Source organism: Leptospira ognonensis (assembly GCF_004770745.1).
Classification (GTDB): Bacteria; Spirochaetota; Leptospiria; order Leptospirales; family Leptospiraceae; genus Leptospira_A; species Leptospira_A ognonensis.
In genome coordinates, this window is record NZ_RQGD01000022.1 from 288,357 (window position 1) to 346,027 (window position 57,671).

Consider the following 57,671-nt stretch of genomic DNA (forward strand, 5'->3'; position numbering starts at 1 on the left):
AACCCAAAATGATAAAACCATAATGCATAATGGAGTTACTGTGATTGGAAACTCGAATCTTCCTAGTACACAGCCGATGGATGCGAGCAAGATGTATGCAAAAAACATTTTGAATTTCCTAAAACTGTTTGTGAATAAAGAAAAACAGTTTCAAATCAATATGGAAGACGAGATTATCAACACCTGCCTAATTGCCGATGCTGGATCGATTCGCCATAAAGGAGTCTTGTCTCTTTTAGGATGAAACTCTTAACGCAGGGTTGATGCTTTTTCGCCCTGATTTAAGACCTACTTTGTCTTAATTTGTTTTTGGTTGGGTTCTCCAACGTCTGTGAACCCAAAAATACTGCTCAGGATATTTGCGTACTTCACTCTCCAAAGTACGCGTCCATAATTCAGTGTAGTGTCTTAGAACCTCTTCCTTCGTTGGATATAATTTTTTGTCTACAAATCCCAGGTCCTTTACTCGGACAATCACCTTGCCGTCTTCACCGCTCAATACAGAATAATACAACATCTTTGCGCCCGTTAAATATGCCATGAGAGCAGGTCCTACAAAAGTGGAGGCTTGACGGTTCATAAACGGCACGAAGATACCAGCCTGACCAGCATTTTGATCGGATCCAAAACCTACCCAATATCCAGCCTTTAGCATTTTAATGACTTGGGATGATTCTTCAACGGGAACAAGAACAATACCATTTTTTGCTCGCATATCATGAAGTAGCTTATCTACAAAAGGATTTCTAACTTTTTTATAGATCCCTCCTCCTTTCATACGTATACCCAGAAATTGTACTAGAATTTCCCACGTTCCAAGATGACCAGAGATTAGCACTACACCTACACCTTGTCTCTTGGTCTCATCTTCAATGGCCAAACTTTCAGCATCTAAAATTAGATACTTATCAAGCCACTCTTGGGTCATCCTCGGAGCCCAAAGTGTATGTGCCAAAAGATGACCAAGATGATCAAAATGTTTTTTAACCAAATCTCTAATTTCTTCTTCTGATTTTTCTGGAAATGCAAATTTTATATTCTCAGCAGCAATTTTTTGATGCTTTTTTGCCAACGGAAAAATCAATCTTGTTAGAAATACTCCGTAAGACAAACAAAGCTTATATGGTAATATTTTAAATGGCAGGTAAAAAAGATAAACCAAACAAAAAGTTAAAAATTGCCCGATGAGTTTCATTATTTTTCCTTAAATCAATGGAAGTAAATATAAAAGTATTTCAACGCGAATATTCCCATCATACCCATAAGAAATCCGATTATCCAACCGCCTACAATATCGCTAATGAAGTGATGAAGTGTGAGCAATCGTCCAACACCTGCAAACAAACTAAATAATAAAAAAAAAGGTGTTTCTCCAAATCCAAAAACAAGAAGCGTTCCTACTACCATAGAGTTTGCACTGTGCGCTGATGGAAATGAATGTTTCATATCAGGATTGTTATCTGTTTTTCCCATAACACTAATTAGAGGTCTCTTTCTTGCGAAATACTTTTTTAGAAATAAAACAAATCTATCAGTTATAAAAGTAGTAATCATGACTAATGGCAATGATATATATAAAGGAGCATATTTGTTGCTAAGGATCATAAGTGGCAGCAAAACTAAGGCAAAGGCTTCACCCCGGTTGATCCGCGAAAGCCACCAAGATAAGGTGGGGTGATGTAGGTATTTTTTTATCCAAAGAGAGGCATCCTGATCATATTCGGAAATAGTTTTCATTTCGTTAGCTCTATTGAAATCTTTTCTAAAGCATTCTCGAATGAAGACTCCTCTTGTGTTCGATTGAGCATGTCCTTTAGACTTACTGTTTTCTTAGCAATTTCTTCTTCGCCTTGTAATAGAATCCAACGGTATCCTTTCTTTTCTGCATAAGATAATTGTTTTCCCATTTTCTGGCTCGTAAGGGATAAATCGACTGCGATACCAGCGTTTCGAAGCTTGGTCGCCATAGATTGACATAATAAAAAATGAGCCGAATCTAAAAGCGGTATAAAAACAGTATTTTCATTCGATAGACTAGGTAACAAGTTATGCGTTTGCAAGAAGTTTAGTAAGGTGACGTCTCCTAATCCAAACCCAGTTCCAGAAAGTTCATCATTGGAAAATAACCCGATTAAATTATCATACCGACCACCACCGTATAAGGATCGTTTATTGGCTGGACTCGTATCAAATATTTCAAATATAAATCCTGTGTAATAATCAAATCCACGAACTACGGAAGGATCGAAGTCGACCATATCCCCTAGGCCTATACTTTCTAAATCTTTAAAAAGATCAGTCAAAGTTGAAATGGTTTCTTGTTTTAATCCTGGGATATTCGAAAGGTCCGAAATTTTCGAGATCAGAAATTGATTGATCTTCTCAACAGCTCCAGGATTTTCCGGAATCGTCTTATTTACTAGTGAGATATACTCTTCATTGGTGATTTTGTTTTTTTTATCTAATATCTTAGAAACTTCATGGGATTGGTCGGATCTAAGAGCTAATCCTTCTTTAAAGAATTCATCTAACAAGGCCCTATGAGAAACTTTTACTCGAAAGCTATCTCTGCTTGCTCCAAATGCAAATAATATATCACATGCCAAAGATAGAATTTCTAATTCCGCGTAATGATGAGTTACTCCAAAAAGATCGACATTAAGCTGCCAATGTTCCCTTAATCTTCCGTGACCAGGCTGTTCATATCTCCAAAGATTAGGAATAGAAAACCATCGAATGGGGCGAGGGAGATCACGTAGTTTGCTTGCCACCATACGCGCAACAGTTGGAGTCATCTCGGGACGTATGGCAACTTCTCGTCCGCCTTTATCAATAAAATTGTAAATTTGTTTCCCGACAATTTCCTCGCCTGTTTTAGCACGGTAAAGATCCAGAGATTCGATCATGGGTCCGTCATACTCTTCATATCCATAAGACCTTACGACTTTCTTCATGACAGAAAATAGATAATTTCGAATTTTCATGTCTGCAGGGAAAAAATCTCGAGTCCCTTTATAATTTTCTGTGGTTAGTTTTTTTTCTTTCAAATGAGGCCTCAAATGCCCAGGAATATTTAGCTAAAGAATGTAATGAGACTATAATAAATGTCTTTTGCTTTTTTGTCTCCACTCAGTCCAACAATCTGACAACCTATGACAAAATAATCTTTTACTTCTTCCATATGTTTTAGCTCCACTGCCATCCGAAGTGGAGCCTGCATTTTAAAATTTACATCGAGAGTCATAGTCGGTTTAACTTTGAGCGCTTTAAAAATCTCACGATCGCGAATCTCAATCGACAGACCGCCTCTGGATACATTAAAAATATTTTGTTTGATGTCTAAAACATGCGTGTTGGAATCCATGATTCGTTCTTGGAATGTCGCTTCAACTTCTTTATACTTCTCATATACTTCATAGGGGACAGGTGATTTTTCCTGTTCCATGGTTAGATAGGCAAAAAAATGCAAATCATTCATTCGAATAAAGATCGGATACATGATAAAAGAATCCATTTTCTTTCTTTTGTATTCCGCAATCTTATCTTCTAGAATGAAATCCTCTTCAAATGATGTTTTAAGATCGAAAAACTCATTTGAACTTACTGATTCCATTGCATCAGCATTAATTACATAAATTGGTTTTTTCTCTTCCTTCAGCAACTGCACTTCTTCGCCGAGTTCTGTATTTGCGAGAAATACAACTTTTGATTTTGGATAATCCTTTAATAAATTTCGATGAATGTCTGTCAGAATTACTTGTGAACTAACTCCTGTAAGTTTTGAAAAATCGATATTTGTTTTCGCAATTAGGAAATTTGATGCAAGTACATTGCCATAGACTTTACTATTTCTGTCTTCGGATCTCGTAATTGATGTTTGTTTCGGGGAGATCAGTTTGCCTAAAAGTAAGCTGTCTTTCTGGCTGATGAGCTCATATTCAAGCTCAACGTGATAGGAAGGTGTTGTATAGATTACGAAGGATTTACCGGGAACTTCGAATGCGACCTCCATTTCAAAAATATGCGAGCCGTCAGGACGATTTCCCTTAAATTTCAGTTTTACCTCAGAGTCAAAACCTTTTAGATACAATCCCTCGGCGCTCATCCTTGATTTGAAAAAATCTGGAAGATTTCCCGCAGCGGCAAGAGGGTCGTATTTTCGATCCGTTTGAAAATGTGTTTTAATGGGCTGAATCATTTCACTCTATTTTCTTAAAATTAACTCTTCGATTTTTTGCCCGACCATCTTCCGTCTCATTTTCCGTCATTGGTTGGGAATAATAATAAGCCTGAATTTTCATTTTCTCTTTGGCTACACCTTTTTCGCGAAGATATCGGTAAACCGCCAGGGCTCTATCTTCGCTGAGGGCGATGTTATACTCTTTATTGCCAACATTATCAGTATGTCCACCGATCTCGATGATTTCATTTTTGTTTCGAATCAGGAAGTCTGCAAGTAAATCGAGTTTCTTTTTATCCTCATCACTTATAATTCTCTCATTAAAAGGAAAATAAATGATCGTGTTATATAGGCTATCATAATCGTTTAAGTTTCTTAAGTATAGAACTGTTTCCTTTCCTTCTAACTCAGGAATTTTGGTGACTGGAAAAATGAATGTATCTTCTTTATATCCTTTTGCCTTCGCTAGTATTTCAAACCCGATCATAGGAACAGAATTCAATATAAAAGCATTATCCTTAGAGGGAATCATTTTTCCTTTTCGTGTTACATCGTCAAAATAAATCAACTCTGCATTGGGAATGAGTAGATCTGTCTTCTTATCTTTGACAACAAACTTGATTCCTTTGATCGTTTTATCTGGTCTCTCATCCTTGAGCGGTCGAATCGGAAGAAGGATAATGCGTGAGTATTGCTCTTTATTCTTACCGACATTGCCTCGCAAATCTAACAAAAGTTCAGTAGGTTGGAATCCTGGCGAACTGACCTCCACACGGTAAAGTTTTCCTGTTTTGATCGTGGTTTTGAAATTTTCCTCATTTTCGCCTGTTAGATCGCCACCGATACGTTTGGAAGTTATGATTTGAATCGGTTTCTTCTCATCATAAATTTTTAAAGTAGCGTCAATTCCGATCATCAATGCTTCTGATCCATCAAGTACAAGTCCACGGAAAATAAATTCATAACTCCTTCTTAGGTCTTCAGGAACTTGGGTTCGATAAATGTCAAATTGTCCCTCCCCACCAGGTCGATTTGAGGCAAAATAGAACCAAAGATCATCAAAAGTGATAGAAATTCCTTCGTTATCACTCTCCTCCCAAAGACTATAAGTCGAATAATCCGCGGGAGTATCAAATGGAAAGCCTGTCGAATTTCCACTTAGTTCTTGTTTTGTGTTAAATGGGGTTCCGAGTAATGTAGGTTTTAGAAATTGATTCGTAGCTTCATCAAATTCGGAAAAATGAAAACTAAACTTATTGTGTTTATCATCTCGATTCGAACTGAAATAAATTCTATTTCCGTCCCAATGGTAGTAAGGACTGATTTCATCTTTAGCAGAATTGATGATACTTCCCATTGGGATCGGTTTTTGCCAAACACCATCTGAACAGTTAAGAGCTGGTTTATCCCTTTCTATTTCTTTTTCTTCTAATTTTGTAATGGGATTCCTTTTTGAAATCCATAAATCATAACCGCCTCTACCCCCGGGTCGATTCGAGGAAAATACCATATTGCAACCATCAGGCGAGATTGCAGGCATTTTATCTTCAAAATTGGAATTGATTTCATTCAGATGGACAGGCAAAGACCAAAGTCCTGTCCTCGGATTTACTTTCGTATAATAAATATTTAAACCATCATAACCATCTCGATTTTTTTTTCGATCACGGGGATCTTCATACCGAGACGAGGTAAAATACAATTCATAAGGTTTTTCTTCTTCATTGAATAATACTGAAAACATCCCTTCAAAATTCGGAGTGTTCAATTCACGAAAATTTTTAGGGGCATCCCACTCTGGTGTTTTCATCCGGTCAGGATAACTTGTGTTTTCACTCACCCAAATATCCATCCCCCCTTCCCCGCCGGGACGATTGGATTGAAAGACTAAATAACGACCGGTGGGAGAAATGATAGGATTGTATTCTACATTTTGCGTATTGAGTGGGCCATAAAAGGGAACGTCTGCGACCTTGGGTAGTGGTTGAGAACGTAAGCCCATGCCAAATATCATGAATAAAAAGAGTGCTTTTTTCATCTGCCTTTACCTTCCTTCTATCGGCCTCTTGGAATTTTCTGCCAAGGTAAAAAAAGAAGGATTTGTCAGCTTATCCTTGAAAGTGGATCCTTCTTTCATGAGTGAATGTTTTGGAATTTTAAATGTGACGGAAGATTCCTTTTCCGACGGCGGAGCCTTTTTAAATCCCGAAAATGCAGAAAGACAGGCCATCGAACTTCTATCTAGTGGTTCCGACTGGATCGAAATATCTGGCCAATCCTCCAATGTACAAGCGCAACTAATTACCGAGGAGGAAGAATGGAACCGTATACGATCGATTCTTCCCTTCCTTTCCAAACAAAACATCCGGATCAGTTTGGATAGTTTTAGACCAGCAGTACAAAAAAAAGGTCTGGAATACGGTGTTCATTGTTTGAACGATATCTCTGGATTCACGCATCCAGATGCAAAATCACTTTTGCAAGATGAGCTCGCCAAACGGGAATCAGTTTTTTTAGTCGTCATGCATTCACACACACAGGGAATCGCCAAACAAAATTCCTCTTTGACACCTGCCAATGTGATGGATCAAATTCGTTCTTTTTTTCTCGATCGGCAAAAAGAAATAAAAAGTTGGGGAGTGCGGGAACAACGGATCTACCTCGATCCAGGGATGGGTTTTTTCCTCAGTGAGGATCCAGAGGTATCTTTTACAGTTTTAAAGAATCTTGATAAACTTCTTTGCGAATTTCCCCGCCTGATGGTTAGCGTCTCTCGCAAATCGTTTTTAAGTAATGCGTTAGGTGGGATTCCACCATTGGAGAGAGAATTTGCAACTCTAGCGGCTGAAATCTTCCTTTTGCAGAAAAAAATACCATGGATTCGCACTCATAATGTCTTAAAAGTCAAGCAAGCGGAAGCGATTTTACAAAAGTTAGATCTATTGTCTGCCTGACCGAATCGCCTTTCTTAACTCTTTACTTGAAGCATCCAAAGTGGGAAAAAAAATCGAGTCGGGAATGGTATACCCTTGGCTTTTGATTTTGCGATAGTAAGGCAAAAGCGGTTCCCAGTTCGGATTGTCTTTGGTAAGTAACAGACAATCCCGCCATATCTCTAAAAATGTAATTTGAGATTTCTCATTCGCATTTGCTAAGTTGATCCAACGAAGTGCCTCAGTATAGCGACCCAGCTCAAAGTTTGCCTTTATATAATAAAAGTGAAAATCTTTATTCTTCTTCGCAGCAACGGATAGTGATTTCGCATAATCCAAAACAGTATGCCATTTCCCCATTTCTGTCTGTATCTCAACCATTCCATACAGCGCTTCCTCATGAAACGGATTCACTTCTAATATTTGATTCCAATAGCTTGCAGCAAAACTCAGGTTTCCTTGGGACATATAGTATTTAGCCATTTCTTCAAAGCTATATAATTCCCAGCCCTTGATTCTAGAAAGTGCATCTAAGATGATGACTCTTTCTTCCCAACGTAAGGATTTGTTTAAATCTTCTAGGATCGTCGTATATAAAATAGATCCTGGCTTAGGCGCTTCCGTCACGATTTTGATTTTTAGTGTCTCATATTCTTCTAATAAAAAATACAGACGTGATCGGTTTAAATGAGAAATGACAAGCGACGGATTCTTTCGCAGACATTCATCGAATGAAGTTTCTGCTATTTCAATCTGTCCTAGCTTGGCCGCTTTGATACCTTGCGAATTGCAAGCGAAGACAGGGCTATCTTGAGCCGGAAAAATAAACCCTTTGTCCGTCTCGATGATCTCCTGGTTTTTCACTGGATAGGTGCAATGCGCGAAAAATAGGAGGATGGGTAAGAGAAAATTCTGTTTCAAGAAGAGCCTGTCGGGTCCGTGTTTTCCTTCATCTTCTGGGCATAGACTAAATATTGCATCGCTTTTTCTGGGTTTCCGTTGAAGAGATAGAGCAAACTCAAATCCAGTGCTTCCTGAGGTTCTGGAGGGGTAAATTCTTCTGGGCTTTCTCTCGAAAGTTCTAATTTCGTCTGAAATTCTTTAAGCTTTTTCTTGGCAGTCCCTTGAATTCTTTCTAAACTTTTTTTCGATATCTCGTCTTCTTCCTGCCATGCATTCGCAAGAGTTTGGTTGAAGTTCGTAAATCCTGCATCTGTTTTAGCCATCTCAACTAACATATTCGCGGAGGCTTTGTAATTTCCTTGTTTGGCTAGAACTTCTGATTGGATTATTTTTAGTTGAGAGTTTCCTGGATATAAGAGCAAGTACCTCTCTAACATTCTAAGACTTTCTGGGTAACGATTCCTTTCGTAATAATACATAGCCAGCCCTCCTAAAGCCGATTTGTGATTCGGATCAATCTTTATCACATTTGTCAGATAAATTTCTGTTTTTTCATCAATCTCTAAGATTTGATAGATTTGGGCGAGAAGCAAGTGACCCAATACAAATCTCTTATCCAAATGTAAGGATTGTTTTAAAAATTGTATGGCCTTCTCGTATTCTTTTAAGCGATAAAATGATACGCCTACGTTATAATAATTTTTATAATCTGGCGATAGTTTGATCGCACGTAAAAAAAATTCTATGGCTTCCGAATGATTTCCACCCTTGGCAGCAATGGCACCTAAATTTTGATAGGCGAGATGAAAGGAAGTATCTTCGGCAATGATTTTTTGGTACGTCTCTTTTGCTTCTTTGAGCTTTCCCGATTTCTCTAATCGAACAGCTTCGTTGTATAGCGCCTGAGTTTCTGGGATAGCCATCCCTTGAAGTATCGAAAGCAAAATTCATTTAGGAAAGAAAATTCTAAAGGAAAACTGAAAAACCGTCCGAAATAGAAAGTAAGATTCCAATAGAAAGGGGAGTATTATGCAAAAGTTCCTTATCTTTTCAACAATACTATGGTTGATTTCTTGTTCCTCAACAGACGCAACGAGGAGAGATTATAGTGCATCCGGCGATCCTGAAGATATTTTCTTCGAAAGATCTCAAAAAAGTCGAGAGGATGCAGTCGCGAAATCCGTGATCGATGATATGGATACAAAGTCAAAAGCGACAATCGATCCAGTTGCTTTACCAGAAAAAAAAGCAAATTCATCAGGAAACTTTGATGAAGTGGGACTTTCTTCCTGGTATGGCATCAAATTTCAAGGTAGAGCCACGGCAAGTGGGGAACCGTTTGACAGAGCAAAATTAACAGGTGCTCATCGTACCCTACCGATTGGCTCGATGGTAAAAATTCAGAATCTTGAGAACAATAAAGAAGTGATCGTTAGAATCAACGATCGAGGTCCCTTCGTGGATGAGAGGATTGTAGATGTTTCTGAAAAAACAGCAGAAGTCTTAGAATTCAAGGAAAAGGGGATTACGAAAGTCGGGATTCGTGTTCTGAAAAAAGGCGAAGTCGCAGAGGACATGGATACTGAGTTAGATGATGCTGATTTATTGGATGATGTTCCAGCAAAACCTGAGAAAATGACTCCCATCAAACCAGGAAACATCACGGCAAAACCTCCCGTGAGCGGAGCAAATCCAAAAGGATACACCGTTCAGGTGGGTGTTTTTAAAGAGCAAGAACGGGCAAATAAGTACAAAGAAACTCTAAAATCTGAATACAACCAGATCGTTTTTGTTTATCCACGCGAAGGAAAATTCGTAGTTCAAGTTGGGGATTTCACTGACAGAACAAAAGCAGAAAGTCTAAAGACGAAAATGAAATACGACGGGATCGATTGTTTTATCCCGAGCAAATAGCTTTGCTTTGAATCTTCCTGGAATCGTAAGAAACAATTCGGAATAAATTTCCGAATTGTTTACTTATTGGAAAATGTATTGCTTTAGATAGCAATATTGTTACGATTTTGCAGAAATACCATCTTTTCTAGAAGCCCCACTATGAGTGAACACACACTATCCATCCAACACATATTAACCAATTATTATACTTTCGGAAGTTTGATTGTCACGGTCCTCATTGGTCTACTTTCAATTTTTTTCCTAACCTTAAAGGACAAAACTGCCTCCACAAAACACCTCGGTTTGGGCTGTTTGTTTCTTGCTTTGTTTCAATTTGGTTATCTGTTAGGAGCCTTCTATTATCATCCGATTGCAGCTTACCACAGATGGTTGACGGGTGGGTTAATTTTGTTTGCGATCATTCACTTAGGTCAGTTTTCATTCCGATTTCCTGACAATGAAGGTAAAAAAATTGCAGATATCATTTTATATGTAACTTATGCTTTAGCTACCATTGTAGTTATATGGTTTTTTTACCAAACAGGGATTAGCGAAAAAAAATATCACTTCACTGCCCATCACTGGGATTTTAATGCAGAGCGCGCGAGTAGAATTTTAAGCCTTTGTATATTAGCCTACTCGGTTTTAACCTTTATCATTCTTCCCTCAATACGTCTTTATTCGATGCCGAGGGGGAAAAGACGTGCCTTATTATTAATGGTTATCGCTCAATTGGTGGCAGCGATCGTTCCTAACTTAACCAACGTTATGAGTCGTGATGGTGCCATGGAAAGATCCACATACCTCACTTCTCTTGTTTTGTTATTCACGATAGCTTTTTTTCTCATCACTCTCATCTTTATCAATACCAGTAAAGAACGAACCACTTTCATGATTAAGATCGTGGGCATCTCATTTGTAACGATTCTCATCATCATGCAGGCATTTAGTTTTCTCGTGGACCAAGAGAAAGAAACAGCATTCGATAATTATTCAATTCAAAAATCCCTACGTGCTCTCGAAGGAGGAGAAAAATCTCCAGATATTCTGTTTATACTGGAATATGATCGTGCCACAGAATCCATTAAAAAAAGTTTATACCCAGACAATATCAATCTCGATCTACAACTCGTTCAGGCTGACTTATATAATACGGAACTTTATGCAGAGATCGCCTTACTACCGTCAAATGGGTTCAGAAAATTATTAACAGAGAAAATTTCTAAGACGGCATATTTTTTCGAGGGATATAAAAATTCGATACTCGCATTTCTCGATGAAAACCCTGACTTAGAAAATGCTGAATTAAAATCAGCAGTTAACCTTTTAATCGATAAACTGAACAAAAATACTTTCATCAACACGAACAAATTATCTGACATAGCCGTTGATAAATTTTGTGAAGATGGCGTTGAATACATCAACAAAGTTAAAAACGTAAGTGCTTTCAAAGACGCTATTCTCAACCATATCAATGAATGTAAATGGGATGGCAAAGAAATATCACAACGCGATCTTAGATTAGAATTCCTTAAATTTTTTCGCTATTTCAAACCAGATCTTACGCGCCACTATAGAAAAGACCTCGATGGCATTTCGCATTACGTAGCCTATATGGCATATGACGGCAAAAAGAAGACCATTCGAGAAGTCGGATATAATTATCGGGATTATCGAGAGTATATGCATAAATCTGCAAGGCTTGAACTTGTGATTCTTGCAATCGTTCTTGTTGTATTATTATTAGTTTTCCCACTTTTCTTTCGGGCAACATTGGTAAACCCACTTTACAGTCTACTTGCCGGCGTTGAAAAGGTTAACCAGGGAAACATGGAAGTGGAAGTACCGATCCAAGTAAATGATGAGATCGGTTATCTTACAGAATCTTTCAATGGCATGGTAACATCGATTCGCGATGCGAGAAGAGAGTTGCAAGATTATGCAGAAAATCTTGAGGAAAAAGTAAAAGAAAGAACCAAAGAACTTCAGGAAAAAATGGATGAAATCCACCGCTTGAAAGTTCAGCAAGATGGAGATTATTTCTTAACATCCTTACTCGCTAAGCCTCTATTTTTTAACGCGAACAAATCTGAAAATATCAAATCTGATTTTTTCGTTCACCAAAAAAAGACTTTTGAGTTTAGAAATAAGACTGGCGATTTAGGTGGGGATATCTGTATCACAGGGAACCTTAAGCTAGGAAAGCCTGAAGAATTTCGTCGTTATACGATGATTATGAATGGCGATGCTATGGGAAAATCCATGCAGGGTGCTGGTGGATCTCTCGTCATGGGTGTAGTCATGAATTCCATCATGGCTCGTTCCGCAGGAAACAAGCGCATTCTAAATCGAACACCAGAAGAATGGCTCACAGATGTATACGAAGAAGTGAACATGGTCTTTAAGACCTTTAGCGGAACGATGGTGATCTCAGCCACCGTTATGCTCATTGACGACGAGACAGGTAAAATCTGGTTCTTCAATGCGGAACATCCTTTTAGTATCCTTTATCGTGATGGCAAAGCTTCCTTCATTGAAAAGGAACTAAAACTTCGAAAACTCGGTTTGGATTCTGAATATCCTTTCGAAGTCCAAACGTTTCAATTATTGCCAGGTGATCAGCTCATTCTAGCATCCGATGGTAGAGATGATATTGACTTAACACCTGATGAAGATGTGCGAACCATCAATGAAGATGAATTCTTAGTCTTAAAATATGTCGAAGAGGCAAAGGGCGATATTTACGAAACGGAGAATTTACTGAAAACACTGGGAGAACTCACCGATGATATGTCGATGCTCAGCATCACTTTCAAATCAGAGAAAGTGGGAAGCTCAATATCCCCAGAGAGATACCAACCAGAAACCGTTTCTTCAGATAACGTCTTTGATCCACCTAAAGACAACTGGGATGCTTCGCTAACGACTGCTGGTGCCTTTGAAGAGGCCAAAGTCTATTACCAAAACGGTGAAATTGAACAAGCGATTAGCGTCATGTACAAAGCCTTCCTAGCTGACCCAACGAACCAAAAAATGAATAAGTTTTTAGGATTGGTTAGTTACAAAGGAAAGGATTATCGTGTAGCAGCGAAGGTTCTTACTGAATTCCTGAAAGACAATCCCGATATTTCAGAATATTGGTATTACCTTGCCATGTCCGAAAAGAAACTCGGGAATTATCAGACCGCTTTGGATGCAGCCCATCAGGCACATAAACTAGACTCTGAAAATTTACAGAATCTGGTGAACTTGGCCGACGTTAGCAGACTTATGGGTAATGTAGATAGATCTTTAACCTATGTAACACGTGCTCAGGCACTTGATCCAGATAACAAGAACGTGATCAAACTATCAAAATTACTCGATAAAGCAACTAGTATGAACTAGTTGCTATGATTGTAGAAATCTTGGGTGGATTTATTTTCCAAAAATCTTAGGTATTCGTCAAATATTCCAGCTAGTTGCTGGAATATTGCCTGAAGGTTTTGACGTTCCGTTTTTATTTTGTCTTTATCATTAGATAAGATGGCATTCTTTATTTCGATTGCGGCCGCATGAAGCTTGTGATGCGGAATTTCCAAACTTCTATGGATTTCGGCTTGTTTCGGATCAATCACTTCGCTTTGATAATACCATAATCCCATTTTGCAAAGTTTATGATTTAATTGAGGTAGCTGAGTCGCGTCATTTGCCGCAATAGCCTTGTCCACTGCCTGAACCCAGTTGATGTGATCCATTCTTCTTGCGAAAATGAACTCTAATAACCAAACTGAATTTTGGTTGGTGATCATTTTCACTGTGTCGTTTATTTTACCGAATATAATTTCAAAATCATTTTTGGTTGAGATGCTTTTATCAGATAAGTTTTGTACTTTGTAGGAGATACTCGTCGAGTCATTGGCAATGTTTTCCGATGCACTACCAATCTCCTTTAATTTTTGCTTCAACTCATGAAACTGTTTGATCAGCTCTAAAATTTTCTCATAGGTATAAGAGGATTCACTCTGGTTGCCCGAAATAGAGAAGTTGATGATTTCAATCTCATCGATGATCTCATTGATGGCTTTCACTCGTTTCATTGCATTATCTTGCCAGCTGCTGAAGCGTGCTTTCATTTGAATTGCAGATTGTTGGATGGTTTTCACTGCGAGTTTCGTGTTTTCAGCAAGTTTTGAAACACCATCCGCAACAACAGCAAATCCTCGACCTTGGTCTCCAGCTCGCGCTGCCTCAATAGATGCGTTTAAAGCGAGAAGGTTCGTTTTTTCCGAGATTTCTTTAACGAGATTTATGTTATTACTGATCTGCTCTAAGTCTTTAAACAAATCAAGGAATTCCTGTTGGTTTTTCTCATTCTCGTCTTTGATCATTTTCGACTGCGATGAAACCTTCGATACCGCAGTTACGGTCTCTTTTAAACTTAGTATTACATCCTGAGTGTTTCGACCCGTTTCATCGAAAGCTTCGATCGCCCCTGTTACCTGTTCGGAAACATTATGAAGTACAGCATCTAACTCTTCGGTGCTGCTTGCCAAATTCATAGAAATATCGCTAAAATGGGCGAGTGAATCTACAATCTCCCCCTGAAAGTCTTGGATGTTTTTCAAACTCGCTGTGGAACCTAATATCGAGACAGAAATCGCATCCGCTGATTGAACGATCTTTTCTCTTAGGCGACCTTGGAATCGAAACAGAGTTTCAACCTCAGAAAAATTCTGAACTTCGATAGGCTGGTTGGTTAATAGCTTGTACTCAATCTTAGATTGATTCTCCTTTAGAAATTTTGCTAACTTATCTCTACCGAAGAATGGAATCTTTATCATTCCTTTAAGATGAACAGGCTGCCTAAAATGATCAAGCATTTAGGACTACATTATATTTTAATCCTACTAAAAAAACATATAAAACCAGCTTGCCATAGTTCTGCCAATCATATAGAATATGTGAATCAAAACTCAAGATGAGCAAAGGATGAGTATGAATTTAAAACATGTATTCTCTATTGGACTGTTCGCGTTTGGCCTCTCTACGTCAGTGTCTGCCCAAGAAGCAGACGTCGCGGTTGGTCGCTATTTACCACCAGAAAAAGATTCTGTAATCGAGATTTTTAAGTGTGGGGAAAAGTATTGTGGAAAAACGGTTTGTATCAAGGACAATGCGTACCAAGAAAAAGAAAAAGACAAAGGTGTTGTTGGTACCCCTTACTTGGATCACAATAACGAAGATCCAAGGCTGAGAACTCGTCCCAATCTTGGTATGGTATTTATCTCTGGCTTCGATTACGTCGGTGAAGGCGTATATAAAAACGGTCGGATTTACAATCCACGTGATGGAAAGACATATTGTGGAAAATTTACATCCCTTGATGGTGGAAATAAGTTGGATCTAAAGGGTACGTTATGTTCGCTTTCCTTCATCGGAAAAACGAACTCTTGGGTTAAGTTATCTGGCGTTAACTTAGACGAGCCAAAATGGGATTGTACTTTTAAAACAAAAAAATAATCTTTTCTTTAGTGAATTTGCCTGGATTCTAAGGAACCAGGCAAATGTTACTCAAAGTCTTTATAAAGAAGTGATGGTTGGATACCTTGATTCGCTTGGTATTTTCCTGATTTATATTCTTCAATCTGACCTTCTACTGTATGATAGAAAATCTGACAAATTTGAACACCCGCATAGACACGCAATGGATGAATGACTTGGATTTCTAAAGTCCAAAATCCCTTAAATCCCACATCGCCAAAACCCGCTGTGATATGTACAAACATTCCTAATCGACCGATGGAAGATCTTCCCTCTAACATTGGAACTAAATTATGTGTTTCGGTGAATTCAATGGTCCGACCGAGATAAAGTCTACCTGGTTCTAGTAGAAAGCCTTCATTGGGAATGATTATCTTCTCAGTTGGATTTGGTTGTTTCATGTCTAACGGAAAATTCGTATAAACTAATAATTCTTCGTGAAGGCATAGGTTGTATGAATTAGGGTTTAGTAATTTTGCATCATAGGGCTCAATTTTAATATCATTCCCAAGTCGTTTTAATATTTCTTTTCCAGTTAAGATCACAATTCACTCCCCAATAAAATTTGGTTTTCTTTTTTCTTTGAACGCTTCCAAGGCTTCCGTTCTATCCTTCGTACGCAGGGTTTCGAAATAACAAATTCGCTCCCACTCTAATCCGCTTTCTAAACTCAAACTTATGCCTACATTGATCGCCTTTTTTGCTGCTCTAACGGCGAGAGGAGCTGAGGCCGCAATGTCCTGAACAACCGCCAAACAGGAACCTTCAAAATTTTCCTTAGAAAAAATATCATTGAACAATCCCTTTTCTAAACCTAGTTTCGCCGGAATCTTTTTCGCAGTAAAAATCCACTCTTTTGCCATTTGCATACCGACAAGCTGTGTTAAGCGCTGTGTCCCACCAGCCCCCGGAATGATCCCAAGTTTTGTTTCTGTCAGTCCCACGAGTGCGGTTTCCGAAGCAAATCTCAAATCGCAGGCAAGCGCTAATTCGAGTCCCCCCCCAAATGCAAAACCATTGATGCATGCAACGGATGGAATCGGTAGATTTTCAAGATCGTGGAGACAATCTTTAAAGTCGTTTAGAAATTTTACGACTTCTGACTCATTCCAGCCAATTCGCTCCTTCAAATCTGCACCTGCTGAAAATGCATCCCCCTCGCCGACGATCATCAGAACTCGTGCCTTGGATGCTGCTACCTCGCGGACGGCCTTCCAAAACTCGGACAGGAAAACACGTGAGATTGCATTTTTTGCCTCAGGACGCTGGAAACGAATTGTTGCGACATAATCATGATTAAGTACGAAATTTATCAGTGGCATGGATTTCTTTTTCATGGTAAAAATTGAAATGAAATCGTGTAAAGAAATTCCGATAATGGAAGGGTAGCCGCATGAACATCAATAAAAGATTCCTTTACTCTACTGTTCTCGGACTTGCCGTCTTAGCCATCGGCTGTTCCAAAGGAAATGCCGACGACCCTCTTGCGGCTCTTTTGGTAAGCCCTCCTATCATTTCCTCAGTGACACCCCAAATCGGGACCCCAAGGCAAAATAACGATAATGGCGTCTATCCGCCCACGCAGGTAGTCATTAAGGGTTCCAATTTCGGAATCGATACGGTCGTTCGTTTCAATGAAACCCAAGCGGCGATCTCTGCGAATCTAGGTACGGAGCTGTACACCTCCGTTCCAGATGGAGTTTATTCTGGGTATATCACAGTCTCGAAAGCTGGGGGCTCTTGTATTGCTGGAACAGCCTCGGGTATCAATTGTGCGGGAACCGAATTTTTCATCGATTGTTATGATGCAACAGGCAAACAATATGGAAGCGAAACAGAAATCAAACAAGGAGACAGCAAAGGCATCGTCTACTCTGGGATTGAAACCAAAGCATTTCGAACCGATGTCATTTTTGGTTCAGCCAATTTGACGATCTCTTGCGATAGCATCGTGACTGTTAGGTTATTCAACAGGAGTTGTGTGGCAACCGATTACATTTTACAGAGAGATCCTACCATACCACTTCCTGACGGGTACTCATCGCAATTTTACGTCACAGCTGGATCGGCTACCTGCACTTTAAAAATTTAGATCGATTTATTTTTAACAAATCGTTTAAAAACGATAATATTTGCGGCGCCCATCCAATGGTTCATATTCTCCCTAAAAAGTTCATCAATTCTCTTACTTGACTTAACCTCTGCGGGTAATTTTTCATATTCAGCCATTGCTCGCGCCGATGCTTCTTTATATTTTTCTGCCACGACTTCCGTAATTCGTTTTAATAATGCGAGATTGTTTTTCTCTTCTCCCACATTTGGCAAGATCACTTTATTCCAATAATCGACGACGTGTTTCTTTACGACTTCTCCAGGAATGATACGCGTTACCTTTTTACCGTCCAAAGATTGGACATGTAGATATCCTGTATTCACTTCCATTAAAAACTTTTTAGCGATCATATAAAAATGGGACGGGCCAATGTGAAAAAGGAAAACCCATTTCAATTGATTGGGAATCCCTAAATTCATAATGATGATATTTTCGATGAAATCAAAAAAATTTGTTAAAAAAGTCAAGTATTCGGTTTCGTATTCTTCACTTGTTTTATTTTTTCTTTTGATGCTCGAGAGTGATTTGATCAACTCGGAGCGCAACATTTGTTCATCCGCTCCAAGATGGGTATCCATGCTAATCGTTTGATTGAAATAAGCCTTTTCACTTACATATTTTTCAATTTCAAAACGAAAAAAGTAATGTTGATCTGAATTCCATGAATACTTTCCGTAAGCTTGGATGAAATTGATAATGCCATCCTGAGGTTTTTTATCGATCTTGGCAGCTGGTTTTGGTTCAGCGCTCTGCTCTTTTTTCGCGGATCTCATTGAAATAATGGATTCATCCACATCGAGTCCAGGCAAAGGACCAGCATATTCAGTATTTGCTACCAAATTTTCTTGGTATAAGTTTTCTGTGAAAACGGAAGACAATTTATATTGTAGATTTTCACGAAACTTCGGTTTGGTGTTCCTTGTTTCTAAGACTGATTTATAATTTTCAATGTCTAAAACGTAAGCCATTCGTTTCAATAAAATGCTGAGTTGGTCAATTTTTTCTAAAGCAGGAATGATTCTGAAGTTTAAGATAGAATCATCTCTGAACACTGGATCATGAAAGGTCCCGGATGTGATTGATTTTCTAATCTCTAACCAACTCTCTTTTGATTCCATGGCAAAATTTCGCAGCATTTCAAAGATCAAATTGAATTGGACGAATTCTGTGCGCGGACCATCCGCATAACCACCCTGAAAGTATCGCGAGTATTCCTTTTTCACCATTGGATACATATGCTTTTCATCCAGGTTAAAAATGATGTCTTTGATTTGTTTTTGGCTCTTATTCAGCTCTTGGTCCAGAGCCTTTCGATAAGGAAGTAAATCTCGCTTGTTTTGTTCGGAGATGGATCCAGCTGTCAGAAATTGAAGGAAGCTCGCAACGAGCGTCTGTAAGCTTGTGAGAAAGTAGACGTAGCCTTTTTTGAAATCTCGAATGGCCTCTAATTCTAATTGATCCTCTTGGGTTGCCGATTGCATGCCAAGAGGACTTTAATTGGGATTTTTAAAAAAATCAACCCGAATTAGTTTTCGTAGTAAATCTCGATTAAATTTTGACTCGGATCAGAAAATGTGAGGCTCTCACCGTTTTCGGTTCCTTCCGGACCCTTCACGATTTTCACATTCTTTTCTTCGAGTTCAGAGATCGCTTCTGTAAAATCATCCACGTCCATCACAAAACTAATGACAGGCATCGACTGATCCTTCGGCGCCGTCTGAACGAGACGGATTTTAAAGGAATCCAAAGACAGAATAGCTTCCGTTTCTTTCTTAGTTTCCACCTCGAAATCAAAAATTTCCCGATAAAACTCAATGGAAGCTTCTAGCTGGGAAACTGGAATGTTGACGTGGCCTATGCCTTCTACGATGATCATGCTATTTCTATACCTTGATGGACTTTTCTGTCATCATGCTCAAAAATGCGGCTTTGTCGAGAAAAAAGCAATAGGAATTCTACGAACAATCGAGTTAAAAATGGGTTCCAAAGCTTTGCCATTTAATTTTTTATTAAAAAATGAAAGTTTTTCTCACTCTCTCCCTAATTTTACTTTCTCTTTTTGCAAACTGCGAGCCAGCAAAAATTCCATATTCCGAAAAAGATGTTCAATTATTAACCGATGTTTTTGAAGAGTCTCAAAAACTTCATGAGGGTCTTTTACTGCCTACTCCAAAGTTAGAAGTCGCAGGCATTCAAATGACTGTAAATGCCTTATCTGCCTCCGAACATCCTAAAATTAAGGATTGGAAATCCCAACTAACGGAAAATATTCCTAAAAATCCAAATGATTTAGAACTCTCTTATGATCAACTTTCAAAATTTGCGATTATTCTTTCAGAGATTAAAAATGAAGTAAAGTTACCCGGAGCATATCAGAAATTTTACTGCCCAATGGTTGAAAGATATTGGGTCGCCAAAGATAAGGAAGTAAGAAATCCATACTCTCCAGAGATGAGGGATTGTGGGGAAATACTTCAAGAACCCCACTAATACAAATTAAATGGAATCCTGTACATTTGGAGTTAATTTAGACCTACCCTGTCCCATCGACTGTAAGAATACTCTTGCAAAGAAGACAAGGAAGGAAAAAGAAAACTTCGAGTGTATTGCTGAAAAAAAATTTGACCTCTTCTTGCAAGAGCGTGTCACATTTGGTGTGGGAGTTTCTGCATTTCTACAAGCCCATCCGTCTGTATTAGAAGAATTCTTCCATAAGTCAGCGGAGAATAAAGAGCTTATAACCTATTTTTTATATATCAACGACCCTGCCTCAGTTAAAGATATTATTGAAAATTTTTCGCCGAGAACTCTTGCGGCTCTTTTCAAATCTGATTTTACATCCTTTAAAAACATCATGGCCAGTTCTCCTCGAGATAAAAGGTATAAAAGTATTTTTAAAGTTAAAAGTTACAGGTATTGGACTTATATCAATTCTCAAAAGATCTGTGATACGATTGTTTATTTCATTCGGGAAGCAAAGGAAGCTGAGTTAGCCGCACAATTTTTAATCATTCTTCCTTCAAACATAGTTTCAAATTTAAGAGATTTCACCGGATTTACTCCAGAAGAAGAAATCATCTTATATCGAGCCTTAGGTGATGAAATCTATGAACTTCCGATTCAAACACCGCAGATCTATGATCATATGATTTCACTTTTTGCTGACGATATTGAAATTTTTATGATCCTATCCACGATGGAAGAGCTCATAAAAAGACAAAAACAAATCCTTGAATTAACAGAAAAGCTATTAATATACACCGAAAAAAACAGAATCGACCTAAGTATTCAATTCATTTACTCCGAGTTAAATGGGCTCGAAATCGGTACAGCATCCGAGATTTTAAATCAAATGCAAGAAAAACAAATGATAACTACTTCACAACGGGAGCTAATCTTGAGTTTCTTAAAAAACGGAAGCCTCGATATTCTCAAAAGGCTCCGCAATGATTTACTTTGAATCTAAAGACTTTACTTCGGCTACTTTAATTTTAGAAGCAAGATAAACACTAAACAACAAGCTGAAAACAGAAAGCATTCCAACGTATTCAAAATTTGTTAACGTGCCATCCATTTCTTGAGTTAAGATCAATCCTGAAATAAAAGAGGCAGCACCTGAAGCTATCTGTTGAATGGAGGAATTGATAGACATAAAACTGCCTCTGATTTTTGGCTCAACAGTCGACGTGACCATAGCAAAGGCAGGAACCATTCGCCCAGATACGATAATCATAAAAACCGTCGTCAGTGTGACGACTAACGGTAGAGATGTTTTGCCAATACTTGTAATCAAAGAAACAGGAATCACTGACAAAATTCCGAGTACAGCATAAACGGGATATTTACCATACTTATCGGATAATTTACCGATGATGCGACTCGTAAAGAATGTGAAAAGTCCACCGAAAAAATAAATATATGGAAGTTCCTCTTTGGTCAATCCGACATTCGAAACGAGGTAAGGACTTAAGAAGGGGATGATCGTAAAACCTCCGAACATAAGTGCGACCATAAACGCAAAAGATCTGTAATGCGATTTCCTAGTAAAGACTAAGCGGATGGCATCCCATTTTTTATCTCCTTCCATGCGTTGGTCTAAATGAATCCTGATCCGAGGTAAAACTTTTGCAGCGATCGGCAATAATAAAAAGCTTAGAATCGCAAGCGCTAGAAATGGAAAATGCCAACCATATTGATTTGCAAAGTACAACCCTGCTGGAACTCCGATAACCGAAGCTACGGAAAATGCCGACATCACCACGCCTGTCGCCACTCCTCGACGAAAAATCGGTATGATATCACCAATGATGGATAGCACGAGGGCTCCGATCACTCCGCCAAATCCTCCAGCGATGATCCTGGCTGTAAGAAAGGTGTTATACGTGGGCGCGAAAGCACATAGCAGAGTTCCTAAGGCAAAACCTGCATAAACCGTCAGGAGAGCATGTTTTCGGTCAAAACGATCTAAAAAAAAGGCTCCAATGAATCCGAAAATTCCCGCACTAAATGTGTAGGCGGAAACTAAAAAGCCAAATTGTGCAGATCCGATATGGAAGCTTTCCATAAATACAGGACCCAGAGGCATCATAATTACAAAATCTAAAATATGTAAAAACTGAAGTGCCGCTAGTATAAATATAATAGCTCTTTCTTTTTGGACAGTATGAAGAGGATGGTGGTCCGGGTGAGGGTTCGCAATTTCCATTCTACCATCATTGACCAATGGGTCAAAAAAGAATCCAAAATTCTCATTCTTAAAATGATTTCCGAATCTCCTTTCCTATCAAAGATTGCAGTAAATGGATCAATTTAAGTTTTCGGATCGGTTCCAAGAGATGGCATTAGGTGAAGAAGACAATCAGCTTAGTACGATTAGAAAATCAAAGGAAGCTGATAAAATCAATATCATTGATATGGTCAATTCTAACCCCATACAATCGGGACTCATATTTCCCATGGAAGTCATTTCTCATAACTTGGATTCAAAATCTACATCAACGTACAATCCAAATCCAAAAGGTCAACTCCAGGCTAGAAAAGCGATTTCAAATTTTTTCCATTCAAAACAAGTAAAAGTAGATCCAGCAGATCTTTTGTTAACGGCAAGTACTTCCGAAAGTTACTCTTTTCTTTTCAAACTCTTGACAAATCCTGGAGATGAAGTTTTAGTTCCATCCCCTGGTTACCCACTTTTTAGCTTTTTAACAGAATTTGAAAACATAAATGCAATAGATTTTCCGTTATACGAAGCGGAAAAAGGTAAATGGCAGTATAACCTTGAGTCTATGAAATCAAAAGTATCAAAGCTGACGAGAGCCGTCATCATTGTCAGTCCCGCTAATCCCACGGGAAGTTTTTTATCAAAATCGGATTGGACACTTTGGATGCAATGGTCTCTCGAAACACAAATCCCGTTGATCATTGATGAAGTATTTTCATCTTATTTTTTTGATGAATCAGATTTTTTTTACCCTTCCTCGACAGAGGCACCTGTCTTTATATTAAATGGAATCTCAAAACTTCTCGCACTCCCTCAATTGAAATTGGGTTGGATACATGTAAATGGAAACTTAAGTTTTAAGGAAAGAGCGCTTGCAGGACTTGAATTGCTCTCAGATACATATCTCTCGGTTAACGAACCGGTACAAAACATCTTACCAGAATTATTGAAATGGTCTCCGATGATTCAAAATCAAATTAGAAATCGAATTCGTCGCAATCTAGCCGCGGCATCCGAGATCTTTTCTGATAATGAAAATATAAATTGGATTTCGTTTCAGGCAGGTTGGTATGGATTGATAGAACTCAACTCATTAAAGTTTGAAAACTCCGAGGTATTAGCAGAACTTGTGCTAGATTCTTGTAATGTGTATACTCATCCCGGTGAGTGGTATGGGTTTAAACCTGAACGATTGATTCTGGTTATGAGCCTTATTGTTTCAGAGGATCAATTTTTAGCTGGATTGAAGGAGCTAACATCTTTTCTCAAATAATCTAAAATTTCCGATTTCTGTTCCTCAGCATCACGTTTTCCTAGCTCAAACGTTTCTCTAACACCAACGGGATTCGTGTAATCAAAAGAAGAAATGGTAAGTTTTTTTGATGGTTTGATTAGGTACGTTCTCTTCAATAAATCTGGATCCTTCCCGACGATCGTGGATGGCTCGTAATAGATTCCTATAATTTTGGCGTTTGGAGAAAATTTCTCTATTACTAGATTATTGGTAAGTCCCCCATCCAAATAATATTCGTTATTAACTGACTGAAAATCTACAATGGGAGGAATCGAAGATGAATTCAATATGAATTGTTCAATGATTTCTGGATTCGTAAAATCTTTTTCTGTGAAATCAATGTCTTCCATATTCCACTTTTTCATGATTTCTGGCATTCGACTTGCCGGCTTTCCTTCAGATTTATCTCGATCATCTTGAATAAAGGCGCGACCTGTCTCACTGATAAGGCGTGCTAAGCGAAATTTGTTTTTTAAGGAATTTTCTTTAGGATGGGCTCGGACAGTATGAATGATCACTTTCGCACCAGAGGCGAGGATCTTATCGAAGTGCATACCGAAACGAATCCCACGGCGATACATTTCCTCATGCGGGAAAGTGGGCTCTCCCCGTAGAAGATTCGAAAAATGAAAATTGCGTGAATTGCGTTTCGTGATTTCTTCAAAATATTCAACGGTTGCTTCCTCGCTTTCCGAAAGCACACTCATAGCCATCGCAGCACCCGCTGATACACCCGAGACCTCGTTGAATCGCACGCCCCAATCTCGTAAAACCTTGCCAACGCCAAGTGCATAAAATGCTTTGCAGCCACCGCCTGCGAGTGCTAATGAAACTTCAAAAACAGGTATGAAACGATTTAGAGTTTGGAAGAACTGATCTTTTACTTCAGTTAAATTTTTGAGGTCTAGTCCTCTTCCCACCGGAAGCATAATGTATTGTTCTCTCCTAAGAATCTATCAAAATATAGACTGCTTCTACAAGCTTCTTCAGTAGCTAAGAAGAAATCATATCCACCGGCTGGATACTTAATTTTGCAACACCCTTTTTTATCTTTTCGAGCAGGCGGCTGCCGTACCGATTTATCCTGTCCCTGTAGATCATTGGCACCTGGAGGAAGTTCGGTATACGATTGTGAACCAAGGCCAAGAGTGCAAAAAAGTAAAATTAAAAAAGTCAGGCGTAACGATTCTGTGCTTTGTTTTTTTTGCATCTTAATCATATAGACGGCAGTTTCCCGCTGATTACTGACGAAATATTAATCCCAAATGCAATCCTTGAAAATTCTTTACGATTTCTCAAAAATTCGTCTTAATTGGCAAATTAGAATTTTGAATGGAGGTTATATGGATAACAAAAGATTGATCTATCACGGTACGGGTGGGGAACTGTTTCTCATATTTCTTAAAAACATTTTCCTTACAATTGTTACAGTAGGAATCTATTCTTTCTGGGCTAAAACGAATGTTCAGAAATACAATGCCTCCAGCCTAGAATGGGCCGGTGAGCGTTTTTCTTTCCACGGGACAGGAAAAGAAAGATTTATAGGTTTTCTAAAAGCATTAGGTCTGTTTTTCGTTGTTATTTTTGTTACCTACCTGGTAAGAACACTCCTCGCCTATGTTCCCATTCCTTACGTTTCAATCATTGTAGGATATCTCATTTATCTGGTTTTATTTCTTTGCTTAATCCCACTGATCGTTGTCGGTAAAAGAAAATATTTAACTTCACGAATGGCGTATAGAAATTTAAGATTTGGATTTGATGGAAAAGCGCTTGAAGTTGCCAAAATTTATTTGAAAGGAATCACTTTAACAATACTTACACTTGGAATCTATTATCCCTGGTTCTATTCTGAAAAAGAATCTTATCTGATCGCAAATTCGAGATATGGTAATACAAATTTTGGTTTTGAAGCGGATGGACAGGAATTATTCTTCATCTATCTGAAAGGTATATTCTTATCTATAATCACTTTTGGAATTTATATTTCATGGTTTATTGCCGATCTTCAAAACTTTATTTGGGACAGAACCTCTTTCCAAGGCAAAAAATTTAATTCAGATATCACAGGGCTTCAAATTTTCGGTAATGTTGCTCTATCTTACATAATCATTATTTTTTCTTTTGGTTTTGGTTTCGCATGGGTCGTAGTCCGAATGACAAAATTATTTCTGGAGACGATCAGTTTAGAAGCAGAAGTTGATTTTACTAGCATAGAAGCAAAAACAGATACGACAGCATCGGCGACTACTGAAGGGATCGAAGCGATCTCGAATGCGCTGGATTCATTTTTAGGCTAATCCATGCAGGAGCCTGTAAATTATAACGTTCGTTATTTCAATGGAAAGAGTGCGATACCTGAAAAGGGAATCGCACAAATTAAAAATGAAACTCTACAGATAGCTATTGCACAGCAAATTTTCACCTTTCCTTTTGACTCATTTTACCAAGTAGAAAAAATTCACAATGGCTTAAAAATAACTTTGCAAAGTGATGAAAAAAGAGAAAGTCCGACAATAGAATTGTTATGTGATAAAAAGGAAGCAATTACGATAGAAAAGATATGGATACGAAATAAGCACGGTGAAAATTTTTTTCAAACCCTTGCGCTCTTTTTTCGCAATCTCCGTCCTATATCCATTATCGCAATCGGTCTCTCCTTTTTACTCTTAATAGTTGGAAGTTATTTTTTTGCTCTCCAAAAAATCTATCTCTTCCTTCCCGCTTCCATCGACGAATCGCTTGGGGAAAACTATGATAAAAATATTCGATCAAGTTTCAAATTGTGTGAATCGAAAAAAATGGAACATTTTTTTTCACTCGCACTAGCTGAGCTAGTACCCAAAAATTCCAAAATCAAATACAAAGTACAAGTGATTAACGAAGATGAGGAAAATGCGATTTCCCTCGCCGGTGGTAAAATTTACTTTTTCAGCGGTTTATTGCAAGCAAGCAACAGTCAGGACGAAATTTTAGGAGTGCTAGCTCATGAAATCTCCCATGTTGAAAGGAGGCATCACGTTCGAAGTCTCATCAAAGCATTAGGTACTTCCTTTTTAATTAGCTTACTCGTAGGTCCGGGACTTGGCGACTTTCAAACTCTCGAGACATTGACGGAAATAGGAAGTACGATCGCTGTTTTGAAGTATTCACGTGATTTTGAAGAGGAAGCAGATCAAAATGCCTTGATCATCCTCAAAAATGCAAATCGCAATGCCTCAGGACTGCTTACGTTCTTAAAACGGATGCAAAATCATGAAACTACTTTAGATATAAATAAAACATCGATTCCGACGGAAACAAGCAATCAAACTCTCACAATTAGGATTAGAGACAATATACTAAAATTATTAAGCAGCCATCCACCAACGGAAGATCGCATCCTTTTCGTTGAACAAGCATTAGGAAATAATGGCCGGATCAATTCCAAATTGTTAGTAAGTTCCAGTGAGTGGGAATCTACCAGAAGCTCATGCAAAGTGGAGTCTTATAAATAATTCTTTTTTATCGAGAAGTAGATTTCTTTTAAAGTTTCCTCAATCGAAATTTGAGGTTTCCAACCAAGTGAAATCATCTTCAAATTATCACCAAATACTCGGCTTGTCTCTGCGCTTCTAATTCTCGCTGGATCGACTTTGCATTTAATATTTTTACCTGATAGATGAATAAGGGTTTCCACAAGATAACGTATGCTAACCTCTTTTCCAGAACAAAGATTATAGATTTCTCCTGCTTTTCCATATTCTGCTAAAATTAAATATCCATTTACGATATCTTTGACGTTTGAAAAATCACGTGTCGGATTTAAATCTCCAACGCTAATAAAATCAGATCCCGTCAATTCTGCTTGGATGATCTGATTGCAAAAGTTTGGGATTACAAATTCTGGCCTTTGACCAACGCCGATATGATTGAACGGCCTAGCAATTACGATGCTTAACTTATCGTTGTATGCTGCATACTGCCTACAATAGGACTCTGCAGCTAGTTTACTCCCTGAATAAGGATTGAGTGGATTTGGTATTAGATTTTCGTTATACGGTAAGGTAGAGAAATCCTGCCTTCCATACACATCTGCTGTGGAAACATACACCATCTTTACAGGCTGAGCCAATCGGTGTATGCTCTCCAATATATTCAGAGTTCCCTTTACGTTTGTTTCTTCCGTATCCCATGGATCTTCCATAGCCTTTGGAACAAAAGGTTGGGCTGCCAGATGGAAGAGAAAGTCCGGTTTGACGGACTTAATTTCGCTACTGATGGCCTCTTTTTCACGAATGTCCGATTTTAATAGGACGATTTCAAAATTTCCCTTCTCATTTAGCAGGGAAACTAAGTATTTTCCGACAAATCCTGTCCCGCCTGTTACCAACGCTCGAAATTTCTGCATAAATTAGGAATTTTCCAAAGAGATAAGAAGATTTTCTTGCCATCCTCTCAAAATTTCAAATCCTCTCAACAAAAGAAAGAAATCCGTGGAGAATGAACCTTTAATTGAACCATCCCCATTTTTGGAAATCAGAGATCCCGCGCTCAGTGTCCAGGAAATCATACAAGAAATAGAATCTAAGATTGTACTTCCGCCTCCCTCCTCTCTGGAGTGGGAACGAATTTCAAAAATGGAATTTCAACCAGAATCTCCTGAAGGTTTTCGTAAATTTGACCCAGCGGGCACAGCCTTTCTTTTCGAAAAAGGAATTTCACCTCCAAAATTTACGAATCCAAAACTTTGGTTCATCAAGGGACCTTTCAAATTTCTGCTCACTCGTATCATAGAATTCTATGGACTCGTAGATAAAAAATTATCTGAAAATCGCATAAAAGCTTTTTTCTCCGTCTTACACGAATTAATCCGACTGACGAAAAGAATTCAGAAAATTGAAATTCGATTAGAAAAATTTTATTCAACCTATCTTTTGAAAAAAGATATTAGCCCTGATTATCAAAATATTGATTTTGGTTGGTCTACATTTCAATACTTTGATATGCCAGGAAAACTCAATCTTTGGGATAATGCGATAGCAGATTTGAAATCAAAAAATCAAGTGACCGTTCTATTGCCAACTTGGGGATACATTTTAAAAGAACTGACTATTGCTAACATTCGTTTTGAGGCATTCAGTAATATTGAGGAAGAAGTTAATTTCATTAAGTCAAAAATTTCATCTCATATTTCAAAAGTTAATTCTCTTTTCCCGCTAAGAAGTTTTTTACCACCGAATAGTGATGTTCTGATTTTTATACCTTTAAATCGATTTCCATCCTTCCTTTTAAATCAATTATTCATAGAACTGAGTTCTGGGATGACTAAAGGACATGATGTATATTTTTCTATCCAAAGTGATCATGCAGCAGATTCCTCTCCCTTTCAAGATATCGAAGTTACAAAAGTGGATGTGAAAAAACTACCTGCCTATTTAGAACCATTGGGCTTTGCTCGGGAACGAAATCTCACTCATCAGGAAACGATGAAAATACTACGGTATACCAAAATCAATTAGAATGAACGTATATCAACACTTAGATGAGCTAAAAGACTCAGATGGTGTAGGCAACGATGCGATTGGTCTTCACAAAGAATTTTTATCTTTAGGATGGCACTCTAATTTTATCACTCGCATCCCTAGAACGGGTAAGAAGATAGAAAATACGGAATTTTATGCAACAAAAGATTCTATTCGTTTCAGACCGAATGATATTCATATTCTTCATTATGGCGGGCAAGGTTATCCCATTAATAAATTTCAAACTGCTCCTGGAGAAAAAATTTTAAGATTTCATAATATAACTCCATCTTCATTTTATAAAGATTCAACGACACCTGAGATTTACGCCGCAATGAGGAGATTTGAATCTCTCTCCTATCTAGAATTGGCCACTCTATCTATTTCATGCGATGCTGCCTGGTGCGATTCTCCATTCAATGCCTATATTCTTAAATCATTTGATTACCGAAGTTTAAGGGTAATTCCGATATGCAAAAAATATGAGGAGTTTCCGCCCATCACTAGAGCAAACAATAACATCTGTTTTGTTGGAAGGTATGCGCCGCAGAAGAAGTGGGAAGATTTAATCAATTTTTTTTGGATCTGGAAGAGTAAATTTCCATCTGCAAAACTATATTGCATTGGGTCCATTATTGGAGCCTTTGATGGTTATTTTTCTAGATTGCAACAACTCGTCGAAAATTTAGAATTAACGGATTCAGTTTTGTTTAAAACCAACCTATCGGACAACGAGGTTATCCATACGATGCGAGATACCAGTGCACTTGTCTCAATGAGCGAACATGAAGGTTTTTGTTTGCCCATATTAGAGGCATACGGTATTGGCATTCCGGTTTTTGCTTTTGATGCCTGCGCCACAAGGTCAACCATGAATCAAGCAGGCATTCTCTTCAAAACAAAAGAGTACAATTTATTGGCAGAGCTGATTTCTGAAAAAATTATGGATGAAGCAAAAAAATCTAAAATGATACAAGAACAGTTCAGGAGTCTCAAATACTATAATGATTACCCTTGGCAAAAAGTACTCCCTTACCTACTGAGACAAAAATGAGCAAAGGTAGAATCTTACAATTTTCCGCAGGCTTTCAGCTTGGTGATGCCATTTCACAAGAAATGCTGGAATTAAAAAAGAAATTAAAATCTGAAGGCTATACGAGTGAACTCTATTCTGAAAATATAAATAAACCAGATAGATCATATGTAACAAAATTTAATAAGGCAGATATAAAGAATGATGATGTAATCGTATATCATCATTCTATACATTCGGATGTATTACCATTTATATTGAAATTTAAGAATAAAAAGATTCTAATTTATCACAATGTAACGCCTAACCATTTTTTTGAACCCTATGATTTGAAATTTACATATCTATTAACTGAGGGAAGAAATGACTTATATCAAATTAAGGATCAGTTTGATGCCTATTTCGCAGTTTCGGATTTTAATAAACAAGAACTGACAGAACTAGGGTATCGAAATGTAAAATTGATGCCTCTCAATCTAAATTTTTCAAAATGGGAGTCTTACAATAAATCCCCGATTACCAAAAAGGACCTTCAATTTTTATTTGTTGGTCGCATTGCACCCAACAAGAAACAAAATGATCTTATAAAATTTGCAAAGATTTGGAAGGAAAAAACTCATAAAAATTTTCATTTAAAACTGATAGGATTTTCAAATCCAAATCAACAGTCTTATCTTGATGAATTAGAATTCATGATCAAATCATACGACCTCGAAAACCAAGTCGAAATCGTTTCCTATGTAAACGAGGAAATTCTGTCAAAATATTATAGGGAGAGTAATTATTTTATTTCTATGAGTGAACATGAAGGATTCTGTGTTCCGTTGATGGAAGCTATGTATTTTCAACTTCCTGTCATCGCTTATAAGGCAGGAGCGATTGCTGAAACTTTAGGTGGATCCGGATTTCTATTTTCTGAAAAAAATTACGAAGTATTAGTCGATCTGATTTTGAAATTAGAATCAACTCCAATACTCAAAGAAACGCAAATTAACCACCAAACGGAAAGGCTGTCTCATTATCTGAAATCAACTTCAATTGAGCCTTTGATGAATTATCTAGAAGCAAAATGACAGACCGAAAGAGAATTGCGATCATTATCCCGAGATTTTTTCCCGATATCGCTGGTGGAGCAGAGAAGCTGGCTTTAGACTATGCTTTAATCTTAAAGAATGATTTCCATGTAGAAATTTTTACAACTTGTGCGAGAGATTACCTGACTTGGAAAAATGAACTTCCCGAAGGGAAAGAGATATGGAATGACATAACGGTCAATCGCTTTGCGGTTGAAAGAAATAGAAACATCCAATCCATGAACCATTCCTTAAATGAGCTTCTAAATAATTTAGATTCTATACAGGAAAAAGAAGAAGATAAATTCATTATCGAACAAGGTCCTTATTCACCTAAATTGGTTTCGAATTTCTTAAAGGAACAAAGCAGATTCGATCTTGCGATTTTCATTGGTTATTTGTATTATCCCATTGTAAAACTTCTTCCAAATGTTAAAATTCGAAAGCTAATCATCCCAACTTTTCATGATGAACCAGCACTCTCTCTGCCGATTTATCAGCGGACATTTCTGACTACCTATACCTATTCTTTTAACGCGCCAGAAGAACTGACAGTTTTCGAAAATCGTTTCGGAGCTACACCTAACCATGTTTTAATCGGAACCTATGTGAAGGAGCAAATCGTTACCGCTCTGAAACAGGATCAGAAAGTTAGAATACTGACTCTTGGTCGTATGGAGGCTGCGAAAGGATTTATAGAGTTGTTTCAATATTTTGATCAATGGATGGGCACGTACGAAGCTCCTGAGCTTGAAATGGTATGCATCGGTAGCAACCACCTTGATTCTAAGGACGTACCAAAATCCATTCAAATGAAAGGATTCGTCTCCGAAAAAGAAAAGGAAAGCTTGCTGAGGCGGGCAACGATACTCATCAACCCCTCACCATTTGAAAGTTTTTCGATTGCCATGATGGAAGCTTGGTCTTTTGGAATACCGGTTTTAGTAAATGGTAAATCAGATGTTATGCGAGGGCATAATTTAAGAAGCCAAGGTGGGCTTCACTATTCGGATGAGATATCGTTTCGACGATGTCTTGAATATTTAATCGAGAGACCGCAACTTCGTCGCAGACTAGGTGAAAATGGCAGGAAGTATGTCTTAGCCAATTTCACCTATAATGTTGTCTCTCGGAAATTAATTTCTACTGTTAATAAACTACTCGGTTGATTTGACCTTCAAATTCATTTAACATAAATTCATGAAGGTGTCCGTTCGTTGCTAAGAGACTAGGAGTATATAAATTAAAATCATTGCCATCCATGGTCGTCAAACGTCCGCCAGCTTCTTGCACAATCAGTCCCGCCGCCGCCATATCCCAAGGTTTGAGTCCTAATTCATAGTATCCATCAAATTTGCCGTCTGCAACCCAGCAAAGATCTAGCGTCGCAGCTCCCGTTCTCCTAATGCCTCGAGATTTGGAAAGGATGGATTTATAATAGGTCATTAGGACATCGAGAGAATTATTTCGATCATAGGGGAAGCCTGTACAGAAAAGAGAATCTTTCATAGACATTCGCTTTGAAACACTAATCCTCGTTTTATCTCGAAAAGCACCCTCTCCCTTGATGGCATGATAAAGAGTTCCGAGCTCTGGAAATAGGACCATGCCCAGTACGGGAAGTTTCGTGTCTTCTTCTTCGAGCCCGATAGAAACACCATACAAAGGCAAACCATGAGCATAGTTTGTGGTTCCGTCTAAGGGGTCGATGATCCAACGATAGCCCGAAACTCCCGCCTTTTCGCCAAATTCTTCAGATAAGAAACCATCACTTGGAAAGTTTTTCTCGATCTCTTCAATGACCATCCTTTCGGCAGCCAAGTCTGCTTCTGTCACTAAATTATATAGACTTTTTTCTAATACCTCTAAGTTAGGTGTAAGGTGTTTTTCTATGAGTAGATTGCCAACTTGCGGTAGATAGTTTAAAAAATGATAAGACCGACTTTTCAGTTCAGAATCCACTAATAACCACCAAACTCGATATTTTTTTTCATAGCCGTTATCTCAACATCCAAGTTCAGCGTTTCATCTGCTTTCAATTTGGCGCGGACCTGTTCTGTTGTTTTGATCACTTCATGCAATAATTGATTTAGCTCGATTTTTCTTTTTTCGTTTTCTGCCGCGAGTTGTGGATCCTTTGAGACCAGATTGTATTGTGATAAAATCTTTAATGTTGTCTCAGGAAAGTAATTCATATATTGTTTTGCTTTTTTATAAGATAGGGGCTCCTCAGCGAGACGAAGGCGGAGATCTCCTAATGAATGTAAATACTCATTTCCAAGATTTAACAACGTTGTATCGGATAGAAATTTTACTTCCTTCTCAATACCACCTTTTTGCAAGTCAAGTTTATCCATAAACGTTTTATACTCATTGAACTCAACTTTATCGGAAAACTGTTTCTTTAATTCGTTCCAGTTCTGTTTCGTCGCACTGCTAGAAAATAGTAGGGGAAAAAAACTAAACGGATAATGATGAGGTTTACCTAATGTAGTCTTAAAGATTCCAAAACCAAGCATGATTAAATGTGCGATAGCCACGAAAACATAAGAGAAGACCAAAAGAATGCGATCCTCTGAAAAAGCATTCCCGAATCCGACATAGCCAAAGGCAACTAATGCCTGTAAATACATAGCTTCCAGTGATTGTTTGCCTGAGTATGAAGATTTATTTCGAGATAGCCAAATTACAAAAGGAAAAACCATGGCTCCCAAAACTTCCATCGAGAAGGGAAAAGGAAGGAGCGCCATGGGATAGGTAAGTAAGGTACTTAAATGAGCCCTGCGAGCCCACTGCTTTTCTTCCGGTAAAATTTCGTCTGCATCTGCCATTTTTATTTTGCTTCCAATAATTTTTGTTTGATATCAGATTCAATTTTAACAAGTTCAACTTCGGCTTCTTTTCGTTTTCGTCTACCCTCATCTTGAATTTTTAATGTTTCAGTAATGGTTTCGATGAGTTGTTGATTTACTTTTTTTAACGTTTCAATCTCAACAATTCCCTTTTCTGATTCTTTGGCAATCTCAACGGTCCCCGTTTTTAACATCTCGGCATTCTTTTGAATCAATTCATTTGTTGTTTTCGTAACTTCTTGTTGGGCGGTAAGTGCCTTCCTTTGGCGAAGAAGACCCAAAGCGATCACAATCTGATTCTTCCAAAGTGGAATCGTGTTTAAAATAGAACTCTGGATTTTCTCAACTAATACTTGGTTTCCATTTTGGATCAATCGGATTTGAGGTCCGGTTTGCAGGGAAAGTATTCTACTTAGCTTTAGGTCATGGATTTTTTTCTCAAATCGATCCACCATCTGAACCATATCCTGGTATTTTTGTGAGGCCATGGTATCACCTTGCGCCTGTGCTTTGGTGAGCATTTCCGGCAAGATTTTATCTCTTAGTTCTTTGATCTTTTCATCGCCGGCAGCAATATAAACCTGAATCTCTTTAAAATACTCTAAATTTTTCTCGTATAAGCTTTGTAAAAGAGTGATATCTTTTGTGAGGTTTGTACGTGCCATATGCAATTCATCAACGATCTTCTCAATTTGAGAATGTAAATCCTCGAACTTTGCAAGAAAGCGTTTGGAAGCATCAAACAAACTTCCAATCAAAGGGATTTTGGAAAGGACACTGCCTTCGCCACTGACTGAGTCTAGGTTTAAATCTTTGACGCGAAAGAGAAGGTTGTTTAAAAGCTCTCCTGCATAGCCAGAGTCTTTCGTTTTGATCTCCGCTAACACCTTATCTGCAAATTCAGAGACCTTTGCTTGGACGGATGAGCCATATTGTATGATGTCATTGGGATCATTCAGTTTAATTTGGCCAGTTAACTCTTGTACTTTTTTTAGATCATCAGCCGTTAATTGTAGTTCGGGATCATTCGATTTAATTTCTAAAGAGTCCATCTGATTTCATTCCTAAAATTCTATTTCCGAAATTCTCGTTGGATCAAGGAATCCAAGCAAGCAGAAAACGAGAGGGGCAAAAAGGCGAATTTCCAGAAATTATTTTCCAATTTGTAAGTAAAAAAGCCCAAAATTTGATCCTACTGTCATTGATATCGTAACGTTAGAGCAAGTAAGCCTCCGATAATTTTTGAGAAAAATATATGTTAAAAGAATATAAGAATTTAATTTCCTTTCCTTCGAAAACAAGCGAGCTCTTGGTTGATTTGGACCTTTTTTCATCGCCTCTTTTTGGCAATGAGGAACTCAAGAAATTGCTCCAATATTTCCGACAGAAAAATTTTACCCATTATCTGATCGTAAAATTTCTCCTTTCGACGGGTGTCTCTATTCCTGATCTGCTCTACTTTCAGATCAAATGCATTGACTTTGAAAGCGGTATGCTGACTCTCACGGGCGGTAAGAGACTCAATTTTCGTAGAATTCGACTCGAACGCGAGTTTTTGCTCGAGATCTATCGGCACTGCTCGGACCAATCCATGGACTCTCCCTTATTCGGAGGAAGGCACGGCTGTTCGCGAAATGAACGTTCGATCCAAAAAATCCTAAACGCAGCCTCCCAATTCCTAAAAAAAGAGATCAATATTCCCATCATCCGAGAATCCATTGCCATCTCTTTCCACGAAAGAGGAGCCTCTCTCTCAGAAATCCAAACCTTTCTTGGTCATAGATCCATCAAATCGACCAAACAAAGGATCACCCATTGTTACAGAAGAATTGACGAGATGATGCGACATAATTTTACCAATTGGAAAGAAAAAGCAGCGTAAAAATTTCTTGAATCTTATTACAATTCAGTGATAGTTGCCCTAAGTAGGCGCGTTTTGGAAATTAAGACCAAAAAAATTGGAAATCATACGTTGGTTCATCTCAATGGCCGTTTGGACATCACACACTCAGACGAGGTGGAAGCTAAATTGGCGGAAGATGTGCAAAGCGGAACTGGTGATATCATCATCAACTTGGAACTCATATCATATATTTCATCCTCTGGCATTCGAATCTTCGTAGGAATGGTTCGCGAGTTGGACAAACAAGGCAGAAAGTTGAAACTTTGCTGTATCACGCCGCCAGTGAAGAAGGTTTTTGACGTTGTCGAGCTACTGGATTTGTTTGAGGTTTTCGAAACCGAACAAGAAGCAGTTGCTTCGCTATCGAAATAGACCTTTCACCCTGAATGCATTTCGTCTCACTTTTTTAACACTTTCCTTATTCTTTTTTTACCTCTTTTTCAGCGAATCTAGAACTTTTCCACCTACTTGGCCGGACGAAGTTCTATTTTTTTCGCCCTCGCAACAATTAGCAAATACTGGTACGCTTCGTACGGATGTACTGATCGGTTTGATTCCTGGGATGGAATCAAAAACTCTATGGATGACTCCCGGATATTTACTTTTGTCTTCCGGATTCTTGAAGATTTTCCCTCAGACATTATTAACCGTTAGGTGCTTGAGCTTTTTTTCCATCTATCTTTCGGCATTTTTGTTGGTCATTTTGTTATTTCGTTTCAAGTTTAATAAAGTTTCGATCATTATTGCCTTTGCGACTATGATTATGGAACCTTTATTTTTTCGATTTGGCATACCGGCAAGGATGGAAGGTGCCACGATTCTATTTTTTATCGCAAGCCTTCTACTTGCCTCATCAAACATACATTTTCTCATCAAAAGTATTTTGGCCGGCTTGTTCTTCGGTTGTTCTGTTATGACCCATCCTTTTGCTGCCTCCCTTGGACTCATACCGCTCTATTTGCTCATTTACGATAATCCGAGACGAATGGGTTCTTTGTGCACTTTCTTTATTGGGGTTGGGATACCCGTCATAGGTTGGATTTATTACATCTACCCAGATTGGGAACTTTTTGTAGTCCAATTCGGAGCCCAATTGGAAAGAAAAAAAGCATTGTTTTCCACCTTTGATCTCATTACGAAATTAAAAATTTTTATATTTGGATTCGCGTATGCAAAAATACGAATCTTCATCATTGCCTTTCAAGTTTTTCTGATCTCGCTCTTATCGTATCAACGATGGACAAAGGGTGAGACTCTGCCCAAACGATACGTGCTTTACTGGATCTGGATGCTGAGTGTGATTCTTTCCATTTATTCATCTTCTGAAGGATGGTATGTGATTCACTTTTTATTCCCTTTTGCTCTCGGTATGGCCATCATTAGCGAACAAAAAGTAATCGGAGTTAGGCTTGCATTATTTGGGATTTTGATTTCCTTAGCAGGTTGGCTTCACTTTATCTACCTCCATCATATAAAGTACAATTCAGAGCAAATATTGAACGAACACTTTGAAAAAGTTTACACTTCTATCGGTAGTTCTCATAAAATTTATATCCAAGCCATACCTGATCCCTATTTTTATTTGAAAGCACAAAATCCAAATCTACAGATTCTGGAATTTATACCTGGTGAACTCTCTATCCCTTCGGAAGTTTTTAAACAAACCATCTCAGAGCAAGATGCGTTTATTTTCTACAACGAAGACTTAATCAATGTAGCCATTAAAGAATTACTAGATGCAGACAAGGACTGGATCCGTGAGGAGTGGACAATCCCCGTTCCGCCTCAACATTGGTTGGCATTCAAAACGATTATATATCGAAAACCGAAATGATATGAAGGAAATCATAAATGTTTATCTTCGTTTCTTTCTCGTTATTCCTTTTGCTATCTCCAATTGTTACCATTCTAAAAAGGATGACCTTTCTATTTTGACCTTATTATCTCAAAATGCTCCTCCTGTCCGCGTGACGATCGTTGGTGATTCCTTATCGCAGTGGTCTGACAGTTTCAATCTCCGCCAAAAATTACCATCTTCCTATACGATCACCGATGTTTCACGGGCTGGTTATGATACAATTATGTGGTTGGAGGATTTGGCACTTGCTGAAGCCATTGCGACTGACATATATATTGTCGAAATCGGAACGAACGATGCCAGCTATAATGGATCTAGAGATTTTTTAAACCGCTATTCTCAGATCATCCGAAGATTGGAACAGCGTTCGAATTCATTTTTAATCTTAACTGCTGTGCCCAAAACCAATCAAACGGGTCTTCATGAAGCGATTCAAACGAATAACACATCAATTCGAGAATTTGTGAAAACAAATGGTCGTTATAGATTGGCTGATCTTGAATTGGTTTTTACATCTGCATCTGAAAATTTAACTTTATACCCCATCACGGATCCCATTCACCCCAATCTAATTGGTTACAATCTGATTGGAGAGGAGTATCGAAAGATACTTCTAGGTTTATGAGTTTAAATCGGCGAGGATTTTTAGACCTTTCAAAGTAAGCATCGGATCTATTTCATCAAATACTTTGTTATGCGAAGCATGTATGGTAGTGACTAAACCACCTGTACCTATGACTATAAAATCTCCTGGCAACTCGTCCTTAATGGCACGTACTATTTCTTTTAGCAATCCAATCCAACCATAAAAGAAACCTGATTGGATCGATTCGACTGTTGATCCGCCCATTACCTTTGCAGGAGCACCGAAGACAACTGGGGGTAGCTGTGCTGTATTTCGAGTCAAAGCATCCATCGAAATTTTCAGTCCTGGAGCAATCACACCACCGACATATTCAGGTTTTTCATTGATCACACAAAACGTGGTCGCGGTTCCTAAATCCACTAAAATGGCTTTTTTACCTGGAAACATCTTGGCACAGTACGCAGCATTCACGAGTCGATCTGCACCAATTTCAAACGGTCGAGGGTAGGTAATTCCGAAATTTAGCTTCATTTGATAATGAACTCTTAGCGGATTGACTTCAAACCAATCTTCTAACATTCGCTCGACGATCGGATTTAGCGACGGTACAACACTTGAATAAATAGCTCTTTTGATTCTTTCCGAATTCACTTTTTCGTGCGAGAGAAACCCTTTTAGAAAGAGTCCTAACTCATCCGATGTTCTGTCTCTACGCGTTACAGTTCGTTTGTGAAAGTCAGGTTGATCCTCCCCTTCTTGAAAAATACCGAAAACGGTATTTGTGTTTCCAACATCAACGACAAGCAAAAGCGGTTTTTCATTCATTCAGATTACCCGAAATATTGGTGAAGTATCCATCAAATCTATCTTCTCACCTTTCTCTGTCAGAATTATGAGAAATCCGTTTTCATCAATTCCCAAAACTTTTCCTCTGACGATTTTTCCTTCTGTTTCTGTTTCGATCGCCTTGTTTTTCAAAAAGGAATGTGCTTCGATCCAGATCAATTCGTTCAGAATCTGACTCGGATCGATTATTTTTATCAAATACGAATTTAAATTTTCGATTAGAGTTTGGGTGATTCTCTCAACCAATCCCTCTAATGGAGGATCATCTAACAAAAAAGTTACGCGGTCTTTTAAATCAGCAGGAATATTTTTTCCAAAAACATTGATTCCAATGCCGATGATGATTGTACATATACCTGCTTGGATTTCTGATTCAATGAGAATACCAGCGATCTTTTTTTCTCCGCGGTAAATATCATTTGGCCATTTGATTGAAAGTTCATTTTCTAAGTTTGGGAAATAAAACAAAAAAGTTCGAAGCAATGCTGCCGCAGAGAAAATGGAAAACAAAGGCAGGGAAATTTCAGGAGCTGGTATTTGCATCTTTCCAGAAAAAATTAGGTATTCGTCGCCTAATACCTGCCATACATTTTTACCTCTTCCTTTTCCTGCTGTTTGTTTATCCGCTACTACCCAGGAACCAGGTACTATTTTAGGATCTTTGATCCATTCATTCGTAGAATGAATTTCTTCTAGATGGTGTCCCATTTCTAAATTTAATAGATGGTATTGCATACTGAGACAAAACTCATGCGAATACTGTTGACGAAACAAAAAAAAGGATGTAAATTAAAATCATGGATCTAAAAGGGAAAAGCATTCTAGTCACGGGCGCGGGAATGGGTATCGGCGCTCTCATCTGCAAGGAGCTCGCAAAGGCGGGGGCCGATCAAATCATCGGTATTGACGTTCTCAAAGAATCGATGCGAGAGACTGAAAACTCCACAAAAGCACTCGGCTGTAAATTTATCGGTCTTGCTTGTGATCTTTCACGCGAAGACCATATTGAATCGCTCATCAAACAAATCAAAGCAGAAAAGCTCACATTCCAAGTTCTTGTGAATAATGCAGGCATTGCACCTTCTGGTCCATTTTCAGAGCAGGACTTTAGCGTCTGGAAAAAAGCCGTCCAAATCAACGTATTAGGAGTCATCAAATTAACGCATGCTAGCTTACCCATACTCACTTCCCATCCGATTTCACATATCGTAAACCTGGCAAGCATCGCTGGAAAATTTGGATCAGAGGGAACGGTTGTGTACTCGGCAACAAAACATGCCATAGTTGGATTTTCAAATGCCCTACGGATGGAATATTATGAAAAAAATTTAGGTGTGAGCTGGATCTGCCCTAGTATGGTCAAAACAAGAATGATAGATGGCGTAAAACCATCTCTTTTTACCCCCGTGATCGAACCCATCCTCGTGGCAAAGGCAGTTAAAAAGGCCATCGAAAAAAATAAGGCAGAAGTCATGGTTCCGGGCTATGTCAGGCTCTCCATCGTCATCTTGCCGACACTTTTCCCGAGATTGTTTATGTGGCTTGCTGTCAAAACAAAAGCATCACGTGGGTGGCTTTTGGCAAACAAGGGACTTGAGAAAAATATTCCAGTTTGAATTCTTGTCATCATGCACATTTCTGAAGTCCTCAATCGTAAAAAAACATCGATCAGCTTTGAATTTTTCCCTCCTAAGAATGAAGAAGCCTCTGAGGATCTATTCAAGAACATTCAAGATCTCTCCTCTTTGAATCCTGCCTACGTCAGCGTGACATACGGAGCAGGTGGATCGACACGAGACTTAACCCATGATTTAGTCGTTAAGTTACAACAGAAGACTGGTTTAACTATTGTTAGTCATCTAACTTGCGTCGGAGCAACAAAGTCTGAAATTGGTGAAATTTTAAAACGATACGAAACCTCAGGGATACATAACATTATGGCTCTACGAGGAGATCCTCCGAAAGGACAGAAAGATTTCGTAAAATTTGAAGATGGCTTTGAGTATGCTGGCGAACTCGTTGCCTATATTAAACAACATTTTCCAAACATGGGAATCGGCGTCGCCGGTTTCCCGGAAGGTCACCCTGCTACACCGAATCGACTAAAAGAAATTGAATATCTGAAGTGGAAAATCGACCAAGGTGCTGATTATATCTGCACTCAACTTTTTTTTGATAATCATGATTATTATGATTTTGTCGAAAGATGTGAAATCGCTGGCATTAAAGTCCCGATCATCGCGGGGATCATGCCAATCACATCGCGCAAAAGTATGGCACGTATGGCCGAATTATCATTAGGCTCCAGGTTCCCTGCTAAGCTTCTGAAATCTTTGTCTCGTGCTGAGGATGACTTATATGCAGAAAATGTAGGTATACATTGGGCAACAGAACAAGTCAGAGATCTCCTTGATCATAATGTAGCTGGCATGCACATGTATACGCTTAACAAATCTAAGGCGACAAGAAAAATTTATGAATCATTGGGTATTAGGAATTTCGATCTGATCTAGTTTTTCTATTTCTGGATTTTCCATCCCTAGATATTTGTTATTTTTCCAGTAACCCTCGTGAATGATTTTCCCTTTGGGATTGCGAATGATGGCTTTACCTTCTAATAAATTCTCAATCCAGATTCCCTCGAGATAATTTTTATCTGCAAAGATGTATCTACCTGGACCATTTCGTTTGCCCTCTCGGTAAAGTCCTTCGAATTTATCTCCATTAGGATAGACGTAAGTTCCTTGACCTACTCTTAGACCTTGCTCGTATACCCCCTCAAAATATTCTATTTCTGAATAGTAATACCTACCAGGACCTGTTCGCACATTGTCTTCATAATTTCCTTCAAATCGATGTAAGTTTGCATATTTATAAATTCCATGACCTTGTTTTAGATTGGATTGGAATGTTCCATCAAAGGTATCTTGATTCTGGTAAATGATTTTTCCTAATCCCTCTCTCTCAGAAGAATCAAAGTTTCCTAAATAACGCGAACCATCTGCTAGCTCTTGAACTCCCATTCCATTTTCGCATTCTCCATCTGCACATGTCTTTTCCATTGATGCACAGTGATCTAAGGATAAGATTACGAGCAAAAACAAAAATGCTGTTGATCTTTCCTCTGGGATTCTGATAACATTTATAAGATTCATATTTTGGATTAGTATATGAACTAGTTCAATTTTTACCATGAAAAAGGATATTCAAAATGTCATCAAAAAAGGTGCTCATTGTTGATGATAGTACGGTTACTCGTCTGATGATCAAAAAGATCATCGCGGAGTCCAAACCATTGATCGAATTCATCGAATTTGATACGGCTGATAAAGCAGCTATCTATCTTAAAACGGCAGAGTCCTTGGATTTTGTGACCTTGGATCAAAATATGCCTGGTACTCTTTCTGGACTAGATCTGGCCGCAGAGATTCGCAATCAATTTCCAAAAGTGAAAGTATTACTCATTACCGCAAACATCCAAGATGCGATCCGAAAGCAGGCCGAAAGCATCGGTATTACTTTCATAGAGAAACCCATTTCACCCGAGAAAATTTTACCTTTCCTTGGAGGTTTGTAATATGACCAAGCTCACCGAACTAGAAGAAGATGCCTTAAACGAATTGTTTAATATCAGTCTCGGGGGAGCTGCAAAATTACTCAGCGAGATGATCTCTAACGAAATTCTTCTGACAGTTCCGAGTCTTAAGATTGTAACTCTTGAAGAAGCGCTCAAACTTGAAGCACTAACAAGCAATGAAGTCTGCACCATTGAACAAAAATTTAGCGGAGGGTTAGGCAAAGGATCGGCATTTATTCTTTTTCATAAAGACTCGAGTCTCGAAATTGTTCGGATGATGATGAAAGATTATGTTGCCATCAATGAAGTGTCTACGTTTGAAAAAGATGCTCTAAGTGAAATAGGAAATGTCATTCTAAATTCGATTCTTTCAAATTTGGCAAAAATGTCTGCGCATAAAATCGAAACGGATATTCCGGAATTTCATATTGGAAAATACGAAGACTTACTTAAGGAAGACTACCAAAAGGTTGAACATGTTGATACCATACTTATGGCATACATCGATTACCATCTAAAGGGGAAGGACATCAAAGGTTACATCTTTTTTCTCTTGGAGTCTAAAACCATCAAACAATTGTCTCGCGTCCTCTTAGAACATCTTTAGTATTTTGTCTGCCTTAACGCTCCAAAACCTACAAACCATCATACAAAAGTCTGGTATAGGTATCCTCATACTTGATTCAGATTTAATCATACGCTTATGCAATCTATGGTTTTACCGATATTCTAGTCTAACTCCAGCAGACGTGGAGAATAAACATTTTTTCGAAGTTTTCTCAGACCTAAGAGAAACAAGAATCGAAAATTCCATCCGTTTCTGTTTGGATGAAAAACAGTATTCCATCCTTACACATACTTTAAATCCTTATCCATTTCCACTTTATGAAAATAACAAGGCTAAAGTTGAAAACAAAAGGATGTACCAATATTTACATATCATTCCAATTCCTGTCAATGACAGTGGCAAATCTCTTTGTATGATTCAAATTTCCGATGTCTCTCAGCAAGTCATCCGTGAAAACATGCTCCGAGAACAGATGAACTTAGCGACGACGACGAAGGAAGAGGCGATCAGAGCATCTAATGCTAAATCAGATTTTCTTGCCTCTATGAGTCATGAGATCCGAACTCCTCTGAATTCCATACTCGGTATGACTGAGTTGATGGAAGAAACAAAACTTACGGAAGATCAAAGAGAATACATTGAGGTTCTGAGAAATTCAGGAAAAGCTTTATTCAATATCATCAATGATATCTTGGATTTCTCGAGAATTGAAGCCGGTAAACTTGAGATTGATAACCACCCCTTCTCTTTAACCAATGTGATCGATGAGACATTATCTCTATTCTTTTTACGAGCTAAAAATAAAGGGATTCGATTAGACTCAGAGATTTCTCCTAATCTTTCTTCTTCTGTTTATGGGGATCCGATCCGAATCCAACAAGTGCTGATCAATTTACTCGGGAACGCGATCAAGTTTACCCAAGAGGGTTCCATTTCTGTTTCCGTATACCAGGATTTTGACCTAGAGTATCATAAAGAAATATTGGTGATTGAAGTCAAAGATACTGGTATGGGAATTCCCCCTGAAAAGTTGGAGAAAATATTTGAAAGCTTCACTCAGGTCGATAGTTCCACTACTAGACAGTTTGGTGGAACTGGCCTAGGATTAGCCATAAGTAAAAAACTAACAGAGCTTATGGGAGGAAGAATTTTCTTAACCAGTCAGCTTTCGAAGGGGTCCACATTTATCATCAAACTTCCTTATCTTCCGTACATTGACAATGTTCATCTCATGGTAACTTCTTGGGAGGGTATCGAAGTGCCCGAACCAGAAAACTTCCCTAAACTAAAAATCCTGCTCACCGAAGATTCACCGGAAAATGTTTTTTTAGTCCAATCGTTTCTGAGAAAGTATCCCATCGAAATCGATGTTGCTGAAAATGGTCAGATTGCCCTGGATAAAACGGAGCAAACGAAATACGATCTTGTATTGATGGACATGCAAATGCCGATTATGGATGGAAACGATGCGATCCTTCGCATCCGCGAACGTGAATTAAAAAAACACACGAAAACAAAAGATTCTCTTCCTATCATAGCACTGACAGCTAACGTCGCCAAAGAAGATATTTCTAAAAGTTTTGAAGCAGGATGTAATTCCTACCTAACTAAGCCCGTTAAAAAAATGGACCTGCTCCGTCTTTTATTTTTCTACACGAAAAAAGACTAAATACTACTTTGCGGTAACTTCTCGCCACCAATTTGGAGAGGATGATATCACACCTGATTGACCATATAACGAATTCGCGATGTTCAGTGATGCAGCACCTGCGGGTGTCTCCACTTCATAAAAATTTCTTCCATCTAACTCATGTTTCTTGAAGATCCTAAGTCCTTTTGAACCAAAGAATACCTCAGCTTGTTTCTCTGTGATGCCTCGTTCAAGTTCGACGATGATGTTGCCAGGGAGAGCAAGGTTGGCGGATCCTTTTAAGGATCGAAAAATTGGAGAATAACCTTGATTCTGTGATTGATTGAGTGATTTCGAAATTCCAACGGCTCCTCCCTGACCATTAGTTTTCCAGATATTAATTTGTCCATGCGAGCGGATTAGTTTAGCATTCGCATCTGCTTTTACAAGTGGCGAATTAAGATTTCTGCCTCCTGCGGAAGTCGTACCGCCAAACTCAGCTACTAAACTAGGATCAATTTCCAATAAAACCTTTTGATTTCCCTCATAATAATAAAGAGACTCTGGAAGCAAATCCTGTGAATAAGTAGATTTAGAAATACATGCCGAAAAAATTACAGCAAGTAGTGTAAAAAATGATCTCATGTTCATATCTTTAATTATTTTATTTTTACCAATCGCGTTTTCCATAATTTTTAACCTTTCCTTATATATTTCAAAAATCAATTTGCTCGTCCTCTTACCCGCATCGACCAACTACTCAGTGTATGAGCCGTATTGGATGTATTCCTCGATGTCGTAAATGTATAACTTGAGCCGTCTCCGCTAAACCTATTTGTCGCTAGACAAGTATAACTGGCAGAGGTGCTTCCTGAAGTAGCCTTATTGCAAACATCCGCTACGCGAAGTTGCCAAGTTCCATCTGCACTTTCGTCCATGAAAATAGTCGCACCAAAAGTCCATGCCGTAAAATCGTTGCAATAGGTAATAGAACTGTTTGATGTACAAATTCTTGGAACTGCTAGACGTGCCTTTGTTCCAGCTGGAGAGATTAATTCCACATAGAGATCACCTGCGTCGTCTATAGCTCCCGTTGTCACTGTCATCGAAACTTCGACAAACTCTATCTTACCAATACCCGAATTAGAAACCGTTAGTGAATTCAAAGCTCCCGTTTGATCATTGTTCGGAATATTTGAATTGGTAGTAGGTCCAGTCAGAAATGAAGTTACAATTTCAGTTCCGAGTAAACTCCAGTTTTGTGCCAGAGGAAGAGCAAGGCTTGCATCTACCGTACCGAATCCGTATTTATGATTAAAATTTAATCCAGCACCGTTTGTGATCCAATCCGAATCGGAAGAGTCATTTTTTCGAGATCCTCTTGCCAGAATGACTCGTACATCTCTTGCCGTAAGACTATTATTTCTTTCTAATATGAGTGCCCCGATCCCTGCCGCAACGGGAGAGGCCGCTGATGTCCCGTTAAACGTATTAGTGTAGTTCGTGTTTGCATAATTTGGAGAGGACCCAGTACGATTGTATCCGCCAGAAGTAGAAACATCCGTCGTTGTTATGGCAACTCCACTGGTCCCTTCCGAGGGTGCCGAAACGAGAAGGTTTGCACCTTCTTCTGAGTAACTTGCTCGCTTTCCGTCATTTCCAACAGCGGCAACCGCAAAAGCTCTGTGATAGTTTGCCTGTCCGTCGTGATTTGAATTATCTCTTGGAGCTTTTCCAGAGGAGACTATTCCACTCGTGTTGGACGATTGAAGAAGTGTACCTCCATTTCCTGCTGCCCAAAAGAAAATAGAACCTTTACCATTTCTTCCGCTGAGAAAACCCGAAGAGATTCCCGACTGCCAAAGCGAACCACTCGCAGCAAGTTTTCCTGTGTCATCCGCGGCACCCCAGCTATTATTAGAGACCCATACATTTGTCGAGTTTTCTGACATCGCTCGGCTCGCATTTGAGTCAGTACTGTTGACCAAAACATTTCTGGCGCCAATTTTTGATCTAGGAGCCACGCCCGAAATGCCAACGTTGTTTGAATCACGACCCGACATGATTCCAGAAACTGATGTTCCATGGCAGCCAGCACCTGACAAGCTACAGCTGCCTGTATTAAAAAAGAGACTTTCGCTCGTGCCAGCAAAATTAATATTCAGCGAACTATCATAATTTTGGCTTAGATCTTCGTGAGTAATATCCATTCCGTCGTCAACAGTTACTATCTTAACACCTGTACCTTTACAACCAGCATTCCAGGCAGAGGATGCTTTTATATCCTCACCTACGACGGAGCCAGAAGTTGAGCCGTCATTTAACAAATGCCATTGAAATGAGAAAAAAGGATCGTTTGGTATCCCTGTCAACGAACAGGCAGCAGAGGATGAAGGAGTCGAAAGATAATTATATAAGAGCAAAAATAAAAAAAGATCTAAATCTTTATTTTTTTCCTTCTTACAATTTGTTGTAATGAAAGTTAATAAAATAATGAAAGTGAGAATAAATTTACGCATTTGCGATACCTCAAGCAAGTAAGAAAATTAGAATGTGTTTTTCATAGCACCGCAAGCAAAAAAACTAGGCTTTTGCTTCCGCCAAACGTTTCGATCTGTCATCTTGCACGAGCGCATCCATCAGTTCATCTAAATCGCCTTCCATAAGTGCTGGCAAATTATGACTCGTATAACCAACTCGATGGTCTGTACATCTACCTTGCGGATAATTATAAGTTCTAATACGTTCCGATCTGTCTCCCGAACCAACCTGAGATTTCTTAAGAGCATCTGCGCTAAGTTTGGCGGTTTCAGCAAGTTGGTCGGCAATTCTGGCACGAAGCATACGCATTGCTTTATCTCTGTTTTTAATTTGAGATCTTTCTTCCTGAGAGGCCGAAACGATACCAGTAGGAATGTGCGTGATGCGAACAGCGGAGTCAGTCGTGTTTACGTGCTGTCCACCAGCACCTGACGAACGATAAACGTCGATACGTAAATCGCTTTCTTTAATTTCGATTTCTCTTTCTTCTACCTCAGGGAGAACTGCAACCGTTACAGCGGAAGTGTGAATCCGTCCTCCTGACTCAGTGGCGGGAATTCGCTGTACCCGATGTGTGCCTGATTCGAATTTAAAAACATCGTATGCTCTCTCATCATCTAAGGAAAAAACAATTTCCTTATAACCACCAATTCCAGTCGGACTCATATCAATAATTTCTACTTTCATGCCAAGTTTATCAGCATACTTATTGTACATGCGAAAGAGATCAGCACAAAAGAGTCCTGACTCTTCCCCACCTGTCCCCGCACGGATTTCAACAAGTATGCTTTTTCCGGAATTTGGATCTGGCGGGAGGAGCATGATTTCAAGCTCTTTCGAGAGTTCCTCGAGTCTCTTTTCGCCTTCTTCAATCTCACTTTTGAGCATATTGTGCATCTCAGGATCGCTCTCGGATCCAAGCATACCCTTTGCATCTTCGATATCTCTGGTGATGGTTAAATATTCATTTGCTTTTGTATAGACAGGCGTTAGTCGCGATCTTTCCTTGGAGAGATTCTTTAGTTGATCGGATTGAGTTGCTTTACCTAGCTCATCTTCGATGCGAAGGTATTTTTCTTGTATTTTTTTCAATCTGTCTAGCATGTCTAAGGAAAGGATTGAGAATGCCCCTTTTTGATAAACTAAAAACTCTTTCCGCTTGTGGTTAAGGTGAACGAAAACGAGTCTCCACATCAAATCAAAGGCTATTTGCAGGGTTTCATTGACCTTTTTTCAGGCTTAGAGCAGTACAAAAGCCCGTATGCGCCTCCGATCCAAGCTCCTGATGAAATCATAGACCAATTGGTTCAAAATGCCTGCTTCAAAACCGCTCTGATCAGTGGCTCCTGCTCTCTACCGCCGGGTCCTCTGGGACTCCTCAGCATCATGCCAGAATTGCTCTTCATCTACCGCATCCAAGGCCAGCTCGTAATCGATATTGCTGCACTACTCGGAAAAGAAGTTCATGTGACTCGGGAGCTCCTGCTTTATTGCATTTTTAAACATGGAAGTGCCCAAGTGTTCCGCAAGGTCATCCAAGAGTCCTCTTTAAAAATATTAATTCGCCCAACAACCGTTAGAGTATTTCAATCTCTATTAGAAAAGATAGGGATCGTCATCACAAATAAAATCTTAAAAAAACAATTCTCAAGATGGATTCCGCTTGGAGGTGCCATGCTTACGGGAGTTTTTGCTTACTATGATACGAAAAATGTTGGCAAAACGGCAAAACATCTTTTTGAAAAAGAGATATCAACCATAGAATCGTTGGTAGAGATGGAAGGTACGTGAAAGTAATATTCCTATTTCTGATTTTCCTAATTTCTTGTAAGACAGAGCATGAGAATCTGATTAGCGAGATTGACGAACTGATCGTCAAAGAAAAATACGAGAAAGCACTTACCTTATTACGCGAAAGATTATCTGCAAAAAGAAACTCATCGGAAATTTTATCAAAATCAAAACCTAACCAACCACGATTGCTTCAACTTTCTGAAGATCGAACACGTATTGTTTGGACTGAAAATAAAACCATATTTTATAGAGATTTGATCAATGATAAATCAGAAAGTTTAGATTTAAAAATTAGACCTGAAAATTTTCAAATCTCGGCTAATGCCGAATATGCAATTCTACAATATCCTCTTAAAACGAAAGGTGGCTGTGCCATTTTCGCCTATTCGTTACTTAATATCACTGTAGAATACGAATCAGCAGTTCACATACCTTGTAAAACGGGAATGGGAATAACAAGCAAAGGTGATAAGATTTTATATTTTTTTGAGAATGATCTCTATGAAGAAAAAACGACACATCCAAAGTTACCAAAAAAAGCGATCGCTGCAGATCAGATCGCCCCTCCATTTCCAAAACTCAAAACAAATCTGCAGTTGGCAAGCCTAGGAGAAGATTGGCTGATCTGGTCTGGAGCCGGTGGTGCCTATAACCTTTACTTCCTGCAATGGAAAACGATGAAAATCTCTTTATTAAGCAAAGACATCGTTCTTCCGAGAGTTCTTTATCATAATGGAAATATTGCTTATACGATAGGCGGAAAAGTCGGAGACCTGTATCTGCGGGAAATTAGCTATGCACCTAACAAGATCCCTTCGCTCTCTAGGGGCGTTCCGATTTCTACACGAGAAGCCATTTCTTGGAAATTGAGCGGAAAGGATGAATTTGTCTCAGGAAATCAAAATGATCCTCTTCAGCCTATGAAATGGAAAGTACTTGGCAAAAAAGAACACCTTCCGTTTTTCTTGCAAAGATTTTGGGGCGTTGCGGGAGATCGCATTATTTACGAAAATAAATCTGGCGAGCTTCTCATCGATAATCTGGTATTCTCAGAAGAAGATTATATGGTTTGGGAGTATTATAAAAAAGTTAAAAAAGCAGCAGATGATTAAGCTGCTTGTTCGTGCTCTTTTTTATTGATATAGAAACTGCAGGATTTATATTTTTCAGTGATGCAGTGATTCATTAAATTTTGAACATCTTCCTCTTGCAAACGATCCTTGGAACTAGGGCATACTTTCAATCCCTTCGTATACAGAGGACATTTTAAGAAAAATTCGTTTGTAGGGAGACCTTTCTTTGACATAGCACTTCAGAACTTTTTTGTTTTTAATCTTTGTGTCAAACGGATTTTAAAAAGCGTACAAAAAAACCTGACCGATTAAGTCTCATTATTAGAGAAATTTAAAAGTAGAGATTTAAGATTCTTGGTTCTGAATCCGAATCCACTGAATCAAAATTCACAAAATCACGCACGTTATATGTACGACCCGATGTCCTTTCTTCAAAAAAATTACCATGGAGGAATACTTGTACGGATTCAACTGCCCGCGTAGTTTTTATAAATTTTGTTAATCCAAATTTTTCCCAAATTTCATTTTCACTTAACGAAAGGAAAGAATCATCATTTATAAAACTTTTCAAATTTGTTTTCGAGAGATTTGGGAAGGACACGGCAGGTGAAACAATCCCATCCAAAGGTTTACCTCTAAGACGTTCATACAATGCCGAATTAAAAACTTCCTGGCCAATGAAAACGCCGACTTTCCAACCAGGAACTATCCAAGTCCTATCTTGCGTAATCTCACCAGCATCCAAAAGAAGTGCTTCATCTTCGGTTACTAATGTTTTGCGAATTAATGGATCCATCACTTTACCATCTGCAGAAAAAGGAATTGAAACATTATATAGCGGTCCGTTTTGATCAAGGACCAAAGTTCCCTTAACCACTTTTGGGGAAGGCAGTATGATCGAGCCTCCTAATATGGGAGTATTATTTTCCTTCGCAAGTTTTGAAAATGTTTGGGTATAAACATCAGCCATTTTCTGGCTTTTATATCTAAAGACAGCTTCCCATTTCGCGGCAGGCTTCTTAGAGGCCACCATAAAAGGAGCGATTTCGCTTTCGTATTTTTTTACGATTACATCCATCGCACTTTTCCAGTTTTCACTCTCAAATACCGTTTCCTTCTCATCCAAAAGCACCAAACCAGTGCCTATATGTTCAGGAAAAATAATGATTGTTTTGCGATCATAGATATTTGCTACTTTTCCTGCCTTAACGAGCTCTTCGATTCTCTCTGCCCACCATTCTGCCTTTGCAAAATCTTCGCTTCGTAAGAATACTTGCATGGAAACAATATTTCCATACTTTCTATCTGAACCATTTGTTTTTATAGGAATACTCGACCAGGTTAATGGTGGTCGTACTATCTCAGTTTCTTGAATCGGTTCCGCAGATACGATTTTCATTTCAAATTTTGGCAAAGGCACATCAGATTGCTGCAAAAATTTCGCTGAAAAACCGGTCAGTATTATTAAAAATAAAAAGAAAACTATTTTGATCGGAGGGACATATAAATTATGCATATTCTTTTAAATAAACCCTAACTGCATCTAACATATATTCTGTGAAAAGTGGAGTTGGATCATACTTTTTTACATCAACCCACTCCATAAAATCATGCTCATCCGACATCTCAATTTTCCCTTTAATCAATTTCGCATGATATCCAATGATCACGCATGGATGGTTGCCCTCATTGACTCGGTGTTTATGTATCAGAAAAGGTTTAGGATTTACTTCTATCTCTATATTTGCACCTAATTCCTCACGAATTTCCCTTTTGATGCTAAGATACCAATCTTCAAAAAACTCATCCTCATCCATACGTCCGCCCGGAAGATCACCCAACCCAGACTTTCGATCTCGCATCACTAAAAATTTGTCACCATCCCGAAGGAAGAGCTTTTGAGTGATTTGGAAAAAACCATGTTTACTCACAATGGCTCACCCCATTGGTTTATGGTATGATCGACAGCGTATAATTTTGGCCGAGGTAGTTTTTGTGACCGGAAAAGATTGACCATTCCCAGAGAAGCCGTTGTTAATTGAGATATGATAGGATCCATGGATTCTGTCGGAACACCAAAGAAAAGAAAGTTTATAGGACTACCATCACTCAAAAGAAAAATCGTTTTTTCTTGTTCAGTGCCATGATTAAGAAATTTAAAAATGTACTTACCACCTAAATCCATTTGTGTTTGGGGATCGAGAATCCTCTCAATTTCGAGCTTTACGGGTATATTTTGAATCATCGGATTTTCAGAACCATTTAAGGAATTCATCCAATCATTAAAATCTGCGAATTCTACTGTTTTCGTCGAACCAGATACTAAAAATAATTGGACCTTGTTACCGTTTATAATCCAATCCTCGAACTGATCGCGTTTGATGACACTATCACCAGTCACACCTATGACCATATCGGATCCGTACCATTCTTCCGGATTTATTTGTTGAAAATTCTTGTATATGTAACTTTCATTCGCGGCAATTTTCAAATCGACGCAGGTTACTTTCTTATTTGAATCGTGCAATCGACCATCAATGAGATACTTGTGCAGGAAAGAACCTATATTGCCATGTGAACCTAGTAGAATAATCTTACGTTTCGAAAGCACTTTACCTAATCCGTGTAATGTGTTTTCCACTGCATTTAATATCGAGAATGCGACTTCTTTTGATTCTTCTTTTGTTTTTTCACCTGAAATCGCTATCGTAAATGCCGGTAACGCCAATTTATTTTCGTTACCACCTACTTTCACTAACCGATCATATCCGTTTCGAGTATGTTCAATGGTTCCGATCAATCTTTCTGATACAAAATGAAACAAAGAAATCGACTGATACTCACTCGGGCAATCTATCCAAAATTCTTCACAGAATTCTAACAGCGACTTTTGTTCCAAACATCTTTGGTTCAGAATCGGAGCAATGTAACCACCATCTTCTATGAGCAAAATTTTATCGGATGGATTTTTAAGGTGAAACAACTTTTGGAAAAACAAGAATGTAGCAAGGTATCGCATCGCGTCATAAAAACCAAATTTACTTTCTTCTAATTTTTCTTTAAATTTCTTATACTTTCCAAAATCACTATATAAAGGAGATACGCCATAATATGGTTTGTTATTTTTAGTAAGTTTAAACTCTAAACCCGCCATAAAAAACTGTTCTGTCGGTATATCTAACAAAACATCTAGATAGATCGGAGGTATATTTCCACCGTACTTTACGAAGGCGACATCCACAGTTTTTGCTTTCAATCTACGAAAGGTTTCGATGAGTGAAATGATTTCGGAAGTAATATGGTGAATCAAAAATAAATGGATGCCGTTAAAATCCAATTTATGATTTTTTCCATCAGCGATCTGCTCCAGTAAGCTCATCCGTTTTAAATAAAAGCTGGAATCTATCTGAGTTCTTTTTTTATTAAAACTAAAATTTAAAACTCTATCTAGTCTAGATAAATCAACATAGACTTCTGCTCTTCCCAATTTTGCTAGAATGGTATTTCCATCCTTGATGATGTTTGCGATGTCTGTATCTTCCAAAATTAGAATTAATTTTTTCATCAACGGAAGTGTATTTTCAGGACTGGATGAGATTAAAAGTTGGCGAAACTGATCCTCCCAGTAAAAGTTAATATGCGTGAGGCGTCCAAAAGGTGTTTTTTCAATTTGCTCAAATACTTTGCTAAAATGTCGATTCTCTTCCTCGAAAAAAGTTTCGCCTTTCTGTGCCGCGCTCAAAATACTATTGGTAAGAGACTCACTAATTTTGGAAAGCCCTGCTATATAAGTCCTTCGGCCTATTTCATCAACTCTCTCATGTAAGATATTTGCCAGGTTTAGAGAGGACCCTTCAGCAGAATCAATGGTGATACGTAAGAAAAAATCACCGCTATTAACATTGCTCGGTACTCTTTCCAATAAAATTTGATAATTAACGACAGTTTCTTTATCCATTTCATAAAATGGAAACAGTAACGCAATGGACGGATTCGAGCGCCCATCTTCGCCATAAAATTCTGGATGTAATTTTCTAGCGATTGACTGTCTTTGAAAGGTTCCCAAAACGATGCGGAGATCATCTTCAAATTGTGATCTGAATAATATCCATTCACTCAAAACTCCCGCTTTGGAATACACCTGTACATGATGAATATGCATATCTATCAGTTCATGATTGATATTAGGATTTATTTTATAGAGAAACGAAACATCCCCAGGAACGAGATGTAATTGGTTTCCAATTTCCTCAGCTAACGATCTAGACAAAATGGAGAGACCAAAAAATATCCGTAAATTTGATAAATCTAATTCCCAAACATGCTCACCAGTTTGAATCAGCGAAGGACCGAGAGAGGTTTGTATTTCTTTAATATTCATTTCTTGTTTTATTCAAAATTGACAACGACTTTTACCGAAGATGGATCTTTCGCTTTTGCATAAGCGTCTGTTAGTTTCGCAAAAGGAAAAGTATGTGATACCATGTTCTCTTCCAAAGATTTTGACACCTCTGGATTTTCTTTTAACAACTTAAGAGCATAATGAAAATCTCCACAACGAGAGGAACGAATCATTTTTCCTGAATGAAAGAAAGTCCGTATTGATTTTGATTCTGGCGACCATTCATTTTCAGAATCGCTATCGATTAAGATAGCGCTTCTCGGACGTACCAAAGATGTTTCTTCTCCTGGCTTTGGTCTGATTGCCACTCCTACTTCGGCGGAAGAACCAACTAATACCAAATCAAATCTTGGGACTTTTCCGGCAAATTTTTCGGAATTGAGAATAGAGATCGCTTCATCAGAGCTTCCCGTAAAAATTTCTATATCGTTTGGAATCTTGTCTTTCCATTTTGCGTAGACACTTGGAAAAATAAAAATAGATTTGTTTCGACGATCTTCTTTGTTCCAATGAAATTTCAAATTTTCAAGAGTTGCCGGTAATAATGATAATTCGTCTACAACTAGTTCTGTAAGATGAGACAGTCCGCCCATAACTTGGCCATTCGTTGTTTTTAAATGAACTTCACGTTTTGCAAAATCGAGAGCCGATGCGAAACCACTAGTGGTACTCGTAGTATCATAAACTATATCAAACTTCTGTTTTAAAGACTCAGCTGAAACTTCTCTAAGATCAACTATCTCATCAGCACCCATTTTTTGGGCCAACGATATCAAATGATCATGGCGAATGATAGCCGCTATGCGAAAATTAGTTTGGCTGGAATTTCTGTATGCTTTTAAAGCAGAAAGTATCAAACTTCCAAGTCTTCTCGGGCCGAGAACTGCCACATAGTCTCCATCTCTTGGTGGGGAGGCAATAATCGCCTGTAAGGCGGCTGCAAATGGTTCCATCAGCACGGCTACCTTCTCAGAAGTACCTGCCGTTTCGATGGCCGCGTTTTGAGGCACGAGAATATATGGACCAAAGCCACCTGGCAATCGATCGATTCCTAATACCTTTCTTTCGGGTGAGTGCGTAGGTATTCCTTCTTCACAAAAAGCGTCTTTTTTGAGATCTCCTCTTGCTTCGTATGTATCGTTGATTTCGATGACGTACTGCTTTGTCGGTACTTCTCCAACGCTTTCTGCGAGCACTTCGTGACCAATAATTTGTGGCAAAGGGTGAGGCAGGAATCTTCGGTCGATATCTGTGGAGCAGACGCCGCAGGATTTTGTTTTTAGTAATTTATAGCCAGGTCCTACCTTGAGATACGGCTTCTCATTTCTAAGGATCTCCCAACCAGACTCTAGACTGCCAGTATATTCGTAGTCGGCTTCAACAAAAGAATCATCTGAGGTATAATCGAGTGCTTTAAATTTGATCTGCATCTATCTATTGTTGATAAAAAACAAAAGAATGATCGTCAATGTAAAAAATGTAAGGTTTAATAGAAATCCAAGTTGTATTTCTTTTCGTTCCTTTTGGTCTAAAAAATAAGCCGTAATGAAAACAGAAAAAAAGCCACCTAGATGTGCCCAATGAGCAATGTAATCACGTGCAAATAAATTTGTGATATCAGAATAGATGCTCAACCACGCGAATAAAAAAACTGGGAAAGGAATGGTTTTATTTTTTGCAATGGGAAATCTGAAAGGCGATAGAAGTGCAGCAACACAAGCAAGTCCGGAGATGGCTCCACTTGCTCCGACCACGGGAGTCGTATCGCCGAGCAATATTCCTCTCACTACCCAATCGCCTAAGATCGATAGAAATCCAGCCATAAAATAGAAAAGCAACCATCTAACTTTTCCAACACGATTTTCAACAACTCTTCCTAGAATTAATAGATAAAACATATTAGAGAATAAATGAGAAAACGTGGAATGAAAGAAAGTGCTAAGTAACCAATTGATAGGTTGAAATTCACCGGGCGTCGCTATGAAATAGCGATCAATCGCATAAGGAAAAAAAATCTGCATAAAAGGGAAAAGCAAAATCATAAAAATTGCGAAGCCGGCTGTTAAAGGAAATTCCCAGATGAATGTCATATATTCTGTATCTTATTTTATCGTCGTTGGTTTCGGAGGCTTTGCTTCTTCCGGATTTCTTTGATATGCTGGATCAAAATTAGGTATGCCCATCGCCAATTCATGTAAATCTGGCTGCTTCCAGACAGCATCATAATAACTGACCTCGGAGAAGGAATCAAAATTGCTATCATACAAAAAGCGTAAGTATTTTTCCCTGTCATTGATGATGATTCGGTGGATTTCTGATACTAATCCTTCAAAGGTTCTTACTTCCTTATTGAAATCATCAATAGAATCATGAAGCAAACCTAACATTACAATATATTTCTCAGCCTGCTTTAAAGATTTAAGAGCAAAGGAGAACTCTTGTAATTTCATTAAGTATAGATAGGGTCGAATATTTTTGCCAATCATTAACCTTTGTTTGGCAACCGCAATTTCACGGTACCCTAGGCGAAGATAAAGTTTGGTTTCCGTTTTCTCTTTTCCATTCGCAAGGCGGGCCAGTCGACCAAGTTCTTCGTCGAGCTCCTTAACCTCCTCATCTAAGACCAAAATATAAAGCTGTATCATGAGCCCTTGGGTCCTTCGTAGTTCAGCGTAGGATCTTCCTAGATCCATTTGAAGGTGTAATATTTCTGATTCTATATGATGCTGGACACATCGTTTGAAGTACTTTTTCTGGTCTGCACTTCCACGATTAGATATGGTAGAACTCAAGATTTTTAAGAATTCAAAATTGTCTTTTAGACCATAACTGACTCGAATCAGCTGAGTGGCCTTTGAGCTTGCCTGAT

The 57,671-nt window shown here is 38.5% G+C and carries 57 protein-coding genes (2 of these 57 cut by a window edge); 26 read left to right on the forward strand and 31 right to left on the reverse strand.

What is annotated here, in order from left to right; genetic code table 11:
• Positions 1–244, forward strand: partial view of a Re/Si-specific NAD(P)(+) transhydrogenase subunit alpha gene (locus EHQ58_RS07265; RefSeq protein ID WP_135623213.1) — the 3' portion only. It extends 881 nt beyond the left edge of the window; the window shows 244 of its 1,125 coding nt (coding positions 882–1,125); its start codon lies off the left edge, out of view; it ends in the stop codon at positions 242–244.
• 54 nt (positions 245–298) lie between these two features.
• Here EHQ58_RS07265 and EHQ58_RS07270 read toward each other — a convergent pair whose 3' ends face one another.
• The 5 genes from EHQ58_RS07270 to EHQ58_RS07290 are packed head-to-tail and all read right to left on the reverse strand — an operon-like array spanning position 299 to position 6,218.
• Complete coding sequence (locus EHQ58_RS07270) at positions 299–1,195, reverse strand: lysophospholipid acyltransferase family protein (protein ID WP_135623214.1); 897 nt, start codon at positions 1,193–1,195, stop codon at positions 299–301.
• Between the two features lie 14 nt (positions 1,196–1,209).
• Positions 1,210–1,737 (reverse strand): phosphatase PAP2 family protein, encoded by a 528-nt coding sequence (locus tag EHQ58_RS07275; RefSeq protein ID WP_135623215.1) that lies wholly within the window; start codon positions 1,735–1,737, stop codon positions 1,210–1,212.
• Complete coding sequence (gene hisS / locus EHQ58_RS07280) at positions 1,734–3,047, reverse strand: histidine--tRNA ligase (RefSeq protein ID WP_135623216.1); 1,314 nt, start codon at positions 3,045–3,047, stop codon at positions 1,734–1,736. The genes EHQ58_RS07275 and hisS overlap by 4 nt, the downstream gene beginning before the upstream one ends.
• Before the next feature lie 26 nt (positions 3,048–3,073).
• Positions 3,074–4,198, reverse strand: a complete 1,125-nt coding sequence (locus EHQ58_RS07285; protein ID WP_135623217.1) for a DUF1577 domain-containing protein — start codon at positions 4,196–4,198, stop codon at positions 3,074–3,076.
• Position 4,199: 1 nt separating this feature from the next.
• Positions 4,200–6,218 carry an OmpA family protein gene (locus EHQ58_RS07290; protein ID WP_135623218.1) on the reverse strand — a complete coding sequence of 673 codons (2,019 nt, stop codon included), beginning with the start codon at positions 6,216–6,218 and terminating at the stop codon, positions 4,200–4,202.
• Between EHQ58_RS07290 and folP the strand changes: the two genes are divergently transcribed.
• Positions 6,193–7,134, forward strand: a complete 942-nt coding sequence (gene folP / locus EHQ58_RS07295) for a dihydropteroate synthase (protein ID WP_246047215.1) — start codon at positions 6,193–6,195, stop codon at positions 7,132–7,134. The two genes, EHQ58_RS07290 and folP, sit on opposite strands and share 26 nt — an antisense overlap.
• On the opposite strand, the gene EHQ58_RS07300 is transcribed toward folP, so the two are convergent.
• Entirely contained in the window at positions 7,120–8,034 is a 915-nt protein-coding gene (locus EHQ58_RS07300; protein WP_135623219.1) for a tetratricopeptide repeat protein, read from the reverse strand. The two genes, folP and EHQ58_RS07300, sit on opposite strands and share 15 nt — an antisense overlap.
• Positions 8,031–8,960 carry a tetratricopeptide repeat protein gene (locus EHQ58_RS07305; protein ID WP_246047216.1) on the reverse strand — a complete coding sequence of 310 codons (930 nt, stop codon included), beginning with the start codon at positions 8,958–8,960 and terminating at the stop codon, positions 8,031–8,033. Before EHQ58_RS07305 ends, EHQ58_RS07300 begins: the two co-directional genes overlap by 4 nt.
• A gap of 85 nt (positions 8,961–9,045) precedes the next feature.
• Between EHQ58_RS07305 and mpl36 the strand changes: the two genes are divergently transcribed.
• Complete coding sequence (mpl36, locus tag EHQ58_RS07310) at positions 9,046–9,930, forward strand: RlpA family plasminogen-binding lipoprotein MPL36 (RefSeq protein ID WP_135623220.1); 885 nt, start codon at positions 9,046–9,048, stop codon at positions 9,928–9,930.
• A 141-nt stretch (positions 9,931–10,071) separates the two neighbouring features.
• Positions 10,072–13,299: a SpoIIE family protein phosphatase gene (locus tag EHQ58_RS07315; RefSeq protein WP_135623221.1), complete on the forward strand. Its 3,228-nt coding sequence runs from the start codon at positions 10,072–10,074 to the stop codon at positions 13,297–13,299.
• Here EHQ58_RS07315 and EHQ58_RS07320 read toward each other — a convergent pair.
• Positions 13,296–14,735, reverse strand: a complete 1,440-nt coding sequence (locus tag EHQ58_RS07320; protein ID WP_135623222.1) for a methyl-accepting chemotaxis protein — start codon at positions 14,733–14,735, stop codon at positions 13,296–13,298. The genes EHQ58_RS07315 and EHQ58_RS07320 overlap by 4 nt on opposite strands.
• A 154-nt stretch (positions 14,736–14,889) precedes the next feature.
• Between EHQ58_RS07320 and EHQ58_RS07325 the strand changes: the two genes are divergently transcribed.
• On the forward strand, positions 14,890–15,414 hold the full coding sequence (locus tag EHQ58_RS07325) for a DUF2147 domain-containing protein (RefSeq protein ID WP_135623223.1): 525 nt from the start codon (positions 14,890–14,892) through the stop codon (positions 15,412–15,414).
• A gap of 47 nt (positions 15,415–15,461) precedes the next feature.
• On the opposite strand, the gene dcd is transcribed toward EHQ58_RS07325, so the two are convergent.
• Together dcd and EHQ58_RS07335 are read right to left on the reverse strand one after the other, a co-directional pair.
• Positions 15,462–15,980 carry a dCTP deaminase gene (dcd, locus tag EHQ58_RS07330; protein WP_135623224.1) on the reverse strand — a complete coding sequence of 173 codons (519 nt, stop codon included), beginning with the start codon at positions 15,978–15,980 and terminating at the stop codon, positions 15,462–15,464.
• A gap of 3 nt (positions 15,981–15,983) precedes the next feature.
• Complete coding sequence (locus EHQ58_RS07335) at positions 15,984–16,757, reverse strand: enoyl-CoA hydratase-related protein (RefSeq protein ID WP_135623225.1); 774 nt, start codon at positions 16,755–16,757, stop codon at positions 15,984–15,986.
• Positions 16,758–16,828: 71 nt separating this feature from the next.
• On the opposite strand from EHQ58_RS07335, the gene EHQ58_RS07340 reads away from it, so the two are divergent.
• Entirely contained in the window at positions 16,829–17,527 is a 699-nt protein-coding gene (locus EHQ58_RS07340; RefSeq protein WP_246047217.1) for an LIC10067 family putative lipoprotein, read from the forward strand.
• Here EHQ58_RS07340 and EHQ58_RS07345 read toward each other — a convergent pair.
• Together EHQ58_RS07345 and EHQ58_RS07350 are read right to left on the reverse strand one after the other, a co-directional pair.
• Positions 17,524–19,029, reverse strand: a complete 1,506-nt coding sequence (locus EHQ58_RS07345) for a hypothetical protein (protein ID WP_135623226.1) — start codon at positions 19,027–19,029, stop codon at positions 17,524–17,526. The two genes, EHQ58_RS07340 and EHQ58_RS07345, sit on opposite strands and share 4 nt — an antisense overlap.
• A gap of 44 nt (positions 19,030–19,073) precedes the next feature.
• Entirely contained in the window at positions 19,074–19,424 is a 351-nt protein-coding gene (locus tag EHQ58_RS07350) for a VOC family protein (RefSeq protein ID WP_135623227.1), read from the reverse strand.
• A gap of 140 nt (positions 19,425–19,564) precedes the next feature.
• Here EHQ58_RS07350 and EHQ58_RS07355 point away from each other — a divergent pair, with 140 nt between their 5' ends.
• Together EHQ58_RS07355 and EHQ58_RS07360 are read left to right on the forward strand one after the other, a co-directional pair.
• On the forward strand, positions 19,565–20,038 hold the full coding sequence (locus EHQ58_RS07355; protein ID WP_135623228.1) for a DUF3347 domain-containing protein: 474 nt from the start codon (positions 19,565–19,567) through the stop codon (positions 20,036–20,038).
• A gap of 10 nt (positions 20,039–20,048) precedes the next feature.
• Positions 20,049–21,008, forward strand: a complete 960-nt coding sequence (locus EHQ58_RS07360) for a hypothetical protein (protein ID WP_135623229.1) — start codon at positions 20,049–20,051, stop codon at positions 21,006–21,008.
• Here the strand turns inward: EHQ58_RS07360 and EHQ58_RS07365 are convergent.
• The gene (locus EHQ58_RS07365) at positions 21,000–22,253 is read right to left on the reverse strand and encodes an MFS transporter (protein WP_135623230.1); all 1,254 of its coding nucleotides are present in this window, start codon (positions 22,251–22,253) and stop codon (positions 21,000–21,002) included. The genes EHQ58_RS07360 and EHQ58_RS07365 overlap by 9 nt on opposite strands.
• Positions 22,254–22,347: 94 nt before the next feature.
• On the opposite strand from EHQ58_RS07365, the gene EHQ58_RS07370 reads away from it, so the two are divergent.
• Entirely contained in the window at positions 22,348–23,541 is a 1,194-nt protein-coding gene (locus tag EHQ58_RS07370) for a pyridoxal phosphate-dependent aminotransferase (RefSeq protein WP_135623231.1), read from the forward strand.
• On the opposite strand, the gene EHQ58_RS07375 is transcribed toward EHQ58_RS07370, so the two are convergent.
• Complete coding sequence (locus EHQ58_RS07375) at positions 23,496–24,491, reverse strand: patatin-like phospholipase family protein (protein WP_135623232.1); 996 nt, start codon at positions 24,489–24,491, stop codon at positions 23,496–23,498. The two genes, EHQ58_RS07370 and EHQ58_RS07375, sit on opposite strands and share 46 nt — an antisense overlap.
• Complete coding sequence (locus tag EHQ58_RS19085) at positions 24,467–24,781, reverse strand: LIC_11321 family protein (RefSeq protein ID WP_425460475.1); 315 nt, start codon at positions 24,779–24,781, stop codon at positions 24,467–24,469. The genes EHQ58_RS07375 and EHQ58_RS19085 overlap by 25 nt, the downstream gene beginning before the upstream one ends.
• Before the next feature lie 124 nt (positions 24,782–24,905).
• Between EHQ58_RS19085 and EHQ58_RS07385 the strand changes: the two genes are divergently transcribed.
• Positions 24,906–25,862 carry a YjgN family protein gene (locus tag EHQ58_RS07385; RefSeq protein WP_210412789.1) on the forward strand — a complete coding sequence of 319 codons (957 nt, stop codon included), beginning with the start codon at positions 24,906–24,908 and terminating at the stop codon, positions 25,860–25,862.
• Between the two features lie 3 nt (positions 25,863–25,865).
• On the forward strand, positions 25,866–27,059 hold the full coding sequence (locus tag EHQ58_RS07390; RefSeq protein ID WP_135623234.1) for a M48 family metallopeptidase: 1,194 nt from the start codon (positions 25,866–25,868) through the stop codon (positions 27,057–27,059).
• Here the strand turns inward: EHQ58_RS07390 and EHQ58_RS07395 are convergent.
• Entirely contained in the window at positions 27,050–27,952 is a 903-nt protein-coding gene (locus EHQ58_RS07395) for a GDP-mannose 4,6-dehydratase (RefSeq protein WP_135623235.1), read from the reverse strand. The genes EHQ58_RS07390 and EHQ58_RS07395 overlap by 10 nt on opposite strands.
• 85 nt (positions 27,953–28,037) lie before the next feature.
• On the opposite strand from EHQ58_RS07395, the gene EHQ58_RS07400 reads away from it, so the two are divergent.
• The 4 genes from EHQ58_RS07400 to EHQ58_RS07415 are packed head-to-tail and all read left to right on the forward strand — an operon-like array spanning position 28,038 to position 32,341.
• Positions 28,038–29,063 carry an LIC_10202 family protein gene (locus EHQ58_RS07400; RefSeq protein ID WP_135623236.1) on the forward strand — a complete coding sequence of 342 codons (1,026 nt, stop codon included), beginning with the start codon at positions 28,038–28,040 and terminating at the stop codon, positions 29,061–29,063.
• Between the two features lies 1 nt (position 29,064).
• Positions 29,065–30,120 (forward strand): glycosyltransferase, encoded by a 1,056-nt coding sequence (locus EHQ58_RS07405; protein ID WP_135623237.1) that lies wholly within the window; start codon positions 29,065–29,067, stop codon positions 30,118–30,120.
• Positions 30,117–31,172 (forward strand): glycosyltransferase, encoded by a 1,056-nt coding sequence (locus EHQ58_RS07410; protein ID WP_135623238.1) that lies wholly within the window; start codon positions 30,117–30,119, stop codon positions 31,170–31,172. The genes EHQ58_RS07405 and EHQ58_RS07410 overlap by 4 nt, the downstream gene beginning before the upstream one ends.
• Entirely contained in the window at positions 31,169–32,341 is a 1,173-nt protein-coding gene (locus EHQ58_RS07415; RefSeq protein WP_135623239.1) for a glycosyltransferase family 4 protein, read from the forward strand. Before EHQ58_RS07410 ends, EHQ58_RS07415 begins: the two co-directional genes overlap by 4 nt.
• Here EHQ58_RS07415 and EHQ58_RS07420 read toward each other — a convergent pair.
• From EHQ58_RS07420 to EHQ58_RS07430, 3 genes are read right to left on the reverse strand one after another with little or no spacing between them, the layout of a single operon-like run.
• Complete coding sequence (locus tag EHQ58_RS07420) at positions 32,322–33,134, reverse strand: inositol monophosphatase family protein (protein WP_135623240.1); 813 nt, start codon at positions 33,132–33,134, stop codon at positions 32,322–32,324. The genes EHQ58_RS07415 and EHQ58_RS07420 overlap by 20 nt on opposite strands.
• On the reverse strand, positions 33,134–34,003 hold the full coding sequence (locus EHQ58_RS07425; protein ID WP_135623241.1) for a DUF4870 domain-containing protein: 870 nt from the start codon (positions 34,001–34,003) through the stop codon (positions 33,134–33,136). The genes EHQ58_RS07420 and EHQ58_RS07425 overlap by 1 nt, the downstream gene beginning before the upstream one ends.
• A gap of 2 nt (positions 34,004–34,005) precedes the next feature.
• The gene (locus tag EHQ58_RS07430; protein WP_135623242.1) at positions 34,006–35,076 is read right to left on the reverse strand and encodes a toxic anion resistance protein; all 1,071 of its coding nucleotides are present in this window, start codon (positions 35,074–35,076) and stop codon (positions 34,006–34,008) included.
• Positions 35,077–35,279: 203 nt separating this feature from the next.
• Here EHQ58_RS07430 and EHQ58_RS07435 point away from each other — a divergent pair, with 203 nt between their 5' ends.
• From EHQ58_RS07435 to EHQ58_RS07450, 4 genes are all read left to right on the forward strand, one after another.
• Positions 35,280–35,906 carry a tyrosine-type recombinase/integrase gene (locus EHQ58_RS07435; protein WP_135623243.1) on the forward strand — a complete coding sequence of 209 codons (627 nt, stop codon included), beginning with the start codon at positions 35,280–35,282 and terminating at the stop codon, positions 35,904–35,906.
• Positions 35,907–35,960: 54 nt separating this feature from the next.
• Complete coding sequence (locus tag EHQ58_RS07440; protein WP_135623244.1) at positions 35,961–36,299, forward strand: STAS domain-containing protein; 339 nt, start codon at positions 35,961–35,963, stop codon at positions 36,297–36,299.
• A 391-nt stretch (positions 36,300–36,690) separates the two neighbouring features.
• Positions 36,691–37,761 (forward strand): dolichyl-phosphate-mannose--protein mannosyltransferase, encoded by a 1,071-nt coding sequence (locus EHQ58_RS07445; RefSeq protein WP_210412790.1) that lies wholly within the window; start codon positions 36,691–36,693, stop codon positions 37,759–37,761.
• 1 nt (position 37,762) lies between these two features.
• Positions 37,763–38,410 carry an SGNH/GDSL hydrolase family protein gene (locus tag EHQ58_RS07450; protein WP_167883563.1) on the forward strand — a complete coding sequence of 216 codons (648 nt, stop codon included), beginning with the start codon at positions 37,763–37,765 and terminating at the stop codon, positions 38,408–38,410.
• Here the strand turns inward: EHQ58_RS07450 and EHQ58_RS07455 are convergent.
• Entirely contained in the window at positions 38,405–39,196 is a 792-nt protein-coding gene (locus EHQ58_RS07455; protein WP_135623246.1) for a type III pantothenate kinase, read from the reverse strand. The genes EHQ58_RS07450 and EHQ58_RS07455 overlap by 6 nt on opposite strands.
• A complete protein-coding gene (locus EHQ58_RS07460) occupies positions 39,197–39,952 on the reverse strand; it encodes a biotin--[acetyl-CoA-carboxylase] ligase (RefSeq protein ID WP_135623247.1) in 756 nt (251 codons plus the stop codon). It abuts the gene before it with no gap.
• A gap of 62 nt (positions 39,953–40,014) precedes the next feature.
• Between EHQ58_RS07460 and EHQ58_RS07465 the strand changes: the two genes are divergently transcribed.
• Complete coding sequence (locus tag EHQ58_RS07465; RefSeq protein ID WP_135623248.1) at positions 40,015–40,833, forward strand: SDR family NAD(P)-dependent oxidoreductase; 819 nt, start codon at positions 40,015–40,017, stop codon at positions 40,831–40,833.
• 12 nt (positions 40,834–40,845) lie between these two features.
• Positions 40,846–41,730, forward strand: a complete 885-nt coding sequence (gene metF, locus EHQ58_RS07470; protein ID WP_135623249.1) for a methylenetetrahydrofolate reductase [NAD(P)H] — start codon at positions 40,846–40,848, stop codon at positions 41,728–41,730.
• Here metF and EHQ58_RS07475 read toward each other — a convergent pair.
• The gene (locus EHQ58_RS07475) at positions 41,698–42,372 is read right to left on the reverse strand and encodes an MORN repeat-containing protein (protein WP_167883564.1); all 675 of its coding nucleotides are present in this window, start codon (positions 42,370–42,372) and stop codon (positions 41,698–41,700) included. The genes metF and EHQ58_RS07475 overlap by 33 nt on opposite strands.
• A gap of 56 nt (positions 42,373–42,428) precedes the next feature.
• Between EHQ58_RS07475 and EHQ58_RS07480 the strand changes: the two genes are divergently transcribed.
• Genes EHQ58_RS07480 through EHQ58_RS07490 form a run of 3 tightly spaced genes read left to right on the forward strand, consistent with a single transcriptional unit; the run spans position 42,429 to position 45,031 of the window.
• Positions 42,429–42,794, forward strand: a complete 366-nt coding sequence (locus EHQ58_RS07480) for a response regulator transcription factor (RefSeq protein WP_135623251.1) — start codon at positions 42,429–42,431, stop codon at positions 42,792–42,794.
• Between the two features lies 1 nt (position 42,795).
• Positions 42,796–43,401 carry a chemotaxis protein CheX gene (locus EHQ58_RS07485; RefSeq protein WP_135623252.1) on the forward strand — a complete coding sequence of 202 codons (606 nt, stop codon included), beginning with the start codon at positions 42,796–42,798 and terminating at the stop codon, positions 43,399–43,401.
• 4 nt (positions 43,402–43,405) lie between these two features.
• Positions 43,406–45,031 carry an ATP-binding protein gene (locus EHQ58_RS07490; RefSeq protein ID WP_135623253.1) on the forward strand — a complete coding sequence of 542 codons (1,626 nt, stop codon included), beginning with the start codon at positions 43,406–43,408 and terminating at the stop codon, positions 45,029–45,031.
• A gap of 3 nt (positions 45,032–45,034) precedes the next feature.
• Here the strand turns inward: EHQ58_RS07490 and EHQ58_RS07495 are convergent, their stop codons facing one another.
• The 3 genes from EHQ58_RS07495 to prfA form a co-directional block, all read right to left on the reverse strand.
• On the reverse strand, positions 45,035–45,682 hold the full coding sequence (locus EHQ58_RS07495) for a hypothetical protein (protein ID WP_135623254.1): 648 nt from the start codon (positions 45,680–45,682) through the stop codon (positions 45,035–45,037).
• Between the two features lie 32 nt (positions 45,683–45,714).
• Positions 45,715–47,511, reverse strand: coding sequence for a S8 family serine peptidase (locus EHQ58_RS07500; protein WP_135623255.1), 1,797 nt, complete (start codon positions 47,509–47,511; stop codon positions 45,715–45,717).
• A 64-nt stretch (positions 47,512–47,575) separates the two neighbouring features.
• Positions 47,576–48,637, reverse strand: coding sequence for a peptide chain release factor 1 (gene prfA, locus EHQ58_RS07505; RefSeq protein ID WP_135623256.1), 1,062 nt, complete (start codon positions 48,635–48,637; stop codon positions 47,576–47,578).
• Positions 48,638–48,703: 66 nt separating this feature from the next.
• Here prfA and EHQ58_RS07510 point away from each other — a divergent pair, with 66 nt between their 5' ends.
• Positions 48,704–49,324 carry a hypothetical protein gene (locus EHQ58_RS07510; protein WP_135623257.1) on the forward strand — a complete coding sequence of 207 codons (621 nt, stop codon included), beginning with the start codon at positions 48,704–48,706 and terminating at the stop codon, positions 49,322–49,324.
• Positions 49,321–50,439 (forward strand): hypothetical protein, encoded by a 1,119-nt coding sequence (locus tag EHQ58_RS07515; protein ID WP_135623258.1) that lies wholly within the window; start codon positions 49,321–49,323, stop codon positions 50,437–50,439. The genes EHQ58_RS07510 and EHQ58_RS07515 overlap by 4 nt, the downstream gene beginning before the upstream one ends.
• A gap of 292 nt (positions 50,440–50,731) precedes the next feature.
• Here EHQ58_RS07515 and EHQ58_RS07525 read toward each other — a convergent pair whose 3' ends face one another.
• The 6 genes in view from EHQ58_RS07525 to EHQ58_RS07550 are tightly spaced (at most 12 nt apart) and all read right to left on the reverse strand, a layout consistent with a single transcriptional unit that may run on beyond the window.
• A complete protein-coding gene (locus tag EHQ58_RS07525; RefSeq protein WP_135623260.1) occupies positions 50,732–51,916 on the reverse strand; it encodes a hydrolase, carbon-nitrogen family protein in 1,185 nt (394 codons plus the stop codon).
• Entirely contained in the window at positions 51,909–52,331 is a 423-nt protein-coding gene (locus EHQ58_RS07530) for an NUDIX domain-containing protein (protein WP_135623261.1), read from the reverse strand. Before EHQ58_RS07530 ends, EHQ58_RS07525 begins: the two co-directional genes overlap by 8 nt.
• Positions 52,328–54,781 (reverse strand): hypothetical protein, encoded by a 2,454-nt coding sequence (locus EHQ58_RS07535; protein ID WP_135623262.1) that lies wholly within the window; start codon positions 54,779–54,781, stop codon positions 52,328–52,330. Before EHQ58_RS07535 ends, EHQ58_RS07530 begins: the two co-directional genes overlap by 4 nt.
• 8 nt (positions 54,782–54,789) lie before the next feature.
• The gene (locus EHQ58_RS07540) at positions 54,790–56,232 is read right to left on the reverse strand and encodes an MDR/zinc-dependent alcohol dehydrogenase-like family protein (protein ID WP_135623263.1); all 1,443 of its coding nucleotides are present in this window, start codon (positions 56,230–56,232) and stop codon (positions 54,790–54,792) included.
• A complete protein-coding gene (locus EHQ58_RS07545; protein ID WP_135623264.1) occupies positions 56,233–56,892 on the reverse strand; it encodes a rhomboid family intramembrane serine protease in 660 nt (219 codons plus the stop codon).
• A 12-nt stretch (positions 56,893–56,904) separates the two neighbouring features.
• Positions 56,905–57,671, reverse strand: the 3' portion of a protein-coding gene (locus EHQ58_RS07550; protein WP_135623265.1) for an adhesin OmpL37 family surface protein. It continues 61 nt past the right edge of the window; only the last 767 of its 828 coding nucleotides appear in the window; its start codon lies beyond the right edge, outside the window; its stop codon occupies positions 56,905–56,907.

What these genes read in the sequence shown, in the direction of transcription:
- EHQ58_RS07315 (WP_135623221.1), top strand. Translation starts at nt 10,072, where the DNA reads ATGAGTGAACACACACTATCCATCCAACACATATTAACCAATTATTAT.
- EHQ58_RS07360 (WP_135623229.1), top strand. Translation starts at nt 20,049, where the DNA reads ATGGAATCCTGTACATTTGGAGTTAATTTAGACCTACCCTGTCCCATC.
- EHQ58_RS07375 (WP_135623232.1), bottom strand. Translation starts at nt 24,491, where the DNA reads ATGCTTCCGGTGGGAAGAGGACTAGACCTCAAAAATTTAACTGAAGTA.
- EHQ58_RS07345 (WP_135623226.1), bottom strand. Translation starts at nt 19,029, where the DNA reads ATGCAATCGGCAACCCAAGAGGATCAATTAGAATTAGAGGCCATTCGA.
- EHQ58_RS07485 (WP_135623252.1), top strand. Translation starts at nt 42,796, where the DNA reads ATGACCAAGCTCACCGAACTAGAAGAAGATGCCTTAAACGAATTGTTT.
- EHQ58_RS07370 (WP_135623231.1), top strand. Translation starts at nt 22,348, where the DNA reads ATGGATCAATTTAAGTTTTCGGATCGGTTCCAAGAGATGGCATTAGGT.
- EHQ58_RS07480 (WP_135623251.1), top strand. Translation starts at nt 42,429, where the DNA reads ATGTCATCAAAAAAGGTGCTCATTGTTGATGATAGTACGGTTACTCGT.
- metF (WP_135623249.1), top strand. Translation starts at nt 40,846, where the DNA reads ATGCACATTTCTGAAGTCCTCAATCGTAAAAAAACATCGATCAGCTTT.
- EHQ58_RS07350 (WP_135623227.1), bottom strand. Translation starts at nt 19,424, where the DNA reads ATGATCATCGTAGAAGGCATAGGCCACGTCAACATTCCAGTTTCCCAG.
- EHQ58_RS07430 (WP_135623242.1), bottom strand. Translation starts at nt 35,076, where the DNA reads ATGGACTCTTTAGAAATTAAATCGAATGATCCCGAACTACAATTAACG.
- EHQ58_RS07405 (WP_135623237.1), top strand. Translation starts at nt 29,065, where the DNA reads ATGAACGTATATCAACACTTAGATGAGCTAAAAGACTCAGATGGTGTA.
- EHQ58_RS07325 (WP_135623223.1), top strand. Translation starts at nt 14,890, where the DNA reads ATGAATTTAAAACATGTATTCTCTATTGGACTGTTCGCGTTTGGCCTC.
- EHQ58_RS07475 (WP_167883564.1), bottom strand. Translation starts at nt 42,372, where the DNA reads ATGAATCTTATAAATGTTATCAGAATCCCAGAGGAAAGATCAACAGCA.
- EHQ58_RS07355 (WP_135623228.1), top strand. Translation starts at nt 19,565, where the DNA reads ATGAAAGTTTTTCTCACTCTCTCCCTAATTTTACTTTCTCTTTTTGCA.
- folP (WP_246047215.1), top strand. Translation starts at nt 6,193, where the DNA reads ATGAATAAAAAGAGTGCTTTTTTCATCTGCCTTTACCTTCCTTCTATC.
- EHQ58_RS07445 (WP_210412790.1), top strand. Translation starts at nt 36,691, where the DNA reads ATGGAACCTTTATTTTTTCGATTTGGCATACCGGCAAGGATGGAAGGT.
- EHQ58_RS07395 (WP_135623235.1), bottom strand. Translation starts at nt 27,952, where the DNA reads ATGCAGAAATTTCGAGCGTTGGTAACAGGCGGGACAGGATTTGTCGGA.
- mpl36 (WP_135623220.1), top strand. Translation starts at nt 9,046, where the DNA reads ATGCAAAAGTTCCTTATCTTTTCAACAATACTATGGTTGATTTCTTGT.
- EHQ58_RS07340 (WP_246047217.1), top strand. Translation starts at nt 16,829, where the DNA reads ATGAACATCAATAAAAGATTCCTTTACTCTACTGTTCTCGGACTTGCC.
- EHQ58_RS07365 (WP_135623230.1), bottom strand. Translation starts at nt 22,253, where the DNA reads ATGGAAATTGCGAACCCTCACCCGGACCACCATCCTCTTCATACTGTC.
- EHQ58_RS19085 (WP_425460475.1), bottom strand. Translation starts at nt 24,781, where the DNA reads ATGATTAAGATGCAAAAAAAACAAAGCACAGAATCGTTACGCCTGACT.
- EHQ58_RS07545 (WP_135623264.1), bottom strand. Translation starts at nt 56,892, where the DNA reads ATGACATTCATCTGGGAATTTCCTTTAACAGCCGGCTTCGCAATTTTT.
- EHQ58_RS07540 (WP_135623263.1), bottom strand. Translation starts at nt 56,232, where the DNA reads ATGCAGATCAAATTTAAAGCACTCGATTATACCTCAGATGATTCTTTT.
- EHQ58_RS07460 (WP_135623247.1), bottom strand. Translation starts at nt 39,952, where the DNA reads ATGCAATACCATCTATTAAATTTAGAAATGGGACACCATCTAGAAGAA.
- EHQ58_RS07455 (WP_135623246.1), bottom strand. Translation starts at nt 39,196, where the DNA reads ATGAATGAAAAACCGCTTTTGCTTGTCGTTGATGTTGGAAACACAAAT.
- EHQ58_RS07450 (WP_167883563.1), top strand. Translation starts at nt 37,763, where the DNA reads ATGAAGGAAATCATAAATGTTTATCTTCGTTTCTTTCTCGTTATTCCT.
- EHQ58_RS07335 (WP_135623225.1), bottom strand. Translation starts at nt 16,757, where the DNA reads ATGCCACTGATAAATTTCGTACTTAATCATGATTATGTCGCAACAATT.
- EHQ58_RS07290 (WP_135623218.1), bottom strand. Translation starts at nt 6,218, where the DNA reads ATGAAAAAAGCACTCTTTTTATTCATGATATTTGGCATGGGCTTACGT.
- EHQ58_RS07415 (WP_135623239.1), top strand. Translation starts at nt 31,169, where the DNA reads ATGACAGACCGAAAGAGAATTGCGATCATTATCCCGAGATTTTTTCCC.
- EHQ58_RS07320 (WP_135623222.1), bottom strand. Translation starts at nt 14,735, where the DNA reads ATGATAAAGATTCCATTCTTCGGTAGAGATAAGTTAGCAAAATTTCTA.
- EHQ58_RS07285 (WP_135623217.1), bottom strand. Translation starts at nt 4,198, where the DNA reads ATGATTCAGCCCATTAAAACACATTTTCAAACGGATCGAAAATACGAC.
- EHQ58_RS07525 (WP_135623260.1), bottom strand. Translation starts at nt 51,916, where the DNA reads ATGCATAATTTATATGTCCCTCCGATCAAAATAGTTTTCTTTTTATTT.
- EHQ58_RS07500 (WP_135623255.1), bottom strand. Translation starts at nt 47,511, where the DNA reads ATGCGTAAATTTATTCTCACTTTCATTATTTTATTAACTTTCATTACA.
- prfA (WP_135623256.1), bottom strand. Translation starts at nt 48,637, where the DNA reads ATGCTAGACAGATTGAAAAAAATACAAGAAAAATACCTTCGCATCGAA.
- EHQ58_RS07390 (WP_135623234.1), top strand. Translation starts at nt 25,866, where the DNA reads ATGCAGGAGCCTGTAAATTATAACGTTCGTTATTTCAATGGAAAGAGT.
- EHQ58_RS07425 (WP_135623241.1), bottom strand. Translation starts at nt 34,003, where the DNA reads ATGGCAGATGCAGACGAAATTTTACCGGAAGAAAAGCAGTGGGCTCGC.
- EHQ58_RS07275 (WP_135623215.1), bottom strand. Translation starts at nt 1,737, where the DNA reads ATGAAAACTATTTCCGAATATGATCAGGATGCCTCTCTTTGGATAAAA.
- EHQ58_RS07495 (WP_135623254.1), bottom strand. Translation starts at nt 45,682, where the DNA reads ATGGAAAACGCGATTGGTAAAAATAAAATAATTAAAGATATGAACATG.
- EHQ58_RS07410 (WP_135623238.1), top strand. Translation starts at nt 30,117, where the DNA reads ATGAGCAAAGGTAGAATCTTACAATTTTCCGCAGGCTTTCAGCTTGGT.
- EHQ58_RS07465 (WP_135623248.1), top strand. Translation starts at nt 40,015, where the DNA reads ATGGATCTAAAAGGGAAAAGCATTCTAGTCACGGGCGCGGGAATGGGT.
- EHQ58_RS07385 (WP_210412789.1), top strand. Translation starts at nt 24,906, where the DNA reads ATGGATAACAAAAGATTGATCTATCACGGTACGGGTGGGGAACTGTTT.
- EHQ58_RS07270 (WP_135623214.1), bottom strand. Translation starts at nt 1,195, where the DNA reads ATGAAACTCATCGGGCAATTTTTAACTTTTTGTTTGGTTTATCTTTTT.
- EHQ58_RS07535 (WP_135623262.1), bottom strand. Translation starts at nt 54,781, where the DNA reads ATGAATATTAAAGAAATACAAACCTCTCTCGGTCCTTCGCTGATTCAA.
- EHQ58_RS07435 (WP_135623243.1), top strand. Translation starts at nt 35,280, where the DNA reads ATGTTAAAAGAATATAAGAATTTAATTTCCTTTCCTTCGAAAACAAGC.